Origin of the sequence: Streptomyces sp. NPDC005485, assembly GCF_040606085.1 — a bacterium.
GTDB lineage: Bacteria > Actinomycetota > Actinomycetes > Streptomycetales > Streptomycetaceae > Streptomyces.
Genome location: NZ_JBEXDZ010000069.1, coordinates 1 through 44703, shown reverse-complemented (window position 1 = coordinate 44703; position 44703 = coordinate 1). Strand labels below are relative to the sequence as shown.

At 69.3% G+C, this 44703-nt stretch carries 42 protein-coding genes and 1 pseudogene; 21 read left to right on the top strand and 22 right to left on the bottom strand.

The features are described from left to right. The 3 genes from ABZS97_RS23270 to ABZS97_RS23260 all read right to left on the bottom strand — a co-directional run. The coding region (locus tag ABZS97_RS23270) for a GAF domain-containing protein (RefSeq protein WP_356140233.1) at positions 1 to 1148 on the bottom strand (1148 nt) is incomplete at its 3' end. Beyond that, positions 1138 to 1743, bottom strand: a complete 606-nt coding sequence (locus ABZS97_RS23265; RefSeq protein WP_356140232.1) for a sigma-70 family RNA polymerase sigma factor — start codon at positions 1741 to 1743, stop codon at positions 1138 to 1140. The genes ABZS97_RS23265 and ABZS97_RS23270, both read right to left, overlap by 11 nt. Then, positions 1740 to 2021, bottom strand: coding sequence for a hypothetical protein (locus tag ABZS97_RS23260; protein ID WP_356140231.1), 282 nt, complete (start codon positions 2019 to 2021; stop codon positions 1740 to 1742). Before ABZS97_RS23260 ends, ABZS97_RS23265 begins: the two co-directional genes overlap by 4 nt. 538 nt (positions 2022 to 2559) lie before the next feature. Between ABZS97_RS23260 and ABZS97_RS23255 the strand changes: the two genes are divergently transcribed. Further along, positions 2560 to 3066, top strand: coding sequence for an STM3941 family protein (locus ABZS97_RS23255; protein ID WP_356140230.1), 507 nt, complete (start codon positions 2560 to 2562; stop codon positions 3064 to 3066). 164 nt (positions 3067 to 3230) lie between these two features. Here ABZS97_RS23255 and ABZS97_RS23250 read toward each other — a convergent pair whose 3' ends face one another. After that, entirely contained in the window at positions 3231 to 4397 is a 1167-nt protein-coding gene (locus ABZS97_RS23250; protein ID WP_356140229.1) for a hypothetical protein, read from the bottom strand. A 335-nt stretch (positions 4398 to 4732) separates the two neighbouring features. Here ABZS97_RS23250 and ABZS97_RS23245 point away from each other — a divergent pair, with 335 nt between their 5' ends. Continuing rightward, complete coding sequence (locus ABZS97_RS23245; RefSeq protein ID WP_356140228.1) at positions 4733 to 5185, top strand: hypothetical protein; 453 nt, start codon at positions 4733 to 4735, stop codon at positions 5183 to 5185. Positions 5186 to 5440: 255 nt separating this feature from the next. Here the strand turns inward: ABZS97_RS23245 and ABZS97_RS23240 are convergent, their stop codons facing one another. The 3 genes from ABZS97_RS23240 to ABZS97_RS23230 all read right to left on the bottom strand — a co-directional run bounded on the left by ABZS97_RS23240 (position 5441) and on the right by ABZS97_RS23230 (position 8025). Next, positions 5441 to 6601: an oxygenase MpaB family protein gene (locus tag ABZS97_RS23240; protein WP_356140227.1), complete on the bottom strand. Its 1161-nt coding sequence runs from the start codon at positions 6599 to 6601 to the stop codon at positions 5441 to 5443. A 103-nt stretch (positions 6602 to 6704) separates the two neighbouring features. Further along, entirely contained in the window at positions 6705 to 7754 is a 1050-nt protein-coding gene (locus ABZS97_RS23235; RefSeq protein ID WP_356140235.1) for a polyprenyl synthetase family protein, read from the bottom strand. Beyond that, complete coding sequence (locus ABZS97_RS23230; RefSeq protein WP_356140226.1) at positions 7747 to 8025, bottom strand: polyprenyl synthetase; 279 nt, start codon at positions 8023 to 8025, stop codon at positions 7747 to 7749. The genes ABZS97_RS23235 and ABZS97_RS23230 overlap by 8 nt, the downstream gene beginning before the upstream one ends. 494 nt (positions 8026 to 8519) lie before the next feature. Here ABZS97_RS23230 and ABZS97_RS23225 point away from each other — a divergent pair, with 494 nt between their 5' ends. The 3 genes from ABZS97_RS23225 to ABZS97_RS23215 all read left to right on the top strand — a co-directional run bounded on the left by ABZS97_RS23225 (position 8520) and on the right by ABZS97_RS23215 (position 12201). Then, complete coding sequence (locus ABZS97_RS23225) at positions 8520 to 8933, top strand: hypothetical protein (RefSeq protein ID WP_356140225.1); 414 nt, start codon at positions 8520 to 8522, stop codon at positions 8931 to 8933. 246 nt (positions 8934 to 9179) lie between these two features. Beyond that, a complete protein-coding gene (locus ABZS97_RS23220; RefSeq protein WP_356140224.1) occupies positions 9180 to 10229 on the top strand; it encodes a hypothetical protein in 1050 nt (349 codons plus the stop codon). Positions 10230 to 10689: 460 nt separating this feature from the next. After that, on the top strand, positions 10690 to 12201 hold the full coding sequence (locus ABZS97_RS23215; RefSeq protein WP_356140223.1) for an FG-GAP-like repeat-containing protein: 1512 nt from the start codon (positions 10690 to 10692) through the stop codon (positions 12199 to 12201). A 272-nt stretch (positions 12202 to 12473) separates the two neighbouring features. Here the strand turns inward: ABZS97_RS23215 and ABZS97_RS23210 are convergent, their stop codons facing one another. Continuing rightward, on the bottom strand, positions 12474 to 13166 hold the full coding sequence (locus tag ABZS97_RS23210; RefSeq protein WP_356140222.1) for a hypothetical protein: 693 nt from the start codon (positions 13164 to 13166) through the stop codon (positions 12474 to 12476). 166 nt (positions 13167 to 13332) lie between these two features. Next, positions 13333 to 14016, bottom strand: coding sequence for a TetR family transcriptional regulator (locus tag ABZS97_RS23205; RefSeq protein ID WP_356140221.1), 684 nt, complete (start codon positions 14014 to 14016; stop codon positions 13333 to 13335). Between the two features lie 139 nt (positions 14017 to 14155). Here ABZS97_RS23205 and ABZS97_RS23200 point away from each other — a divergent pair, with 139 nt between their 5' ends. Together ABZS97_RS23200 and ABZS97_RS23195 are read left to right on the top strand one after the other, a co-directional pair. Continuing rightward, a complete protein-coding gene (locus ABZS97_RS23200) occupies positions 14156 to 14914 on the top strand; it encodes a glucose 1-dehydrogenase (RefSeq protein ID WP_356140220.1) in 759 nt (252 codons plus the stop codon). 178 nt (positions 14915 to 15092) lie between these two features. Beyond that, entirely contained in the window at positions 15093 to 15533 is a 441-nt protein-coding gene (locus ABZS97_RS23195) for a VOC family protein (RefSeq protein WP_356140219.1), read from the top strand. Between the two features lie 691 nt (positions 15534 to 16224). Here ABZS97_RS23195 and ABZS97_RS23190 read toward each other — a convergent pair. From ABZS97_RS23190 to ABZS97_RS23180, 3 genes are all read right to left on the bottom strand, one after another. Further along, positions 16225 to 16683 (bottom strand): cyclic nucleotide-binding domain-containing protein, encoded by a 459-nt coding sequence (locus tag ABZS97_RS23190; protein WP_356140218.1) that lies wholly within the window; start codon positions 16681 to 16683, stop codon positions 16225 to 16227. A gap of 363 nt (positions 16684 to 17046) precedes the next feature. Further along, positions 17047 to 17262, bottom strand: coding sequence for a DUF4177 domain-containing protein (locus ABZS97_RS23185; RefSeq protein WP_356140217.1), 216 nt, complete (start codon positions 17260 to 17262; stop codon positions 17047 to 17049). Positions 17263 to 17366: 104 nt separating this feature from the next. After that, complete coding sequence (locus ABZS97_RS23180; protein ID WP_356140216.1) at positions 17367 to 18530, bottom strand: MFS transporter; 1164 nt, start codon at positions 18528 to 18530, stop codon at positions 17367 to 17369. Between the two features lie 190 nt (positions 18531 to 18720). Here ABZS97_RS23180 and ABZS97_RS23175 point away from each other — a divergent pair, with 190 nt between their 5' ends. Continuing rightward, on the top strand, positions 18721 to 19374 hold the full coding sequence (locus ABZS97_RS23175) for a DUF6629 family protein (protein ID WP_356140215.1): 654 nt from the start codon (positions 18721 to 18723) through the stop codon (positions 19372 to 19374). A 39-nt stretch (positions 19375 to 19413) separates the two neighbouring features. On the opposite strand, the gene ABZS97_RS23170 is transcribed toward ABZS97_RS23175, so the two are convergent. From ABZS97_RS23170 to ABZS97_RS23160, 3 genes are all read right to left on the bottom strand, one after another. Next, positions 19414 to 21318 carry an AMP-dependent synthetase/ligase gene (locus ABZS97_RS23170; protein ID WP_356140214.1) on the bottom strand — a complete coding sequence of 635 codons (1905 nt, stop codon included), beginning with the start codon at positions 21316 to 21318 and terminating at the stop codon, positions 19414 to 19416. A gap of 225 nt (positions 21319 to 21543) precedes the next feature. After that, a complete protein-coding gene (locus tag ABZS97_RS23165) occupies positions 21544 to 22245 on the bottom strand; it encodes a restriction endonuclease (RefSeq protein ID WP_356140213.1) in 702 nt (233 codons plus the stop codon). Between the two features lie 219 nt (positions 22246 to 22464). Continuing rightward, complete coding sequence (locus ABZS97_RS23160; RefSeq protein WP_356140212.1) at positions 22465 to 23073, bottom strand: SMI1/KNR4 family protein; 609 nt, start codon at positions 23071 to 23073, stop codon at positions 22465 to 22467. Between the two features lie 198 nt (positions 23074 to 23271). On the opposite strand from ABZS97_RS23160, the gene ABZS97_RS23155 reads away from it, so the two are divergent. From ABZS97_RS23155 to ABZS97_RS23145, 3 genes and pseudogenes are all read left to right on the top strand, one after another. Beyond that, entirely contained in the window at positions 23272 to 24072 is an 801-nt protein-coding gene (locus ABZS97_RS23155) for a MerR family transcriptional regulator (protein WP_356140211.1), read from the top strand. After that, positions 24069 to 25283 (top strand): glycosyltransferase, encoded by a 1215-nt coding sequence (locus tag ABZS97_RS23150; protein WP_356140210.1) that lies wholly within the window; start codon positions 24069 to 24071, stop codon positions 25281 to 25283. The genes ABZS97_RS23155 and ABZS97_RS23150 overlap by 4 nt, the downstream gene beginning before the upstream one ends. Positions 25284 to 25299: 16 nt before the next feature. Then, positions 25300 to 25509: pseudogene (locus ABZS97_RS23145) on the top strand (DJ-1/PfpI family protein); the annotation flags it as partial. 194 nt (positions 25510 to 25703) lie between these two features. On the opposite strand, the gene ABZS97_RS23140 reads toward ABZS97_RS23145, so the two are convergent. After that, positions 25704 to 26000 (bottom strand): hypothetical protein, encoded by a 297-nt coding sequence (locus ABZS97_RS23140; RefSeq protein WP_356140209.1) that lies wholly within the window; start codon positions 25998 to 26000, stop codon positions 25704 to 25706. A 307-nt stretch (positions 26001 to 26307) separates the two neighbouring features. Between ABZS97_RS23140 and ABZS97_RS23135 the strand changes: the two genes are divergently transcribed. Next, positions 26308 to 27867 (top strand): FG-GAP repeat protein, encoded by a 1560-nt coding sequence (locus tag ABZS97_RS23135; protein WP_356140208.1) that lies wholly within the window; start codon positions 26308 to 26310, stop codon positions 27865 to 27867. 266 nt (positions 27868 to 28133) lie between these two features. Here ABZS97_RS23135 and ABZS97_RS23130 read toward each other — a convergent pair whose 3' ends face one another. Beyond that, entirely contained in the window at positions 28134 to 30047 is a 1914-nt protein-coding gene (locus ABZS97_RS23130; protein WP_356140207.1) for an acyl-CoA dehydrogenase, read from the bottom strand. Positions 30048 to 30450: 403 nt separating this feature from the next. Here ABZS97_RS23130 and ABZS97_RS23125 point away from each other — a divergent pair, with 403 nt between their 5' ends. The 5 genes from ABZS97_RS23125 (at position 30451) to nhaA (ending at position 36824) form a co-directional block, all read left to right on the top strand. Then, complete coding sequence (locus ABZS97_RS23125) at positions 30451 to 31131, top strand: ScbR family autoregulator-binding transcription factor (protein ID WP_356140206.1); 681 nt, start codon at positions 30451 to 30453, stop codon at positions 31129 to 31131. 126 nt (positions 31132 to 31257) lie between these two features. Then, complete coding sequence (locus ABZS97_RS23120; protein WP_356140205.1) at positions 31258 to 32496, top strand: cytochrome P450; 1239 nt, start codon at positions 31258 to 31260, stop codon at positions 32494 to 32496. 447 nt (positions 32497 to 32943) lie between these two features. Next, positions 32944 to 33561: a ScbR family autoregulator-binding transcription factor gene (locus ABZS97_RS23115; protein ID WP_356140204.1), complete on the top strand. Its 618-nt coding sequence runs from the start codon at positions 32944 to 32946 to the stop codon at positions 33559 to 33561. Between the two features lie 256 nt (positions 33562 to 33817). Beyond that, positions 33818 to 34336, top strand: a complete 519-nt coding sequence (locus tag ABZS97_RS23110; RefSeq protein ID WP_356140234.1) for an adenylate kinase — start codon at positions 33818 to 33820, stop codon at positions 34334 to 34336. A gap of 595 nt (positions 34337 to 34931) precedes the next feature. Then, complete coding sequence (nhaA, locus tag ABZS97_RS23105; RefSeq protein WP_356140203.1) at positions 34932 to 36824, top strand: Na+/H+ antiporter NhaA; 1893 nt, start codon at positions 34932 to 34934, stop codon at positions 36822 to 36824. Positions 36825 to 36837: 13 nt separating this feature from the next. Here nhaA and ABZS97_RS23100 read toward each other — a convergent pair whose 3' ends face one another. From ABZS97_RS23100 to ABZS97_RS23080, 5 genes are all read right to left on the bottom strand, one after another. Beyond that, positions 36838 to 37680, bottom strand: coding sequence for a metallophosphoesterase (locus tag ABZS97_RS23100; RefSeq protein ID WP_356140202.1), 843 nt, complete (start codon positions 37678 to 37680; stop codon positions 36838 to 36840). A 5-nt stretch (positions 37681 to 37685) separates the two neighbouring features. Then, on the bottom strand, positions 37686 to 39230 hold the full coding sequence (locus tag ABZS97_RS23095; protein WP_356140201.1) for an AMP-binding protein: 1545 nt from the start codon (positions 39228 to 39230) through the stop codon (positions 37686 to 37688). A gap of 46 nt (positions 39231 to 39276) precedes the next feature. Further along, positions 39277 to 40236, bottom strand: a complete 960-nt coding sequence (locus ABZS97_RS23090; RefSeq protein ID WP_356140200.1) for an ACP S-malonyltransferase — start codon at positions 40234 to 40236, stop codon at positions 39277 to 39279. A gap of 78 nt (positions 40237 to 40314) precedes the next feature. After that, positions 40315 to 41310 (bottom strand): helix-turn-helix domain-containing protein, encoded by a 996-nt coding sequence (locus tag ABZS97_RS23085; RefSeq protein ID WP_356140199.1) that lies wholly within the window; start codon positions 41308 to 41310, stop codon positions 40315 to 40317. A 198-nt stretch (positions 41311 to 41508) separates the two neighbouring features. After that, the gene (locus ABZS97_RS23080; RefSeq protein WP_356140198.1) at positions 41509 to 41874 is read right to left on the bottom strand and encodes a hypothetical protein; all 366 of its coding nucleotides are present in this window, start codon (positions 41872 to 41874) and stop codon (positions 41509 to 41511) included. Between the two features lie 224 nt (positions 41875 to 42098). Here ABZS97_RS23080 and ABZS97_RS23075 point away from each other — a divergent pair, with 224 nt between their 5' ends. The 4 genes from ABZS97_RS23075 to ABZS97_RS23060 all read left to right on the top strand — a co-directional run. Beyond that, on the top strand, positions 42099 to 42284 hold the full coding sequence (locus ABZS97_RS23075; protein WP_356140197.1) for a hypothetical protein: 186 nt from the start codon (positions 42099 to 42101) through the stop codon (positions 42282 to 42284). A gap of 95 nt (positions 42285 to 42379) precedes the next feature. After that, positions 42380 to 43138 (top strand): hypothetical protein, encoded by a 759-nt coding sequence (locus tag ABZS97_RS23070; protein ID WP_356140196.1) that lies wholly within the window; start codon positions 42380 to 42382, stop codon positions 43136 to 43138. A gap of 12 nt (positions 43139 to 43150) precedes the next feature. Next, the gene (locus ABZS97_RS23065) at positions 43151 to 44068 is read left to right on the top strand and encodes a DUF692 family multinuclear iron-containing protein (protein ID WP_356140195.1); all 918 of its coding nucleotides are present in this window, start codon (positions 43151 to 43153) and stop codon (positions 44066 to 44068) included. Next, positions 44065 to 44703 (top strand): hypothetical protein (locus ABZS97_RS23060; protein ID WP_356140194.1); only part of this gene is annotated, 639 nt, incomplete at its 3' end. The genes ABZS97_RS23065 and ABZS97_RS23060, both read left to right, overlap by 4 nt.

Sequence of the window (44703 nt, the reverse complement as noted above, 5' to 3'; positions counted from 1 at the left end):
GCGTCGTTGGTGCGCAGGATCCGGCCGTGCTGGTCGCCGCCCATCTCGGCGATGGCCATGCCGGAGGGGGCGTACTCGAAGGCCTGGCGGAAGGACTCCTCGCTGGCACGCAGGGCCTGCTGCTCGCGCTCCAGACGGACGAGGGCGCGCTGCATGTTGGCTCTCAGCCGCGCGTTGCTGATCGCGATGGCGGCCTGGAAGGCGTACATCTGCAGGGCTTTGCGACCCCAGGCACCGGGCCTGCGTCCGTTGCGCGGCCGGTCGACGGAGATGACCCCGATCAGCTCGCCGCCGGAGGCGCCGGTCGCGTACATCGGCGCGAAGAGCCGGTCGGAGGGGTGCCACTCGTCCTCGAAGCGGGGCGCGGGGCCGTCGGCGTGCCACTGCGGTACGTCGTCCTCGTCGAGGACCCAGCCCTCGGTGTGCGGGATGAACCGCAGATCGCCCCAGGCCTCGCCCATGCTGAGCCGGCGGTCCCAGGAGGCGCGCGAGCCGACGCGGCCGGTGATGAGGGCCTCTGCCGCGGAGTTACCGGCGAGGGCGGCGACGACGAGGTCGCCGTCGGGGCGTACGAGGTTGACACACGCCAGCTCGTAGCCGAGGCCGTTGACCACTCCGTCGGCGACGGTCTGCAGTGTGTCGGCCAGGCCGCGGTCGGTGTTCATGTCCGCCATGACCTGGTGCAGTTGGTCCAAGGCGGTCAGGTCGACGTGGGGGGCCGGTGCCACCACCACGGTCGTCGGGCGCGGTGCGGGCTTCCGTGTGTCGGCGCCTTCCTGCTGCACGGAGGCCGCCGCCAGGGGAGCACCGAGCACCTGCTCCTGCGACTCCGGTGGTTGCTCCGGCTCCTCGTGCGTCTCATGCCCCGACAAAACGCTGCGCAGGACACGTCCGGCCTCTGACACGCCCATCTCGTGCGCGTGCCGCAGCCACCGAACGGCCTCATTGAGATCGCCGTCGCCGTCCTGCAGGTGGTGCATGCCCTGTGCGTAGGCGGCGTGGCCGATCTCGGCCCGGTCCGACGCCAGGCGCAGCTCTGCCCGCTCCTGGTCGGTCGCCCCACGAAGCCGGGCCATCACCGCGTCGAATCCGGCGTCGAGCTCGGTTTCGGTCGTCTCGAAGGGGGCGCTGCGATCGTCATTTGTCACGGGCGTGCCTCCCTCGGCCGAGCGGCAGTTGATAGGACTCCAGTTTCGGGGAGGCCCGCAGTTTGGTGAGAGCCACCCCGAGCGTCTTCTTCACGGTATTGGGACTGATGCCCATGAGCCGGGCCGTCTCATTCATGGTCAGCCGTGCCACGTGATGGAAGTGAAGCGCCTGGCGCTGGCGCTCGGTCAGGTCCGCCAGAGCTCGCTTCAAGTCCACGGACCGGCTGGTGCTGTCGTCGACCAGGATGCCGCACTGCGGTGCGACGCCGTGGGCGAGCGCCTCGAGGTCCTCGCTCGCGGCCGCGGCCTCCCGCGTTCTGCCGCGTTTGCGCCAGTGGTCCACGATGCGGCAGTGGGCAATCGGGAACAGGACCATCGCCAGGTCGTCGTACGTCGCGACATGTTCCTCGAACTTCGAGAAGAAGGTCGCCCAGGTGTCCTGGCACACGTCCTCCGCGTCCTGCTTGCGGGCCCCGCCGAGCTGCGAGACGACGAATCGCCAGACGCGCCACTTGTAGGCGTCGTAGCAGTCCCGCATGGCCAGTTCGGCAGGGCCCCGGTCCTCCGCGTCGCCGTCGCGGACGTGCTTGGTCACCTGTCGAGGTCACCACCCGCCGCATGGTCCGGCGGCCGCAACGCCTCCTCTGCCACAAGACTGCTGCCCACCTCCAGTGACCACTGGGCGCCGGCGCAACTGTGTCGGATACGCGCCGTGCGTCCGGTGGCGGTGACCGCTTCGGCCACGGCGGTGATCGCCTGCCGCTGTTCCCGCGCGAGCCTCACCCGGCCGCCGACCCGGATCGCCAGCGCGCCCAGGGCCAGCACGCCGGCGAGTACCGACGCGATCTCCTGAGGACCTACCGAATCGAGCACGTTGCGCCTCGCTTTCATCTCCCGACAGCATCGACGCATACATCGCTCGCCATCGGTGAAACGGGTACCTCCCCTCGGAAAATTTCTGAAATGTCGCTCAGCATTCGTTCCGTCCGCGCGCGTGAGGGCCTGTCACGACTGCGATATCGAAATCCCATTCGGTCGAGCGGCGGATTTTCGAACAGTAAATGCCCCTCGGAGCCCGCAGGGTGCCGGACGCGGTGGACGACCAGCTGATCAGCCGGCCACCGGTAGTTCGTCAATTCCGGCGGTGGCGTGGGTTGACGGCAGGTCGGGTTGGTCGCAGGAAGTGAACTGCCTTGTTGGGGGCTTGAGATGAGCGCCCACAGTGGCTGCCTCTTCCTGTTTGCCGGCGGGCCCGCCGACGCCTGAGACGGAGCGGGGCAGGCTGCCCCGACTGCCGTGTGGGACGAGGGCAGTCGGGACGGCCACGCCCCAGAGGGTCTGGAGAAAGGGGCTTCCGCTGATGAGGGCTCTGGTCCTATCGTCTGGGCTCGTGATCAGTAATGGTGTTCCGGTGCCCCCGACGGTCTACCCGCTCGCCAAGGGGCGTGTGTGGGCCATGCTGGCCGGCTCTGTGGTCTTCGTCGCGGTGGGCATTGCCTTCCTGGTCGCTCACAGCACTGTGAAGATGACTGTGGCGGGGGCGCTGGCCGTGCCCTTCTTCGGGCTCTGCTCGGTGATCATCATCCAGCGCCTGCTCCGCGACCGGCCGGAGCTGGTGCTGGACGACGGGGGAGTGGACCACGTGAGGCTGGGCCGTTTCGGGTGGGACGAGATAGCCGCCGTACGGATACGTGAGCAGCGGGTGCGGAACACCTCGCAGAGGTTCATCGAGCTGGTGCTGCACAACCCGGACGCCTATCTGGCGCGAGCGCCCAAGCTCGTCCGCAGCACCGCGTCCATGAACGCGCGACTCGGCTTGGGTCCGGCCAACATGGCCACGAACACCTTGCCGGTGTCGCCTGAGGCGGTCGTGGACGCGATGCGGCGCCACTGCCCCGGTCTCGCAGTACAGCACTGAGCGCGCACCTTGGCCGACCGGCTCTACTGCGAGCCGTGAGGTGTATGAGACAGAGACCAGATCGTTTGAGCCGGGAGAATGCGCCGGCTAAGGCGCTTGGTTGCACCACGTGACCCCTCGGAAGGGTCATGCCCGAGTACGCGCCAGCGGTGTCGGTCTGTCGGTCAGAACGGATCGAGGCCGCCCAGCTCGGTGCCGTCGATGTCCGGGAGGTCGGTGTGCGAGATGTCGGGTGCGGGCCAAGGGTCGTGCGGATCCGACAGGGTGAAGCCACCAGACCCGACTCGCCACTCCTCACCACTTGGAGAAGGAAGCTGGTCCCCCGTCTGCAATGGCGCCAGTTGGCCCCATATGGAGGTGAAAATCGGTTCGTCGGTTTTCGGTTCTGTGAAGTCGGCCGTTGGCCCCCTCGGGGTGAAAATCGGCCCGTTGGTCTCGGGGCGGCGTGGTCGTGAGGCGCCCGGCGACCCCGGCTCGGAAGAGCCCGGATGACGCGGTGGCTCCGCAGATGCCGGCGTCGCGGCGTCAGCGGGAACAGGCCCTGACGCCATCCGTCGGTGGGACGACGGCCCGCGGGGCCGCCGGAAGCGGGGCTGCGAATCAGGTCCTTCCGAGGATTCCGGCCCCATCACGGACGGGCGGTCGGGCATGGGTGCCGGTATGTCGACGGCTGGAGTGGGTACCGGGTCCGCCGGGTGGGATGGTCCGGCCGCGCTCGCGTAGTGGCGCAGCGAGCCGGTCAGCTCCTGCAGGCGGTCCACATTGAGGTTGTGCAGGGCTTCGCCGATGAGGCGGGTTACGTCGTCGGTGAGTGCCACGAAGGTGGGATGCAGGATGTACTTGCCCAGCTTGACCGCGGTCTTCAGCGTCTGCTTGCCGTCGGCCACGTCGGTGACCAGGGTTGCGGTCCAGCCCTCGGGGGAGGTGTGCGGGAGCATCAGCCTCCCGAGGACGTCGAAGGCGTCGGCCGTTCCCGCTTCCCCGGGATGGGGTACGGCGGCCTGACCCGGCACGCTCGCCGCGCCGAGGTCGCGCTCCGACCAGCTGTGTGCCCGTATGTGCAGGGCGAGAGCGAGAGCGGTGTGGACGAATCCCTCCTGCGCTGCGATCCCGACCGGCGGATGGTCTGGCAGGTCGGGCCCCAGCATCGCCTGTGTCTGTCCCGCCAGCGTGCCCAGCGCCCACGCCCGCCGAGCCGCATCCGCAGGCTCCCGTCGCAGCTCCCGGGCCGCATCACGAGCGGCGCTCAGCACCCCACACGCCAGTCGATCAAGCTCCTCGGGTGACGTGGTGGACCACTGACGCGGCTCCGGACGGTCCTCGGCGTCCATGCTGCTCCCCCTCCCCGGCCGGCCCGACAGCACGAACAGGAAAGGCCGGAAAGCCCAGGATGCCCCGCCCCTTGGCTTTGTTCCAGACCCGAACACGGCAACACTTGGACCACCGAAAACAGAACTGTCTGTGGTTCCAGCACCTGTCAATAGCCCCACCAGGAATGCCGGATCGGTGCCCCAGCACTCATTCCGGGTCACAGCCATGGGCGGAGTGGAGAGCTGAGCACGCCTGGAGGCGCACGGGGATCAGCAGGCGCCACGGGAACTGATGGCGAGGCGAATCAAAGGAAAAGCAGGTGCCGAGTCATGGGCCGTGCGGGCAGCATGCCCGCATGTCTACCGAAGTCAGCGGGATGATCGAGTGTCGACCAGGTGCCCGCCTCTGGGGCCCCGACGACGAGGACTCCATGTGGCATGCCGCCATCGACCTCTTCCTGCTCAACAACGGCAACGCCTACGACGCCCTCGCCTGCCTCTTCGGTATCCGGAACTACTTCGGCTTCCACCCTCTGGCCGAAGGCCGCGGTTTTCCTAGCGACGTATCCGAGGGCCTGCGGATCGAATACGCCGTGTACGGCGGCCCTCCTGACGTCCACGGCACAACATGGATCACCTGGGCCGAACTCGTCGCAGCCGACTGGCAGGAAACAGATGGTTCCGGCATGCGAAGCCGAGAATCAGTCGCCGGAGACAAAACCGCCTGGGGACCGGTCTGGAGCGTAATGCGGACACTCGGCGAACTCCACGGAGCGGACCATGTGCGACTTGTTGCCTGGTTCCACTGACCTCGACTCCGCGGCGAAGCGCCGCTTGCACGTACGGCACCCTGCTGACCCAGGCCAGGCGTCTGGCCGATCAGCTCGTGCCGGACTGAGGCTGTCGATACCGAGACCGAGACCGAGACCGAGACCGATACAGAGACCGTGACCGAGACTGCGGGCACGGTCGAAGTGGCCGGCTTGCGGCCCCTTTCGAAACAGCGTGTGGTCCCAACTCGGTCGCGATTGTTGAGAATCGTGACGGTGTGGCCGGGTGGTGCGTCAGGTGATGCTGGGCAGGGGTGGGGTCCAGCGGTGGGCGCGGGGCGCTGTGCCGGTGACGCCGTAGTCCTTTTTCAGCTGTTCGGGGATGGCGTAGTGCATGACGCGTCCGCGTGTGAGCGAGGACAGTTCGAGGATGGTGGTGAGGTGGCCGAGCCGGTCCAGTGCCCAGGCGCCGAGGGGCGAGCGGTCCTCGATGGTTTCCAGGACGCCCAGCAGATGAGGGACGGCCTTGACGACGGTGTCCCAGGGGGTGCGCGGGACTTGGAGCCAGTCGGCGCAGGTGTCGCCGATCAGGTGGCGGATCAGCGCGGAGACGATCGGGTCGAAGAAGGTGCCGGGGACGACTTCCTCGTACAGGTCGATCAGCTGCCGGGTGAGGTGCGCGCCTTCCTCGGACGGTGCCATGTGGCGGATCATGTACAGGTCGAGGAATTGGCGGGCTTCCTCCAGCGTCTTGGGGACGCTGTCCTGGTCGACGCCGAGCATCGCTCCGACGACTCGCCAGGCGTAGAAGTACGCATCGGCGCCCTCGGGGGACATGTGGATGCCCAGGCGGTGCAGAGAGTCCAGTACGAGCAGGGAGAAGAACATCTGCCCGCCGATCATGTCCTCCTGACAGATCGGCACGCCCAGTGTTTCGCTCTCCCAGCGGTTCTCCCGCTTGAGGTGGTGGCGGATGGAGGCGTGCAGGAGGCGGACCTTCTGGGCGGCGGGGATGAAGCGGCTGCCGGCCTCGAACGCGTCGGGCTGCATGAGGTAGACGGTGAATTGCCCGGTCTCCGCCATCCGCTTGGAGGGGTACTTCAGACCGTGGGTGGCCGACAGCAGCCGGGCGACGTGCGGGACGACGTAGCAGGCGGGCATGGAGGCGAACGACAGCGCGGTGGAGATGTGCACGTTGTTGTCGATGAAGAACAGACGGGCCTTCTCCATCTCGGCCCAGTCCACCCAGTCCGGCGGGGCGCTTGTCACCTGGAGGTACTCCCGGGCCACATCGGGCAGCCCGTCGGGCAGGGGAGCACCTGCGGTGGACACGTACCGCATAAGGGTGTTGAACTTGCCGACCTCTCCGCGTTCGAACAGGGTGGCGACGGTGGCGTCGGCGAGTTCGTCACCGGCTTGGCGGAGGGCGTCCAACGACGCCTCGGTGTAAGTCATCACGGAACTCCTTTTCCTTGCGCAGCAACCCCCTGGGGGCTCGCTGTCGCAGGATGGGGTGATGCGGTTGGGGGCTGTGCGGCGGTGCGGCTGGGCGAGGGCGTCAGTGGTGGCGGATCGCTGCCGACTGGGCCAGCGTGGTCAGAGCCGCGGTGGCATGCGCGGGGACGGCCAGACCGTGCAGGCACTGTGTGGCCTCGTCGACCCGCGTAGTGATCATTGCTTCGATACGCTCCGGCGCATTCAGCCGCCGCATCAGCGCGCGCACGGCTTCCAGACCGTTGCCGTCGAGGCGTCGCCCCAGCAGGGTGCGCAGCTGCTCACGATCCTTGTCGTCGGCGAGGCGCCATGTCTCCGCCAGCAGGGCAGTGGGCCGGTGGCCACGCAGATCGTCGAGGTTGGCTTTGCCGGTGTGTTCCGGGTCGCCGAACAGGCCCAGCAGGTCGTCCCTGAGCTGAAAGGCTTCGCCCAGCGGCAGCCCGTACGCGGAATACCCCTCGCGCAGCCGCCCGCCGGCGCCGGCCAACGCACCGCCGATCAACAGAGGCTGCTCGACGGTGTATTTGGCGGTCTTGTACCGGATCACCTTCAGTGACGCGGAGGTGTCCGGGGCGGCTCCGGTGTGCAGGATTTCCAGACACTCCCCGGCGATCAGCTCGCGGGCCAGCGCCGCCCACAGCGGGCGGGCCCGGCCGAGATAGGCGGCGGGCAGGCCACTGGTGGTGAACAGCTGACCGGCCAGCGACATCAACAGATCCCCCACCAGCATCGCCAGCGACCGGGCTGCGTTCGTCGCCCGCGGGCGGTGCCGCAGCGCACCGCGCAGGGCCACATGCGCGGTGGGGCGGCCGTGGCGCAGTGCGCTGTCGTCGATGAGGTCGTCATGCACGATCGCGGCGGCGTGGACCAGTTCCATGGACGCCGCCGCTCGCACCAGCGCGTCACTGTCCGGCTGCCCGGCCGCACGCCAGCCCCAGTAACAGAAGGCCGCCCGCAGCCGTTTGCCGCCGGCGACCGCGTGCTCCACCTGCCGGGCAACGGGAACGAGCGCTGGATCGATGTCCGCGAACTGGTCGGCCTCCGCGGCGACGAAGGAGCACAGCACCTCATCGACCCGGGCCTTGAACGCAGCCGCCTTCCAGTGTTCAGACACCGTCGCCGGCCTGCCGGGCCAGCGCGTGCCGGGCAAGCACCTCCAGATGAGCCGGTGATGCGGCCGCGTACCGGTCGAGAGCCAGCCGCCCGCGCGCGATCAGGTCCCGTTCGGCCTGCGCCGCCAGCTCTGCCGTGTCCGAGCGACGCAGGAACCCGCGCACCGTGCCAAGCGCCGAACCGAGCGTGCTCACCGCTAGATCGGCCACGCCCGCCACCAGCAGCACCGCTTGCTGTTCCAGGCTTCCAGGGCGTTCCGCTTCCCGTGTCATGCCTACCCCCACCTACAGAAGAACCTCAGGCACCGGTCCCGCGCCATGCCACTCAGCGTCGCGTCACGTCAGGCGCAGAGGGGGGAAGAACTCACCAACGAGTGATCACACCGTATGGGTGTGCGGTCCATGCCGACCCTACAGATGCCACGTCCCTGCCCGACAGACTGCCGTTGAGCCTTCAGAAACGGGGCGGGGAGCTCTGCGGCCGGAGGCTGCGGGCCTCACGGTCTGGGGGCCGGAGCAGGTCGACGACGGCGCTGATCTGCCGATGAGTGACCGCCGTCGGGTCCTGGATGAAGCCCTCGTACGCGAGGCCGCCGGACGCCCATCTGCACCGACCGAAAGGAGCGCCCCGCTGCCTCCAGCGCCGGCCGGAGGGGTATGCGCCCTCTGGTGAGCCAGTCGTCAAGCCGATACGTTTCTGTCACACAGTCACCACAGGGGGTGGTGGTGGGAGTTCGCGCAGTTGCGATGTCCACAGGGGAGGACTTGTGAAAAAGCGCTTCATGGCGGCGGTTACCGCAGGGGTGGCGGTTGCGGCAGTGGTCCTTGTGCCCGGCGCTGCTCATGCGGCCGACAACGACAGGCTGGTGACCAGTACAGAAGGGGCGGCGATCGGCCTGACCGTCGACTGGACCAGCTACAACTCCTTGGTGCTCCGCGATGTCTACCTCAAGGACACGGGCGATGACGGGCATTCGGTCTTCTTCTACGTCACGGCGACAAGGTCGTTCCAGTATCCCAACCACTGGAACAAGAGCGGTTACAACACCACGGCTCACTGGGACGCCCTGCCCGGCAGCCTCACATCTGAGATTGCGTTCGTAGACGTGACCGTCTGCCGCGACAAGCTGTTCGACAATTGCGCCACATCCCGTCAGTCAAAGAATCCCTACGTCTTCTGATGCGTGCGGATGGGAACTCGTCTTCGCGGGCGTAGTGCGCGCTTCCGCTTGCTCCCGCATCGATTCGTGAACCAGCCATCGCCCGCGAAGCAGATCGTCGAACTCGGACTTTGGTACGAGGAGCCGACCGACCCCGCCGACTGGGTGCCAGTCATCGGGCCGCTCGCCGCGCAGATTCGTGTCCCACTTCAACCAGACCTGCTGCCAGTTCGCCCAAACTCTTAGATGCAGGTGTGGAGGTCAGCGGTGATAGATGGCTATGACGCCGTCCGTGAGTTGGCGGTGCCGTCGCGCTTGGGGGCAGTGGCCGATCTGGCGCCAGTGCGGCATTGCGAGCGGTCGGCGTGGCTGGTGCTGGGCGAGGACGGAACGATCAGCCGGTGGGACGTAGCAACTGGTGATCACGAGGCTGTCGGGACCACGACCGTTTCGGCAGAACCCGACCACGAACCATGGAACGATCGCCGGCTTCGCAGGCGCCTGCATGCCTCCTACGACGGCATGTTCGCCGCTGTGGTCAACGATTACGGTCGGTTTGGTGAGGTGATCGATCTGCGGACCGGCGAGGTCACGCTGGCGTTGGACAACCAGGGCTACAACGCGGACACCGTGCCGTTCTCGCTGGCGTTCGGGCAGAGCCGCGGGGTTTGCGTCGTGATCCACCGCACGGACTGGAACCGGCTGGACGTGTCCGACGCGCAAACGGGGTTGCTGCTGACTGATCGGTCGCTACCTGTGGCTGCAGTCGGAGAGGCCTTGCCGGAGCATTTCCTCGATTACTTCCACGGCGCACTGTATGTGAGCCCTGATGGCAAACGGATCCTGGACGACGGCTGGAAATGGCATCCATTCGGCATCCCCTCAGCGTGGGATCTTGACCCATGGATCGAGGGCAACGTGTGGGAGTCCGAGGACGGTTCGAGCCGCGTGGAAGTGTGCGACCGGACGTACTACTGGAATTATGCCGTGACCTGGATCGACTCTGTTCGGGTCGCCGTAGAGGGACTCGGCGACGACGGTAACGCCATGCGGCCCGGGGCACGGATCTTCGACACGAATCGAACCGGGCAGGACGGAATGGCTGTTGAACTCCTCGCGTTCGAGGGCCCGGCCGGGCCCTTCTTCAGCGATGGCAACCGCCTCTTCAGTAGCGGCGACGCCGGTCTGTCGATATGGGATCCGGTCGAGGGGAAGCTTCTGGGCATCGTTCCCGGAATGTCCCCCACACATCACCACCCAGGCGCCCGGCAGTTCTTGCAACTCGCTGACGGCATGGTCCGTCTCTGGACTGCGTGACCGGTTGCGCGCTCCGCTCGACCGGATGCCGCTCTGATCGCTGCGTTTGCCCTGCACGCATGGCTGGCTGGGGACCTCGCCCGTTACTGGGAATTGGGGGCGCGACCGCCAGGCCGAACGAGATGCGGCGACGCGGGAGTTCGACGACCTCGAGCCGTTCTGGGGCGCTGCGGGGATCTCGGGTGGAGTGTGCGGTGAACGGCAGGGAAAGTCGCGGCGTACGCCGGCACAACCAACCGTCTGCCTGGTGAGTCGTACTGGGCGGCGTGAGGACGCGTACGCCGGTGCCGTATGGGTGTTGCGCTCCGGGTCCGCCGGTGCCACGGTCCAAGGGCTCCTTCTCCTTCGGCGCCGGCACGCTCGGCACGGTCGGGAGTGGCGCCTGGCTCGGCGACGCGTTCCCGCGCTGACCCCCGCCACCCCCCCACGCGCCTTCTTCTCCGCCTACGTCAGGACAATCATGGCTTCCCGTTCCCTTCCCCGGCGCCGCAGACGGCTCGTCCTCGCCACCGGTATCGCCCTGGTCAGCGGTGCCGTGCTGGTTCCCGTCGTCGACGCCGCCACCCCGGCCGCGACGACCACCACCACGCCCAGCACCAAGCGCCTGCACGACGACTTCAACGGCGACGGCTATCGCGACCTGGCGATCGGCGCGCCCGGCACCACGTTGAACGGGCAGGCGAAGGCGGGGGCCGTCAGCGTGCTGTACGGCTCGTCCAGCGGGCTGTCGACCTCGCGCAAGCAAGTGCTGACGTGGTCGAGCCGGTCGACGGCGCAGCCACAGACGCGCTATGGCAGCGACCTGCAAAGCGGCGACCTTGACCGGGACGGCTACGCCGATCTGCTGTCGCTCGTGGACATGTCGCCGATCAGCGGCTACGACGGACGCTTCCTGGCCGTCAACTGGGGCGGCCCCAAGGGACTCTCCGCCACGCCGACTCTGCTGAGGAACGTGCCGGCGAACTCCCGCGGCGCCTACGTGGTCGCTGACGTCGACGGGGACAAGTACCCGGATGTCGTGGCGTCGGGCGACGACTACGGCGACGAGAACACGCCTGGCGAGGGCTCGGTGCTGCACGGCCCGTTCCGGCGGAACGGCGCCGACGCGAGGACGACCCGGTTCACCCTCGTCGCCCCCGGCGAGGAGTGGTATGCCCTCGCGATGGCCGCCGGTGACGTGAACGGCGACGGCATCGCCGATCTGGCCGTCAGTGCCAGACAGCTGGACGGCGAGGTCGGTACCGGTGGGGTCGCCCTCATGGTGGGCGGTCCTTCCGGGTTCACGTACAAGGGCCTCCTCAAGGATGCCCAGGGCCGGCTCATCCGCGGCGACGACGTCGAGATCGGCGACCTCGACAAGGACAAGCACGCCGAGATCGTCGTCGGCCACTCCGTCGACGGCACCGACTACGACATCGGCCTCCCGATCAAGGGCGGTGCGGTCGCCGTCGTCCACGGCGGTCCGAACGGCGTGTCCACCACCCGTAAGCCGGTGTGGATCAACCAGGACACCGCGGGTGTCCCGGGCGTGGGGGAGTGGCATGACGGCATGGGGTCGGGCCTGTCGATCGGCGACACCAACGGCGACGGTTATCTCGACGTGGCAACCGGACTGCCTGGCGAGGACTTCGACGGCATCACCGACGCGGGCAGCGTGCTCGTGCTGCGCGGCACCGCGAACGGTCTGACCGGCACCGGTGCCAAGGTGTTCAGCCAGAACACCAGCGGCGTGCCCGGCACCGCCGAGAAGCTGGACCGCTTCGGCAGCGAGACCGCCCTCGTCGACGCAGACGGTGACAAGAAGGACGGCCTGGTCGTCGGCGACTGGGCGGAGAACGCGAACAACGGCGCCGCGTGGGTCTTCTCGGCCACCTCCAGTGGCATCACCGCGAGCGGTTCCTTCTCGTTCGGCCCGCCCACCATGGGCCTGCCTGCTACCGGGGCCCTGTTCGGAGCCTCGGTGGGCGACTGACGGCGAGGTCGCGGCGTGCACGGTGCAGCTGGCGTGCACGCTGCCGGCGTGCGGGGTGGCGCCACTGGTTGGCGGCGTCGCGGGCGCCTTCGACGCCGACTTCGACCACCAGCTCCGGTGGCACCAGGGTGACGTCCAGAGTCTCCCGGCTGTCCGGCCCGGCGGAGAACGGCCAGCCTGTCCACGAATGACCGCGCCGGGCCGGGGCGAGGAGCGGGCGACCGTGCGTGTTACTGGCGGGGAGGGGGTTATTCCGACCGTGCACCATTCCCTCAACTGCCCTCAGGTCGAGTGCGGTCGTGGCTCAGCGAGTGGCGGGCCGTTCCCTCAGGCGTGAAGGTGAAGCCGTCTATGAACAGGGTCCCCCCGGCGCGGAACGCCCAGAGGATTGGCTCGGCGTGGACGTACGACGACGTTGGGCCTGGGCTCGGCAGGAAACCGTTCCAGAGGTGAAAACAGAGAAGGGCGTCGTCTCGCCGCCCGGTCGTATAGGCAAGTGTCTTGGGGTAGTTGGGGTTGGTCCCCCCGAAGAGCACCGAGGGCGGACCGAACGCCGTGACGACATCGCTGAGGAACCGATCCTCTCGGCACCAGGTCTCGCCGGCGTGACGGATCTCTTCGTATTCGCTCGAGGTGAGGGTCCGGTCGAGTCTCAGCCATCCCTGACGGTGTGCAATCTCGGCATACACCGACGCCACAGAGCCCTCGTGCGCATCGCCCCAGAGTTCTTGGAAGGCTCCGCGCACTCCAGTGGAGAAGACCATTCTCGTTTGGAGATCCTTCAGCTCCTCCTGCCATACCTGCTCAGCGGCGTCGGTGAACGCCACGGCGTCGAGGTAGAGCCTGAGCGCCGTTTCGCCGCCGTACATTCCGGGGCGGCGCATCGCAGCATTCAACTGCGCGAGTAGGTACTCGCGCACTTCCTGCGCTGTGCGCCCGTCGCTGCCGCTGGTCATCAAGGTCATCGGTTGTCCCCCTTGTTGGTCCTCGGCTCGGGCGGCGAGGTACTCGGCCCAGTCGCGTTGGGCGTAGGCGACGCAGCGGAGGGTGGTGTGGCGGTGCATCCACGATGGCTTCGTAGCAGGCGCCGCGCTGACCCTAGACGATCACCGTCGTCCTGAGCAGCCGAAGTCAGTAACCACCAAGCTCAGCCCTGGCGAGTGTGCCCGCGATGAGGGTTGTCAGCATCTCCTCCAGGGTGGTGCTGAAGTCCATGCGCAGGGCAGCGAGTGAGGGATCGGCTTCGTATGCGGTGAGCATGGCGGCGGACGGGCGGGCATGGGTCCATACCGCGCCGCTCACCATGACGGCCTGGGCGCAGAGTTGGTCGGCGTGAGCGCCGAGTTCGGGCAGGTGCCGGCGGGCAAGCGCGGCCAGAGCGGCGACGTTGTCGAGGGCTGCTCGTTTGTAGCGGGCGGCCACGTCCGCGGAGACGTTGTGTTCCAGGACGCCCGCTTGGGCGCTGAGCAGGTCGCACAGTACCCGGTGCTGCTCGAGGGAGTGTGTCAGGACGGAGGCGAACTCCTGACCGCGCTGGATCGGCGGGGCGCCGGAGGTGACCGAGGTGGCGAGCTGTTCGGGAAGGGCGGCGGTCCACTGCCGCCAGTCGCGGTCCAGCAGTTCCAGCAGGACTGCTTCGCGTGACTCGAAGTAGCGCAGCACGTTGGACTTCGCCAGGCCCACGCGCCGACTCAGTTCGTTCAGGCTGAGTGCGCTCACGGACATCTCGTCGAGCATTGCCGCCGCGGTGTCGAGGATCGCCCGCCGCCGGATCTCGCGCTGTTCCTCGCTGCGTGCTCGCTGGAAGGTCGTCATACCTCCATGTTACAGACTGCCGGTCTTTTGACATCAGACCGGCAGTCTCTTAAATTGGAACGCAAGAGACCGACGGTCTTCTGAAGCGGGGCCATCGGCCGTGCTCACCCGTGCACGTACAGGAAAGAGGTCCACCACCATGAGCGTTTCCAGCGTCGCCCTGGTCACCGGAGCCACCACCGGCATCGGCAAGGAGACCAGCCTTGCTCTGGCCCGCGCCGGCCACGCCGTCGTCGTCTCCGGCCGTCGCAAGGAAGCGGGCGAAGCCGTCGCCCGCGAGATCCGCGACAACGGCGGGCAAGCCGCCTTCGTCGCCGTGGACGTCGACTCCGAAGAGTCCGTCGCTGCCCTGGTCGCGGCCACCGTCGAGCGCTTCGGCCGACTCGATGTTGCGGTCAACAACGCCGGGATCTCCCTTGATGCCGGCCGCATGGCCGACGAGCCCACCAGCCGCTTCCAGCAGATGCTCACCACGAACGTGCTCGGCGTTTTCTGGGGCATGAAGTACCAGATCCAGCAGATGCTGGCCCAGGACACCCCCGGCGGCTCCATCGTCAACCTGGCCTCGATCGCGGGCCTGGGCGGCATACGCTACGCGGCCAACTACTCCGCCACGAAGCACGCCGTGGTCGGCCTGACCAAGTCCGCCGCACTGGAGTACGCCACCGACGGCATCCGCATCAACGGGGTCGCCCCCGCCGCGATCAGGACCGACATCCTCAGCACCGCCATCGAGGCCGGCACGTGGGACGAGGCCGCCATCGCCGCCCTCCAGCCGGTCAACCGGATGGGCCGCCCCACCGAAGTCGCCGAAGCCATCACCTGGCTTGCCTCTCCGGCCGCGTCCTTCGTCACCGGAACCATCCTCAACGTCGACGGCGGCTACAAGGCCCAGTAAGGGTCCTGCGGTGATGGTCCGAAAGCCGTCCCCGGTGATCCAGTCAGTGCAGGGCCGGTCACGCCTTCCAGGTTTTTCGGAGTCCGGCGGTTGGAAGATGTCGAGAACGTGCCACCGGCTCCGTCCCTGGGGCATCAGCGGCCACCACCGGCCGCGCCAGGAAGAAGGAGAAAGCAGCATGGCGATTCAGCGGATGGACAACGTCGGCATCGTCGTCGAGGACATGGATGCCGCCCTCGCGTTCTTCGTGGAACTCGGTATGGAGCTGGAGGGCAGGGCGCAGGTCGAGGGCCCCGTCGCCGACCAGTGCACCGGACTCGACGGCGTCCGCTGTGACATCGCGATGGTCCGGACCCCGGACGGTCACAGCCGGCTCGAGCTGGCGAAGTACCGCAGCCCCGCGGTGATCAGCGCCGGGCCGCGCAACCGGCCGCACAACGTTCTGGGCACGCACCGCGTCATGTTCGCCGTCGATGACCTCGAGGACACCGTCGCCCGCCTGCGCCCTCACGGCGCCGAACTCGTCGGCGAGATCGCCCGGTTCGAGGACAGCTATCTGCTCTGCTACCTCCGCGGCCCGGAGGGCATCATCGTCGGACTGGCCGAGCAACTGGGCTGAGAAGGAGGAACCGCGGTACAGAGCCGGCTCAGCGCGGTGATCCCGGCGCTGATCTCCGCTGAGGAACTGTCCAACTCGCAGAGGGAGTTGACGCGGTGTCGGTGCTCGACTTACGGTCGTTGTGTGTAGCCGCTTGGCTGCATGTTCTTGGGGGGCGGGCTTCATCGCGCAAGCGATAGGAAGCCGGGGAATTAACCCCAGGAGACATGCGGCTGAAAGCGGCTTGTTGCTTGTCCGGGGGCTGAGTTCCTCGCCTGCCCGCCCTTCCCGACTGGGAAGGACCGGCGTGTCGTCGCAGGTTGAGCCATCAGAAGAGGACTCTGCTGTTTCGGGTGCCGACCCGGAATCCGGGGCAGAGTCGGATCACCGCAAAGTCGACTTGATCGCGCTCGTGTGCATCCTGGCCGCCTGCACCGCGATCTGCCTTTCAGCTGGTGTGGCGGCGCTTCAGGCGGTGATCGGCGCTGCCGGGATCTTGTTCGCCGCATGGCGGACACCACCGCGGGCCAGGCGGGAGCCGAGATCGGGCTCGGCCCAGCGCCAGCCGTCCCGCCGCCCTGACAGGCGCCGTTGATGGGTTCTCGTTGTGCTCTGGTGCGTCTTGCGGAACGACGAACCGCCATCCGAACCAGGCCGGCGCACTCACCCTGGTCCGCTCCTGGCAGCCGCACGGTGCCGTCCATTCACCTGGTCAGCCCAGTGTGCTGCCGCCATGGCGCGCGTAGTGTTCGATCAAAGCCGTGCGGGTCGTCTCCAGTCGGTTGGCGAGAATGGCCCCGATCGTGCGCGTCAAGGACAGCTCCAGCGTCGGATCCTCCTCGCAGAGGCCGCGCACCTCCCCGGCGTCGAACTCGTAGGCCCGCACGGGACTGAACGCCTCGGCGCCGAAATCCCATGTGTGCGGCGGGAACAGCCAGGACCAGCCGAGCAGGTCCCCGGGGCCCAGCTGCGCGACCGAGATACGTCTCTCTCCGATGACCCGCTGGTAAAGGGAGACCGTCCCGGAGCGCACCACCCAGAAGCGGTCGGCCGTGCCCCCCTCCTCGAAGATCCTTCCGTCCGCCGGGAAGGAGACCTCGCGAGCCACGCCCATCAGACGCTCACGATGCACGGGCGAGAGTGCGGGCAGGAGCCGGAGAGCAGTGGCCATCGCGTACCTCCGTCGCGCCGCCGCGAGAACCCCACCGGATCCCGCGGCGCCTGTCGTGCCGGTTGTACCCCGTCACCCTCCATTGGAGCCGGATCCGCGGGATTCGTCGCGTCGGGAACCGGAATCCCTTGCTGGATCCTTTGCCCGATGCCCTGCGGAGGCGGCCGCGAGGGGCCGCCTCCGCAGGGCATCGGGGCTGCGAGGCTGTGGTGCGACGTCGTGGCGCGGCGCGGCACCGGTGTGCGGATGCGGTGTGCGGGTATCTGTGCTAGCCGCACGGGTACAGGAGTCACGTGGCGTGACAGGGGTGACGGGGCCGGTCGGGCGGGGGCCACTGTCGTGGGCGGCCCCCGTCCGACGTCGCTAGCGCCGCGGGCGCTCGAAGGTCAGGAGCAGCCCCTCGACCGAGCCGGGACCTATGCGGCCCTTGACGTCGGCGGACGTGATCGCCTTCAGCGCCCACCCGTCCTCGGCATGCTTGTTGAGGACCTTCTCCAGCTTGTCGCTGTCCAGCGCGTCGCCGATCAGCGACTCCCGGAAGGTGACGACCTTGTACTCGTACGTGTAGGGGCTGCTCATGGCTGCGTGGCTCTCCTGCGGATGGATGGTGGGCGTGGCCAGGGCCCACCCAACCATCGATGGCCGCGTTCGAACAGGGGCGATGGGGGGACCACACCTCCTGTTCACGAAAGGCGGGTGCGCAGCGTGGCCAGGAGGACGAGCGCGGCGATCTGGATCGCGACAACGACCGCGATCAGCAACGGAATCGACGAGCCGTACAACGCACCGGTCAGCGTGCCGCCCACGACGCTCGCCGCGCCGACGACCCCGGCGAAGACGCCGTAAGCGGTCGCGCGCCGACCCGACTGGACGAGGTCGGCGACCGTGGCCCGCAGCGTGGACTCCTGGACGCCCATAGCGGCGCCCCACACGAGCGACCCCGCCACCACGAGCGCCACCGTGTCGGTGAACGCCAGTGCCGGGACCACCGCGGCGAGCAGCGGCAGCACCACCAGGACACGCGCCCCGATCCGGTCGTAGAGCCAGCCGGTCGCCAGCGCGGCGATCGCGTCGACGACCATGGCGGCGGCGTACAGCACCGGCACCCATGCCGTCGCCACCAGATGCCGTACGACGAGGTGATACGAGAGCACGCCGAAGGTGGCGAACCCGGCCGTGGTGGCCGCGGTGAACGCCGCGTACGTCCAGAACGCGCTCGGCAACCGGACCTCGTCGGCCGCCGCTGGGGCGGACGGTGTCAGCGCCCGTTCGTACGCCTCCGGGTCCGGCACCCGCGCCCGCAGCCACAGCAGCAGGCCCAGCACCGCGACGCCGGGCACGGCGAGTACACCCAGGGCAGGGCCGTAGTCGCCGCCCGTGACCGCGAGGACCCCGGCCACCACCAACGGGCCGATCAGCGCCCCGACCTGGTCCATCGCCTCATGGACCGCGAAGCCTCGCCCGCGTCCGGTTGCGGCGGTGGCGTGAGACAACAGCGTGTCCTTCGCCGGAGAACGCACCGCCTTGCCCACGCGTTCGGCGATCACCAGGGCGCAGGCAGCCCAGAGCACCCCGACCACACCCAGCAGCGGCACGGAGAGCACCGTCAGGGCGTATCCGGCGATCGCCAGTCCCCAAAAGCGCCGGGTACGGTCGGCGAGCGGCCCGGACACCAGCCGCAGTCCCAGGGCGGCGGCCTCGCCCGCACCCGTGACCAGGCCGACGACCAGCGCGGACGCGCCGAGCGAGGCCAGCAGCGGACCCGTGACCGAGCGCGCCCCCTCGTACACGAAGTCGGCGAGCAGGCTGACCGTGCCGAACCACACCACGAAGCGCCAGGGCCCCATTCCGGTCACCTCCTTCGACGGTCCGCTGCCTCTCACGCTGACCTGCCCGTCCGGCCGGGCGGAGTCGCAACGCGTCGTCCGTGAGGGACACATCGTGTCACCGAGAGGGATGAGGCGGGGGAGTCGTAGCGTGTTGATCGAGAGGACCGCGAAGGCGGTCCCACCTGACGGCCGACCCCCTGGTGACGGTATGTGTTGGAGTGCGACAGCCGATCTCGTGGCCGGTGTCGGTATCGGCGCCGTGGGCGTGGCCTGCGTGGCGCGGGTGCGCCGGCGCGGCGATCTGCCACTGGCGGCGCTGCCGCTGCTTCTGGGGGCTCACCAGATCGTCGAGTCGGTGGTGTGGGACTCCGGAGGTGGCAGGGGACCCGCCACCGTCGCCTGGGCCGTGATCGCCCTGCCGCTGTTGGCTGTGTGGGTGCCCCTCGGCGTGGTCTGCGCGGCCCCACGGCGCGCCCTACGCAGGCTGATGATCCCGCTTGCCATCGGCCTCGCCACCGCAGTGCCGCTCACATACGCTCTCGCGACGCGCCCGGTGACCGCACAGGTCCGCGGCCACACCGTCGGCTACGCCATCGGTCTGCCCCACGCCGCTCTGCTCGTCGCCGGATACCTTCTGGCCACCATCGGTTCGCTGCTGCTGTCCGGGGAACGCGGACTGCTGCTGCTCGGTGTGCTGGTCGCCGTGGGCGCACTGATCTGCTGGACGGTGTGGCAACGGGAGTTCGTCTCCACCTGGTGCGCGCTCGCGGCCGTCTGCTCGGTGGTGCTGTTCGGCTGGGTGCAGGGCCGCTCGGGGGCTCCGCCGGGCGCGCGGCAGGCAGAGAGCGCGAGGGTGACGTAGCGAACGGCACGGCTGTTCTCGGGAACGGCGCTGTGCCGCTCACCGGAACACGTTGTCCGACTCCTCCCAGATCGACGGATCGCCCGACACGTACTCGCGCGGGGCCCGCGAGGACCGCTGGTACATCGCCTCGATCTCGGGGGCGTAGCGCCGCACGATCGCGTCGCGTCGCAGCTTCATCGAAGGCGTGAGCAGCCCGTTGGAGGGGGCGAAGGGTTCCGGTAGGACGCGGAAGACCCGGATGGATTCCGAGCGGGACACGGTGCTGTTGGCCGTGGCGACGGCGCGCCGGACCTCCTCCCGCAGTTCGTTCTCCTCCCGCGCCTCACGGGCAGGTCCCGCCCCGCCCTTGGACCAGGCCGCCCGCCAGTGCGCGAGGAAATCCGGATCCAGCGTGATCAGGGCACCCACACAGGGCCGGTTGTCGCCCACTATCACCGCTTGGTGGATCAACGGATTCATACGCAGCCGCTGTTCGAGGGCCGACGGCGCCACGCTCTTGCCGCCGCTCGTGATGATGACGTCCTTCTTGCGGCCGGTGATGGCCAGATATCCCTCGGAGTCCAGGTGGCCGATGTCCCCTGTGGCGAGCCAGCCGTCCCGCAAGGCCGCGTGAGTGGCCCGGGTGTCGTTGATGTATCCCTGGAACACGGAGGGGCCGCGCACCAGAACCTCCCCGTCGTCGGCCACACGGATGTCCGTGCCCGGCAGGGCGCGGCCGACGGTGCCGAACTTCTCACGTCCCACGGGCTGCGCCGTCACGCCGCCGCTCGTCTCGGTGAGTCCGTATCCGTCGTGGACGAGGATCCCGATTCCCGAGTAGAACAGGGCGAGTTCACGGTTCAGGGGTGAGCCGCCCGACACCGCACCGCAGACGCGGCCGCCCAGCGCGGCACGCAGTCTTCTGTACACCGTCTTTTCGTAGAGGGCGTGTTGCAGGCGCAGGTCGAACCCGGGGGCCGGGCCTGCGCCCAGCCTGTGGCGCTCGGTGGCGATGGCGAAGTCCGTCGCCGTGCGGGCCGCACGCTCGAACAGCACGCCGTGGCCGGCCCGTTGGGCGCTCTGCAGGAAGTTCTTGTAGATCTTCTCGAAGAGGGACGGAACGGCGTAGAGATAGGTGGGGCGGAAGGACCGGAAGGCCTCGGAAAGAGACACGTCACTCAGATCGGGCTGGTGGCCCATCAACAGGCCGCCCCGCATGCACAGGCCTTGGATCATGAGGCCGTACACGTGCGAGAAGGGCAGGAAGGCGAGGATGGCCGGCTGTTGGCCCGGCGGAGCCGCCGTGTGCCCCCATCCTTCGAGCAGGGTGTCGCAGGTGCTCGCCAGGTTGCGGTGGGTGAGGGCGCAGCCCCTGGGCCGGCCGGTCGCGCCGGAGGTGTAGGCGATGATCGCGGTCGAGTCGGGCAGCACGATCCGCCGCAGGGAGTCGACGGTCATCGGTGGGATCGCACGGCCCCGCTCGACCAGCTGCGACAGCGCCCCGCTGTCCAACTGCCAGACGTGGCGCAGCGCGGGGAGCGCGGCACAGGCCGAGGCGACCGTCATGATGCCCTCTTCGTCCTCCACGACCACGGCGACACAGCGGGAGTCCTTGAGGATCCACGCGACCTGCTCGTGCGACGACGTCGGGTAGATCGGCACGAGTTCGGCCCCGACCGCCCACAGCGCGCAGCTGAGTGCGGTCCACTCGTACCGTGTGCGCGCCATGATGGCGACCCGGTCGCCCGGGCGCAGTCCGGACGCGACGAGTCCCCGGGCCAGGTCGACCACTTCGTCCCGCAGCTCGGCGGCCGTCATCGGAGTCCAAGGGCTCGGGGCGACGTCTAGGCGGCGGGCGATCTGCGGAAGGTCGGGGCTGCGGCGTGCCGTGTCGAAGAGGCTGTCGGCGAGTCCCCCGTGCATCGAAGCCGCGGCCGGCGGGAGGTGTTCGAACTGGTGCATTCACCGCTCCGGAAGTCTTCTCGACACGCCGTCACCCAGAGGCACTGGAGCCGAGGGTTCTCGAATGTAGCCGACACGGGCACGGAACGTGGCGGGAATGCCGGAGCGGATTGTCTCGATTGATGCCGCCGCACCGGCGCCGGTCGTCCTCCTGCGTCAACGGTCCTCCACCGCACTGCCGCAGCGGGGTCGGTGAGCGCCGCGCGGGCTCTGTCGCGGCCTGCGTCAGGACAGGGCGGAGGGTCTGCGCGGCGGCGGCAGCGCCCCCAACAGATCCCACAACGGCTGCGAGCCGGCCGCCCACATCGCCAGCAGACGGCGATCGACGAGGTGCAGCCGCTGCTGGCGCGCGAAGTCCTGGGCCGGGCTGGTGACACGGCCGTTCGTCACGATGACGGCTATGTCGGCCTGGTGGACGGGACGGGCGGTGCCATTGAGGACCTGCAGGTCCGGCGACCCCACCGCGGACCCGCGCTCCCCGTCGCGGCGGTGCTTGCACTGGATCACCCACCGCCGGCCGAACGGATCCGTCGCCTTCACGTCGGCGCCGAGATCGCCCCGGCCTCCGACCCGGGCGGCGTCCGAGCAGCCGTCGCGACGCATCAACTCCCGTATCGCCTGCTCGAACTCCTGGTGGTGCAGCGCGTCCAGTTGCGTCAGCGCATACCGCAGCCCGCGCAACTCGGCCTCGTCCCGGCGCGCACGCTCCTGTCGCCGCCTCAGCAGGGCGGCGCCCGCGGGCACCGCGAGCACCACGGCGACGACGGCCACCCACCGATGCGCCGCGAGCCACGCGACCGCCATCACCACGAGCCCGACCACGACCGCCGCGACCGTCAACCACACCAGCAGCCTGGCCTCCGCCTCCTGCTGACGCTTGCTCGGCCGCCGCCCACGCCGCCTCGCGGGCGGCCGTCGCCGCGTCATCGCTCACCCGTCGGACATTGATCGATCCCGGACACGCTGTCCCCCCGTCCCGCGCTTTTCACGACATCGCCCATCATGGCAAAGCCCACTGACATTGGGTCACGAAATGACCGCATGAAGTGATCAGGGCAGGTAGCGCCGCGCGCTTTCGGAAGCGGCGCGGAAGGCGGAGGCGACGGCCGAGGCGGGGCGGGAGCGGTCGGCAGGAGCGATGGTGTTCTAGTCGCCCCACGTCAGGACACCGTCGACGGCCAAAGGGATCCGGTTGTCGAACCGTCGGCCCTGCTCCAGAGCTTCCGCGTAGTCGGCCAACGCGTGCCGCAGCGAGGGCCATTCGGTGAAGGAGGGGGAATCCTCATCGAAGTAGCGGCCGACGCGGCCGAAGTTGTGGCCGGGCCGGCAGGAGAGGAAGAGCCCGTCGGAGGACTGCCAGCCGATGCCGAGTGTGATCAGTAGCCATTCATCACGCCAGTAGGCATTCAGCTCCTCGTACTCCACTTCCTCGTCGCCCTCACCTGGTGCGTCGTCGTCCAGGGCGAGGTCGGCACCGACTTCGCGCAGAAACCGTGTGCTCTCGATGATCTGCTTGAGGCTCGACGGCGGCCCGTAGTACGCCAACTCGGGTGCTCCGTCCTCGAGGTCCACACCGTCGTGGCACCGCAAAGACGCCGTCAGGTCGGGGTGGAAGGTCACGCCGAGGGCCTGCTCGGCGGCCTCGATGTCGCTCGGCGACGCTGGTGAACGCAGCTGCGCATGGCTGAGCGGGGCGTGCTGGGCCAGCCAGGCATCGATGCGGGCCCAGGAGTCTGCGATGGCGGGACTGTTCATGTGCGGACGATAAGGCCCGGCACTGACAACGGACTTGGAGGGCTCGGGGGCTTGGGCGGTCCGCACGCCGCGTTGCGGGGCATCGGCGCCAGGCCGGTGAGTGATCTTTTCCATTCCCGTCCACGAAGCCCGGCGAGAGCGAGTTGACCCTCCCCTTGCGTCAGGCTTGAGGCTGTATGCCAACGAAAGGGCAGGTGGGTGAGCTACTCCGTGGGGCAGGTCTCGGCTTTCGCCGGGGTGACGGTGCGTACGTTGCATCACTACGACAAGGCGGGTCTGCTCTCGCCCAGCGGCCGCAGCCACGCCGGGTACCGGCTCTACAGCGACACGGACCTGGCCCGTCTCCAACAGATTCTCTTCTACCGCGAACTCGGCTTCTCCCTCGACGAGATCGCAGGAATCCTCAGGGATCCACAGGCGAACGCCCTGGAGTATCTGCAGTCCCGCCAGCGGCAGCTGAGCGAAGAGATCGCCAGGCTCCAGCAGTTGGCGGAGGTGGCGCAGCGGGCGATCGAGGTCCAGCAGACCGGGGTGTCCCTGAGTCCTCAGGAACGCTTCGAGGTCTTCGGTGAGATCACCTTCGACCTGAGCTACGCCACCCAGGCAGAGCTGAAGTGGGCCCACTCGGAGGGGCAGCGCGAGGCGATGGCGCGCGCGGCCGCCCACACCAAGGAGGACTGGCGGCAGCTCATGGGCGAGGCCACCGCCTGGCGTGCAGAGCTGCTCGCGGCCTTCGACGAGGGGGAGCCGAGCGACGGCGAGCGGGCCATGGACCTCGCAGAGGAGCACCGCCTGCACATCTCACGCTGGTTCACCTCCTGCCCACCGGACATGCACCGGCGCATCGCGGACGACTTCATCGCCGACCCGCGCGCATTCGCCCTGGTCGTACCGCCGTCGCAGCAACGCCCGGGTCTGGCCGCCTATACGTGCAAGGCGGTCCACGCCAACGCGGCCCGCCACGCAGGGGGCCGTACCGAATCCCAGGAGGACCGATGAAGATCCTGATCGCCGCGGCCGGATCGCGCGGTGACGTCGCGCCCTACACGGGGCTGGGCGCCGAACTGCGGCGGGCCGGATACGACGTAGCCCTCGCCACCACGGACACCTTCGCACCCCTCGTACGCGACGCAGGACTGGAATTCCGTAGTCTGCCCGCCGACACGCGGGTGCGCGGCGGCGCCCCGGGCAGACGTGAACTGATGCGCACCGCTGCCGCGTTCACTGCCGAACTGGGCCAGGGGTTCGCCGACGCGACGGCCGAGGGCGCGGATCTGCTTTTGCTGTCGACCACCACGGCCCCGCTCGGCTGGCACCTCGCCGAGGCCATGGGCATACCGAGCCTCGGGGTGTACCTCCAGCCCACCGCACCGACCGGCGACTTCCCGCCGGTCGTCACCGGCTCCCGCTCACTGGGGCGCCTCGCCAACCGCACAACCGGACGCCTCGCCCTGCGCATGACCGACCGCGTCTACGAGCAGGCGGTCGCAAAACTGCGCCACCACCTCCAGTTGCCCCCGGCCGCCGCCTCCGCGATGCGCCGACGGCAGGAACAGGCGAACTGGCCCATCTTGTACGGCTTCAGCACGGCGCTGGTGCCGCGTCCCTCCGACTGGCGTTCCGGCCTGGAGGTCGTGGGCAACTGGTGGCCTCATCACGACGCGGCCGAACAGCTGCCCACAGACGTGGAGGACTTCCTGAATGCCGGACCTCGGCCTGTCCTCATCGGCTTCGGAAGCATGGCGGCGGGCGACGGGGAACGGCTGAGCGAGATCGCAGTGCGAGCCCTGCGTCGCGCCGGGCTGCGCGGCATTCTTCAGGCCGGCAGCGCGGGGCTCGCGGCCGACGACGATGACGTGCTGACCATCGGTGACGTACCGCACGCCCTGCTGTTCCCGCGGCTGGCCGCGGTGGTCCATCATGCCGGGGCCGGAACCTCGGCCGCCGCGTTGCGCGCCGCAGTGCCCGCGGTCACCGTGCCGGTGACCGCGGACCAGCCGTTCTGGGCGGGGCGACTTGCCGCCCTCGGTGCCGCCACCGACCCGATCCCCTTTCGGTCCTTCTCCGCCGAACGGCTCGCCGACTCACTCGACCGTGCAGTGAAGCAGCAGGCATTCACACAAGCCGCCGCGAGAGCGGCGCAACACCTGATGACCGAGGACGGAGCGGGCCAGGCGCTCAAGGCCGTGCAGCAGCTGACCGATGGATGACGCCGATGCAGCCCGGGGCGCCCGCATGGTGTCCATCTGCACCGGCGCGTTCGTCCTGGCCGCCGCGGGCCTGCTCGACGGACGACGTGCCACCACGCACTGGCAGCACGCGGCAGCCCTCGCGGACCGGTACCCCCGGATCACGGTGGAGCCGAAGGTGCTGTACATCGATGAGGGCGAGGTTCTGACCTCCGCCGGAGTCGCCGCAGGACTCGATCTGTGCCTTCAAAAGCGTGGCGCGGCGTTGCGGCTTCGGGACATCGGCCAACTTCCGCACGCTGTAAAACGCACGTCGGTGTCCCGCCCAGCGTCTACCGCGACACCTTCGACGGCAAGGACCGTGACTGACAAGGGAGTTGGAGGGCTTGGGCGGGCCGGACGCCCCGGCGCGCGGCGTCCGGCCCAGGCCCTTCCTCCGGGTCAGGCCGAGTAGGAGCCCCTGACCTCGAAGTGCTCGACCGTCGGCGGCCCGGTCAGCCAGTCCTTCAGGCTCGCCTGGAAGTCGCGGAACTCCTGGATGGCGGGCAGCGGATTCTCGACGCCGTCCGCGAGTTCGAGCTGCGCCACGTACGTGACGCCGTCGGGCAGCCGATAGGAGGCGTAACGCACGCCTGCGGGACCGGCGTTCTCGATGGCCGTGAACATCTTCCCGAGCGCGTCCTCCAACTCGGCGGTGAACTCGGGCTTCACGGTGGAGCGCACCATAAGAACAGTCATGTCGTCATCTCCGTGTCTGGGAATGTCCATGTCCTGGCCCCCTGTTCGGGGCGCCATCTCGTTGACGTATCCAGAGGGGGATGTGTGACAGCGTGCGCGGAGGTCCTGTCGTGGGCGGATCGATGTTCCTGTTGTGCAACATCTGTCACCGGCGTGTCACGGCCTTCTGGAGCGCCACAACTCTTCTGCGGTGTCTCGTGTCGAACCGGGCGTGAGGAGGAGGACAGGCGCTTGTGACCAGATCCGTTGAGAAGCCTGTTCCCTCCCGAACGAATACATCGACCGCATGACCAACGGGGAGCAGACCATGACCAGCACGTCGCACACGCCCGACTCGACCGACGCGCTCCGCGGTGCCACGCGCGCCACTCGTTCCCGGCGCGGCGCCGCATCGGCCGTGGCCGCCGCATCGTTCCTGCTGCTGGCGGGTGCGGGCATCATCGCCGCGCCGGCAGCCCAGGCGGGCGTTCCGGGCGGTACACGCGCCGACGACCGCAACAGCGACTTCGACGGCGACGGCTACAACGACGTCCTCATCGGCGCGCCGGACGGCACCGTCGCCGGCAAGAAGGGCGCCGGTTACGTCACGGTGCAGTACGGCGCGGCGAACGGTATGGGTACCAACGCCAGCGTACCCGGAGCCCGTACGGCCGTCTTCAGCCAGTCCACCGCCGGTGTGCCCGGAACCTCGGAGGACTACGACTCCTTCGGCGCGGCCGTGGCCACCGGCGACCTCGACGGTGACGGTTTCGACGACGCGGTCATCGGTGCCCCCGGCGAGGACGTGGGCTCCACCGAGAACGCCGGGCACGTGACCGTTCTGTACGGCTCCAAGACAGGGCTGAAGGCCCAGCGCAGCGCGTCCTTCTCGTCGGCCCACCCCACCGCCGGGGCCCGGTTCGGGCAGGCCGTCACCGCGGCGCGGTTCACGGGGGCGACGTACGGTGACGAGATCGCCGTACTCGACCAGTCGGGTGCCCAGGTGTACACCTACGACCAGGGTGTGCTGCGGCGGACGGCCGGCATCGACACGACCGGCCACCCGGCGGACCGCGTCATCAATCCCGCCTACCTGACGACGGGCGACTACGACAAGAACGGCTACGCCGACCTCGTCATCTCCGGATACACCCCCGACGCCGACTACGCGCAGGGCTGGTCCACGGTCTTCTCGGGCGGCGCCGACGGTCTGACGCACCTGCGCGACGTGCGTGGTGGCGTGTCCTCCGCCTCGGGCGACCTGAACAAGGACGGTTACGACGACCTCGTCGTCGGACAGTCGAGCAGCCAGGACGCCGAGGCGGAGGGCATGACCGGCGGACTCGTCGCCGTGTACTACGGAAGCCCGGAAGGGCCCGCGGACTACGAGGGTCCGGGCAACGGCCCGCAGTGGTGGCATCAGAACACCCCGGGCGTGCCCGGTGCCGGCGAGCACGGCGACGCGTGGGGCGCCGACCTGTCCGTCGCCGACGTCAACGGTGACGGCTATGCCGACCTGGCCGTCGGAGCGCCCGGGGAGGACGTGGGCACCGTGCGGGACGCGGGCGCGGTGTGGGTGCTGCGCGGCTCGTCCGCCGGACTGACCACCACCGGCGCGCAGTCCTTCGACCAGAACAGCCCCGACGTCCCCGGCACGGCCGAGACGGACGACGAGTGGGGCGCCCAGGTGCGGCTCGCCGACACCGACGCGAACGGCCTCTTCGACCTGGTGGCGGCCGCCCCTTCCGAGAACTACAGCGACGGCGTCGTCTGGGTGCTGCCGGCCGGCACGAGGGGACTCGTCGCCGACGGTTCGTGGACCTACGGCGGCGGCGCGCTCGGCGCCTCGGGCAGCGGTGCCCGGTTCGGCGCGGCCATCGACGAGTGACGTACGGCGCGACGCATGACTGAGGGGCTGCCGACCTGCCAGGACGGCAGCCCCTCAGCGCGACGGCGGGTGCCGGCGAAGGGTTCCCACGCGAGCGCATTTCCGGTCAAGCCCCGCAAGGGCACCGGAAGACCGAAGACTCAGGCCTTTGAGCTGAAGACTGGGGACGGGACCGCTCCCGCGCGGTCCGGTGTGCGTAACCATCAGGCGGTCGGCGGCCGATGCACGCATCGGCTCCCGCGCCTCGCGCCGTCAGGGCGGAGCAGCTAGTCGACGAGCGAAGGGCAGCCGCGGTTCGCGATGGGCACCGCGTCCAGGAACTCGGCCGGGAGGTCGAACGCGTCGACGAGCGTCATCATGTGCGGAGCGAGGCTCTCGACAACCTTGTCAACGGTGTGCGGCAGAGCGCGCACATGCTCGACGGTGATGTGGCCGTCGGCCAGCAGGTCGCCGGTGTGTGGCCCGAGTTGCTTGAGGAGGAAGAGCAGGCAGAGCCGGTCGAGCAGGGCGCGCGCCTGCGGCCCCACCGCGTTCGCGGCCGCTTCGAGGAACGCGTCGGCGGCCTGCAGCCGGGCATGGACCGAGACCATCTCCAGGGCGGAGGAGGACGCGGCGTTCCAGCGGGCGATCGGATCACCCGCGGGCCCCTGACGGAGGCTCTTGCGGGCCCGGGTCTGCCAGATCGCCTCGACGTGGGAGAGGAGGCCACGCAGAAAGTGAGGGTCTGTCAGAACGCGTTGGTCGGGGGGTGTTTCGTGCATCTCCTCGTCGGTCTGGTGGCCGAAGAGCATCTCGGCGGCGGCCTTCACCCAGATGACGAGGTTGTCGCCCTCCGCCGTGATGGTTCCCTCGACGTACTGCGGGTAGTCGGCCAGGCCGTTCACGGGGAACAGCCCCTGGGCCCCGCACCGTTCGCGGCACTCGACCGTGATGGAGCGTGCCTGCCAGGTGATCCAGCCCTTCGCGATGGCGACCAGACGCTCGACGTCCGTCCTGTCCTCGGGAGTGTGCCGCGTCCACCGGGACACCACCGAACGGTGCAGGAAGGTCATGGCGTACGCCGTGGAGAGCGAGTCGAGCAGCCTGCCGTGATGGCTCCGGTGCGCGTTCACCAGGATGCGCTCACCGTTCTTGGGACCGCTGATGTGCCTGAGGTGCGCATGGCGTACGGCGATGGCCAGGGCGGCTCGGGACGCCCCGACGGCCGCGCCGCTCATGCAGAGCTTCCCGGCGGTGACCCGGTTGATCGACTGCAGGAACCGCTTGCGCCTGTTGCCCCGGCTGCTGGTGAGGGTCCCGTCGATGCTGAGATGTCCGTGGTCCGCTTCGAGCAGGGCCTCGCGCGGCAGCACGACGTGGTCGAACGCGGTGAGGCAGTGGTCCACCGGAGCACCGGTGCGCAACGGCAGTCGGCGGACCGTCACGCCCGGCAGGAGGCCTGCCTCGTCGCTCAACGGGGTCAGGAACAGGAAGACCCCCTGATCCTTGCCGTCGATCATGAGCCGTGCGGCCACCACGGCGGTCTTGGGGCCGCCCGTGGTGCTGGTGTTCGGCATGAACTTCTGTGCGCCGATGTGCGGCGTGTGGAGGATGAACCCGCCTGTCCGCGGGTCGAGTTCGGCGGTGGTCTGCAGTGCCGCGGCGTCGTTCCCGTGCTCCAGCTCGGTGCACAGAAAGGTGCCCGTGCGCCGCATGGAGGTGAAGTCGGACAGGTCGCGTCGCCCGCCACCCTCATGGTCGAGGAGGCTGCCCAGGAACAGGTTGTAGTGGATGCTCGCGACCGTGCACAGCCCTCCGCCGCCGTCCACGATCGCGGTCCATTCGTGCAGGCTCGCCAGCCGGCTCGGGTCCTGTACCAGGTCTTCGGGGCGGTCGACGGTGTCGTTGACGAGACGCAGCCAGTCGTAGGAAAGGGCCATGCGCTCGTCGGGAGACAGCCCGGGTCGGTGACGGAACGTTTCGCTCGATATGAGGTCGCGCCAGGGACCGTGGATGCGGCGTCGATCACCACGGTCGAACAGAAGATGCGTGAGCTCGCCCGTGGTCACGTCAACGGTGGCCATGCGGGCAAGGGTGAGGCTTTCGGTCTCGGACAAGCTGTCCTGGAAGGGGTGACCGGAGGCGTACTCCGGCAGTCCTGCCAGGTTGGGGGGCTTTGCGTGCGACGTCAGAAGGGTCATGACCCTCTCCCCGTGTCTCTGATCCTGAAGGATGAGATGCGCAGAGCCCAGAAGATACGGACCTACCGGTTTTCTTATCAAACCAAATTTTGGTAAATCGCGACCTGGAAGCGTCTCCGGCTTGAGCCCTTCGTGTCCCAAGTGGGCAGCGGAATGCCCCAATCGCACTTGAGGGTGGGGTATTCCACTTGCCAGGCGGGGTGACGGGGGGATTGAAAAACCGCCTGAGTGGTTTTATTGTGTGCCCTACGGGGGTACGCCTCATCCGCATGCGAGCCGTGCCGGGGTGGCGTGATCTCGTTTCGTGCTCTTGATCGCCTGGCTCACCCAATGGCAAGATACGAACCTGCCGGTTTCTTTTCCCTGGTCGGTCGGCGGGTGAGACCTAGTGCGGAGGTGGGCCATGGCGGTTCAGGAACGAGCCATCAGGACCCGACGAGCGATCCTGTCCGCCGCCGCCACGGTGTTCGCCGAGGTCGGGTACGAGGCGGCGACCATCTCCGAGATCCTCCAGCGGGCCAATGTGACCAAGGGGGCCCTCTACTTCCACTTCGCCTCCAAGGAAGAGCTGGCCCAGGCCGTCCTGGCCAACCAGCTCTCCTCCGTCCCGGCCATCCCCGCGCAGGAGCTGGCGCTCCAGCAGGGGCTGGACGAGGCATTCCTGCTCGCTTACCTGCTGACTTCCGGCGACCCCATGGTGCAGGGCAGTGTGCGGCTGACGGTGGATCAGGGCGCCCCGCAGGACGGTCTGGACCGCAGGGTTCCGATGAATGCGTGGATCGACCACAATGCCGGCACGCTCACCCGGGCGAAGGAGAACGGGGAGTTGCTTCCCCAGGTCGACGTGGTGGCCGCGGCGAAGTTGTTCGTCGGTGCGTTCACCGGCGTCCAAGTACTTTCCAAGATCATGACCGGGCATGAGGACCTGATGGACCGGCTGGCGCAGCTTGAGCAGCACCTCATGGCGAGCGTTGCGGTCCCGGCGGTGCTTGTCCGCCTGGACATGAACCCGGACCGTGGGATGCGGGTGTACGAAGCGGCCATGAAGCTGCAGGAGGACGCGGAGTTGACCGCGGCCGGCTGAACGGTTGGATCCTCCGGTGACGCATCGGTAGTGCATCGGAGGCGGGAGGGCCCCGACCTCTCCCATGGGCACGGCGAAAGCACAGCGCAAGCAACGCAACGTCAGATCAACCCAGGGAGTGCACCGATGGAAACGTCTGCCTGCCCCTACGCCCTGGACGTGTCAGGGCGGGACCTCGCCGGCGAGGCCGCGATGCTGCGGGCTCAGGGCCCCGCGGTCGAGGTGGAGCTGCCCGGTGGGGTCATCGCGTGGGCTGTCGTCCAGCAGCAGTACGTCGAACGCCTGCTGACCGACCCGCGGGTGTCCAAAGATGCCCGGCAGCACTGGCCCTCGTTCATCGAGGGGAAGATAACGGAGGAGTGGCCGCTCTACCCCTGGGTGGTGAACGAGAACATGCTGTTCGCCTACGGGGAGCGGCACACCCGGCTCCGCCGCATGGTCGCGGGGGCCTTCACGGCACGGCGCTCCGAAGCGCTGCGCCCGCGCGTCGAGGAGATCTCCGCCGAACTGCTCGACGGACTGGCCGCCCTCCCGGCAGGCGCCCCCGTCGACGTGCGTGCCTCGTTCGCCGAACTGCTGCCCATGCGCGTGATCTGTGAACTGTTCGGTGTACCCCAGGGGGCCGCGACGGAGGAGTTGTGCCTCGCGCTGAGCACCGTGTTCAGCACCACGGTCTCCGCCGAGGGAATCGAGGCGGCCCGGATCAAGGCCTTCGAGCTGCTGGCCGCGCTGGTGGCCACAAAGCGGAACGAGCCCGGCGACGACCTCACCTCCTCGCTGATCGAGGTACGCGACCAGGGCGGCGACCGCCTCAGCGAGCACGAACTGCTCGGCACGCTGTTCCTGATGATCGCCGGTGGGCAGGACCTGACGACCGCTCTGATCACCAACGCTGTCGGCGCGCTGCTCCAGCACCCCGAGCAGCTGGAGCATGTGAGGGCCGGCCGCGCCGGCTGGTCGGACGTGGTCGCCGAGACCATGAGAGCCCACACGCCGGGGGCCTACTGCCCGATCAGGTTCGCGGTGGAGGACATCGACCTGGACGGCGTCAGGATCAAAAGGGGCGACCCCATCATCGTCTCCTTCGCCGCCGGCGGCCTGGAACCTGAGCGGTACGGAGAGGATGCCGCGCGGTTCGACCTGTTGCGTACGGACCGTGACACCCTGGGATTCGGGCACGGGCCGCATCGCTGTGTGGGGGCTCCGCTCGCCTGGGTGGAAGCCGAGGTCGCCCTTGCGGCGCTGTTCGACCGGTTCCCGGACCTGGCACTCGGCTGCGCTCCGAAGGAGCTCGAGCCGTTGCCGACCTTCGTGGTGAACAGTTACCGGTCACTTCCAGCCGTGCTCCGCCCCGCCGTTCGCTGACGTACGGGAGCAGCCTCGAGGACTGAACTCCGCCAGCCCGGTCGGGCCGGCGGAGTTCTGCGTTGTCGGGAGGCGCTCGCGATCTGCGCTCAAGCCGTTCCCGAGCACCGTGAACGACCGTAACGCGGAATGACTGGTGTCACTTCATCCAACATTCACGAACCATGCGGAAGGTTTGTGGCGTAGGAAGGAGGGGTTGCATCAGTCGGTTGGGCGGCACCGGGGCCAGAAATGGCGTACAGACGGGGTCGGTGTTCGCCCCGTGGAACGGCGCCGAGCAGGCCGGATGCCGCCCTGGACAAGTACTCGAGGATGTGGAATGTTGTACGCCGAATTAACATACCAAGCACGCGGTTTGATGCCCGGTGGTACAGAACGCTCCCACGCCTCGGGGGAGGCGGATGCGGTGGTCCCGGTTCTCCCCGCGAGCTCCAAAGGAGAGGCGTGATGGTCAAGCAGGTTCGGGCGGCGCGTACGCGGCAGGCCCTCATCGACGCGGCGGCCGAGGTCTTCGCGGAAGACGGGTATGCCGTCGCCTCACTGCCTGCGATCAGTAAGCGTGCGGGCGTGAGCGCCGGTGCTCTCCACTTTCACTTCCCCAGCAAGGACGCTCTGGCCCGTGAGGTGGAAACGGCGGCCGTGGGCTCCGTCGAGTCCCTGGCGATGCGCTTCCGGTCCTCGGCGGACACGTCGCTTCAGGCGCTGGTGAACGTGACACACGAACTGCTGCTCGCCGTCACCGCCGACGCCGTGATCAGGGCGGGGTTCAAGCTGAGCGGTGACCCGTCGCGCAAGAACGGGGCCGGACTGCGGCAGTGGTGGCGGACCTGGGTCCATGAACTGCTCCTCCAGGCCCAGAGAGAGGGGGAGTTGGCCGAGAAGGTGTCGCCGGAGGGCGCCACGGCGGCGATCGTGGCCGCCACCGTCGGCTTCGAGACGCTCGGCGCCTGGGACCGGAACTGGGTCTCCCAGGAGTACGTGGCGGAGTTCTGGGTCCTCGTCCTGCCGCGCCTGGCGGCCTCCCGGCATCAGGAGTTGCTCGTACCGGGCGGAACGGGCCGCTGACGCGCGGCGCTCGGCCTGGGGAGAAGCGGCGAGTGCCGGGGGGCAGGGCAAAAGCCGGCACCAGAGCCCTCACCTCGCCGGAGAACCGGCGAGTCCTCCTGGCGCCACGCCATCATGGTGCAGGAGCAACAGACCGACGGGACGGAGGGGCGATGCAGGTGAACCGTGCAGATCCGTGCACCGCGTTGAGGTCGGATCGGCCCGAGGAAGCCGTTTCCCGCTCCGCTGAAGCGCGTCGTCCCTCGGCCGGTTCGTGATGGAACGGATCCTGGTGGTGGGTGCCACCGGCGCGGGCAAATCCACACTCGCCCGTACCCTGAGCGGTCGACTCGGGCTGGTCTACCACGAGATGGACGCGCTGTACTTCAGCGGCCCCGACTGGGCCGTGAATCAACAGCTGACCAAGGACGTGTCTCAGCTGGTCGCCGGACCTCACTGGGTCATCGACTCGATCGGCTCTCCGGAAGTCCGTGACCTTATGTGGGAGCGGGCCGACACCGTGATCTGGCTGGACTACGCCAAGCGCGTCGTGATGCCCCGAGTGCTACGACGGTCCGTGCGGCGCACCGTCACCCGCGAGGTCATCTTCGGCGGCAACCGGGAGACCTGGCGGGGCTGGCTGAGCCGGGAGCACCCGGTCCGGTGGTCCTGGTCGCAACACGCGGGACGCCGCCGCGAAGTCGGCCGACGCACCGTCGACCCCCGCTTCAACCCCCTCGTCACCCTTCACTTCCGCCACCCCGACGACACGGCGGCCTGGGTGAGGTCCCTCTGATCGGGCTCCGGCCGTTCCGGTCGGCTCGCCGACCCGAGCGGCTACGCCGTTGCCCGGCAGGTCGCCGACCTGGAGGCCGTACGGCATCGGATCCGCGCCGCTCGGGTGGTGCTGCTCGGAGCGTCCTGGGGCGCCACGCCGAGCCGGATCCGGTCTTCGCCGAGCTGCCGGCGATCGCGGCCCCGGCGGCGACCTGACATCCCGGCCGCCCCTTGAAGGACATCCCGGGCTCTTTGCCCGGCCTCTACTCCAATCAGCTCACCACCGCGGACCCGCGCCGCCGACGTCCTGCCCGGCGCCACGATGCGCACCGTCGCCGCTGCCGGCCACCCCATCGACGCCGAGCAGCCCCGCGTCTACCGCGCAAGGAATGAATGGCCTGGCGAGTGGTGTTGCCGCGACAGCAGCACAAGCCCATCCGACTGGCGTGGCCGCTGTGAACGTCCGACACTTTGAGCCACGACGCGAGGTGGAGAGTGAGCACCGTCCTGACGCAGCCGCTGACCGACTGGGAGAAGGCCTTCGCCGGGCTCCGAAGCGACGGCGCGGTCGAGCTGCGTTTCGATGTCGTCCTGTTTCGAGTGAGCGCCTGAAGATGTCCTTCGAGGCCACCGACCACACGGGCGACTACACGGGGCAGAGCGCATGCGGCACCGGCGCGCACTCGCCGCTGCGCGACTTCCTGCGGACCGAGACCGGAAGCGCCGCCGTCCTGGTGACGGCGACGCTGGCCGCGCTCGTGTGGGCGAACGCCGCGCCCTCGTCCTACGAATCGTTCTGGCAGACGCATCTGTCCGTCCGGATCGGCTCCCACGGCGTCTCGCTGCACCTGCGCGAGTGGGTGAACAGCGGCCTGATGACGTTCTTCTTCTTCGTCATCGGCCTGGAGGCGCGGCGCGAGTTCGACATGGGCGAACTGCGCGACCGAAAGCGGCTCGCCCTGCCCCTCGCGGCAGGCGTCAGCGGCATGCTCGTACCGATCGGCATCTACCTCGCGATCAACGCGGGCCACGGCACGACGCACGGGTGGGGCGCGGCGATGTCCACCGACACCGCCTTCGCCCTGGGCATGCTGGCCGTCGTCGGACGCCGTATGCCGCCCGGACTGCGGGTCTTCATCCTCACCCTCACCGTGGTCGACGACTTCCTGGCCCTCGGCGTCATCGCCGTCGCCTACAGCGACGACATCAGCGTGCCGGCGCTCCTCGTCGCCATCGGCACCTTCGCCGTCATCCTGCTCCTGCGCCGCCTCGACGTCCGCCGAGGCGCCGTGTACGCGGTACCGGCACTGATCACCTGGGTCGCCCTGCTCGAATCGGGCGTGGACCCGGTGGTCATCGGTCTGGCCATGGGAATGCTGACGTACGCGTACCCGGCGGCGCGCTCCGACCTGGAACGCGCCAGTGGCCTGTTCCGGCTGTTCCGCGAGCAGCCCACACCCGAACTGGAACGCTCCGTGCGCGCCGGCCTCGCCTCGGCCATCTCCCCGAACGAGCGGCTCCAGCGCATGTACCACCCCTGGGTGAGCTATGCCGTCGTACCGCTCTTCGCGCTGGCCAACGCCGGAATCGCGGTCGACGCCGACCAACTGGGACGCGCGTTCACCTCACCCATCACCCTGGGCATCCTCTTCGGATACGTGGTGGGCAAACCGCTCGGCATCGTCGCGGCCTCGCTGCTGGCCACCGCCGCGAGCCGCGGCCGCATCCGGATCCCGGTCGGCTGGGGAGCCGTCACCACGGGAGGAACCCTCGCCGGGGTCGGCTTCACGGTCTCCCTGCTGATTGCCACCCTCGCCTTCGACGGCGCCCGGCTCGACGACGCCAAGATCGGCATCCTGAGCGCCGTGATCTGCTCCTTCGCCGTCAGTCTGCTCGTCACCAGTGTGCTCAGGGCGCTGCCGCGCAGCGTGCAACTGCGGGCGCTGCTCGGGAAGGCGGAGACGATCGTCGACCTCGCCGTGCCCGTCGACCCCGACCGCGATCACATCCGAGGACCCCGGCACGCGGCCGTCACCGTGGTGGAGTACGGCGACTACGAATGCCCCTACTGCGGACAGGCGGAGTCCGTCGTCCGTGAGCTTCTCGGCGACTTCGGGGACGTGCGCTACGTATGGCGCCACCTCCCGCTGCCGGACGTCCACGTGCACGCACAGTTCGCCGCCGAGGCGGCCGAAGCGGCTGCGCTGCAGGGACGCTACTGGGACATGCACGACCTGCTCATCGGCCATCAGGGCGCCCTGCGCGCCGACCACCTGCGCGGATACGCCGCCGACCTCGGGCTGGACGCGCAGCGCTTCGAGCGGGATCTGCGCGCCCACGCGGGTGCGGCGCGCGTCGCCGAGGACGTCGAATCGGCGGACCTCAGCATCGTGGCGGGAACGCCCACCTTCTTCGTCAACGGGCGCAGACATCACGGCGCGTACGACATCGCGAGTCTGTCCGCCGCGGTGCGCGCCGCTCGGGAGCGGGCCGCTGTGGCGGCGTAGGAACGATCGCCGCTCAGGAAGCGGGCGGTTCGGGCAGGATCTGGCGTGGGCCGATCCGCGGGTGCCCCGGGCGCTTCCACTCGCGCGGATAACCCACCGACACCTCCTCGAAGCGCACCCCGTCGTACCAGGTGGTCCGGGGGATGTGCAGATGGCCGTAGACCATGGTGCGGACCGGGAAGCGCAGATGCCAGTCGGCGGTCAGCTGGGTGCCGCACCACAGGGCGAACTCCTGGTAGTGCAGGATGCGGGTCGGCTGCCGGACGAGCGGGTAGTGGTTGACGAGGACGAGCGGCAGGCCGGGAGGGCATTCCAGGAGCCGTTTCTCGGTCTCCTCTACCCGTGCCCAGCACCACTCCTCGCGGCTCGGGTACGGGTCCGGGTGCAGCATGAACTCATCGGCGCACACCACCCCCGATTCGTAGGCCCGGTCCAGCGCCTGCTGCTTGGTGTGGGCCTCCTCGACGCGGAAGCTGTAGTCGTACAGCAGGAACAGCGGGGCCACCGCCGCCGGGCCGCCCGGGCCGGTCCACACCGGGTAGGGGTCCTCGGGGGTGGACACGCCGAAGCTGCGGCACACCCCCACCAGGTACTCGTAACGCTCCAGGCCGCGCAGCCGCAGGGTGTCCTCGCGGTGCGTCCACAGATCGTGGTTGCCTGGGGTCCACAGCACCTTCGCGTAGCGGCGGCTGAGCAGATCGAGCACCCACTCGATGTCGGCGGCCTTCTCGGCCACGTCCCCGGCGACGATCAGCCAGTCGGCGTCCGACTGCGGGCGCAGTTCACTGACGACCTGGCGGTTCTCCGAGAAGGCGGCGTGCAGATCGCTGACGGCCCAGAGCGTCGGCTGCCCCATGAAGGTCAGCCGCCCGCGATCCCGGTCCCCGCCGCGGCCTGGGCGGCGGCCCGCGCCGGACGCACGAGCAACTCGCCTGCCCGGCGGGCGAGTTCCTTGCGGTCGACCTTCCGGTTGGAGTTCAGCGGGAACTCCGTCACGTGCTCGAAGCGTCGCGGCAGCATTCCCTTGGGCAGCACCTCGCGCAGCGCCCGCGCGAACCGGGCCGCGGGACGGACCTCGCCGGTGTAGTACACGACGATCTCCGTACCCGATTCCCCCGAGGTGGCCACGGTGACCACGTCCTGCACGCCGTCGCAGGCACGCAGCGCGTGGTCGATCTCGGCCAGCTCCACCCGCCAACCCTGCACCTGCACCTGGGAGTCGAGGCGGCCGAGGTAGACCAGCTCGCCGTCGGCCAGGCGGCGTACCCGGTCCCCGGTGCGGTACCAGACGCGGCCCTCGCGCTCCACGAACCTGCCCTGGTCGTCCTCGGGGTCGAGGTAGCCGGTGGCCATCTGCGGCCCGGTGATGAGGAGTTCGCCCTCAACGGGGGTCTCCCGGTCGTTCTCGTCGACGAGTACGTGGTCGTGGCCGTCGTGCACGGTGCCGATCGGGACCAGGCCGTTGACGCAACGACCGGGCGAGGTGTCGGGGTTCCAGCGGTGTCCGGTGATGGTGACGGTGAGTTCGGTGGGCCCGTAGATGTTCTCCAGCGTCGATGCGGGCGCGGCCGCCTGCCAGTCCACTGCATCGTGCGCGTGCAGGGCCTCCCCGGCGAAGAAGCTCCAGCGCAGCCCGGCGAGCGCCCCGGCGTCCAGCCCGCCCATGCGGCGTACGAGGGAGATGGCGCTCGGCGTGGCGAACCAGACGCTCACGCCGTGCTCGCGGATGTGCGCGGGCAGGTCCAGGTAGGCGGTCTGCGGGGTGACGTCGACGGTGGCGCCCGAGCCCCAGGCGCAGAACAGGTCGAACATCGCGCAGTCGAAGTTCAGGTCGAACGTCTGCGAGAAGACGTCGTCCGGCGTGAAGTCGTAGCGGCTGTCGAGGAGTTGGAAGTAGTGATGCGTGCTGCCGTGACTGATGGGCACCCCCTTGGGGCGCCCCGTCGAGCCGGAGGTGAACAGCATGTACGCCACGTCGGCGGGTTCCACCGGGCGCGGCCGGGCCAGGGCGAGCGAGGGGTCCGGCTCGGTGACCGGGATGCCCGCACCGTCGTCGTACATCCGGGGGAGCGCGGCGCGTCCCCGGTCGTCGGCGATCAGGGCGGCGGCGCCGGAGAGTTCGAGCATCCGCCGGGTGCGGGCGACGGGGAAGTCGGGGTGCAGCGGCACGACCGTGGCCCCCGCGTACAGACCGCCGAGGATGCCGGCGTACGCCGTCACGGTCTTGCCCGCCAGGACGCCGACCACCTTCGCGCTGCCCAGCGATCCCGCCCACGTCAGCGCCTGTTCGTGCAGCGTCCGATAGGTCACGCTCTCGGCGCCGATGCGCAGCGCCGGGCGGTCGGGCGACAGTGCGAGTCCGCGCAGGAAGCGCTGGTAGAGGGCCTGTTGCTGCTGCTCGGTCATGCTTCCTCCGTCACGGCACGAAACGACGATCTCGGTCGCGGTGGGCTCAGGCGGCGAGGACGCGCGCGGGCCTGCGCCGGGGCCTGAGGGCGAGGCGGGGACTGGCCGGTACGACCTTGAAGTTCTTCGACGCCACGCCCACCCGCCCGAACAGCGCGTCCTGCCCGGCGACATAGAGCGTGCCCACGCCCTTGTCGCGCAGCGAGGCGAGCGCCCCCGGCCAGTCGACCGCGCGGACACAGCAGTCGAGCAGCAGATCGCGGATCTCCGCGCCGGTGGTGAGGAGCGAACCGTCCTGGTCGGAGACGACCGGCAGATGCGGGTCGGCGAACTCCACGCCGTCCAGCACCTCGGCCGCGGCCCGCTCGCGCAGCGCTCCGAACGCGGCGGAGTGCATGGGCGGTTCCATCACGTACAGCGGAAGCCCGCCGAGCGCGCGCAGCCGCTCCTGCAGCCACTCCAGCTTCGCCTTGCGCAGGGTGACCATCGCGAAGTCCTCGTCCACCACACACGTGATGTCGAACCACTCGCCCTGCTCGGTGAGTTCGGCGAGCACACCGTCCAGCGCGGCCCGCGGTGTCCGGGCGAACGACTGCGTGGCGACCTGCTCGGCGTAGTCCTCCGCGAAGAACGCGTCCAGACAGTGCGCGAACCGTTCGGTGACCCGAACCCCGTCCGCGAACGACAGCGCCCCGGAGTGGATCGCGGTGGCCTTTCCGCCGAAACTCGGCCCGGTGACATAGGCGGGCACGAAGCCGAACTCGTCCTCGGCCCACTGCGCCAGCGCCACACAGTTCACCAGAAACGCGACCTGGGCATAAACCGAATAGTCGCCCTCCGCCTCCCGGAACCGGTCGAACAGCGAATAGCCGAGCGCCTCGTCGGCCTCCGCGGCAAGTTTCCGTGCGAAGCGATTGACCACCATGAATTTGCCGACCTCGGAGAAGGGCGCGGGCCCCATCCCCGGAAACACCAGGGCACTTTCCGTGCGGTCCTCAGTCACCATGGCCCCAGTCTGCTGACGGGCCACCACACCAATAACCCCTAACCGCCCCCAGCCGCCCCTGATAGGGGCGGGACACGGCTACTCCTCCGCAGGCAGCCAGCCCCGGGCCACCGCCCGGCAGCCGGCCTGGAAGCGGCTGCGCGCCCCCAGCGCCTCCAGCAGCTCCGCGGAGATCCGCCGGGCGGTGCGCGGCGACACCCCCAGACGCTTGGCGATCGCCTCGTCGGTCAGGCCCTGGCCGAGCAGGCGCAGCGCCTCCGCCGCCTGCGCGGTCAGGCCGTGCTCATCACGCTCCCTCGCACCCCCGCCGAGCGGCACCGCGCCCCGCCAGACACATTCGAACAGCGCGCACAGCGCGGTCACCGTGCCGCCACCGGTGAGGATCAGCGCACCCGACGTACTGCTCTCGCCGTCGACCGGGACGAGCGCGGTCCGCCGGTCCACGACCACGAACCGGACCGGCAGCGCGGGCGCCGTGCGCACCTGCCCGCCGCACTGGGCAAGTCCCCTCGCACACTCGAGGTCCGGGCCGCTGTTGTGCACGCTGTCCAGGCACAGGGTCCGCAACCGCACGCCCCGTTGCAGGAGTTCACGCTCCAGCAGCCGGGCCGCCCGCTGCCAGTCCTCGCCGAACGCACCCGGCGACAGCGTCAGCACCTCCTCGCGCGCGCCATGCAGCAGGGCACCTGCCCGGTCGCGTATCTCCTGGGCGTCGTCGAGGCGTTCGACCAGCTCCACGGGGCGACGTCCGTCGGTGGCGCCGAGTTCGGCGATCAGCTCACCGGCGGCCAGTTTGGTGCGCTCGCTGCGCTCCTGCTCGGCCGCGAGCCGGGCCTGCTGACGGGCGAGCAAGGTCTGTACGGCCACCCGCGGGTCCACCGTGCGAAACCGCTCCATACCGTCGGGATGCCGGCGTACGAGGGCCAGACTGCTCAAGTTGTCGAGCGCGGAGCGCAGTTCGGCCTCGCAGATCCCCAAGTGGTCCTGGAGGGCGTCGAAGTCCGTCTGCGGGTGGGCCAGCATGGTCCGATAGACGCGCACGGACGCGGCATCGAGTCCCAGCGTGCTGAGCACGGTGAGGTCCCTCCTGACGGCAGTCGGGTGCCGGGCGGCGGTCCCCGCGCCCGGTGGTGCGACCGGCCCGATCACGCGGTTCCCGGCCCGGCGGGACGGCGGTTCCGGCCGTGCGTATCGTGCGCGGGCCGACTTGAGGCCGGGTACGGCGCTGCTCGTCGGCGGCTGTGCGTGGGTGAGGAGGGAGGGCGACGGGTGTCAGCCGGGGGCTCGGTCGCCGTCGTGCGGCTCCGCCCGCGGGCCGGGGACCGGATCCGGGGCGATCAGGTCGTCGAAGTACGCGTCGACGAGTGCGGCCGAGCAGCTGGTGACGGTGGCGCCGGTCAGGTTCGGTTCGCAGGACAGCGTCCGCTCGACGACGGCCAGCGCGACCCGCTCTGCCGCGATCATCGCCGACGCCGTCACGAAGACGCCGACCGTCACGCCCGAGCCGTCCGCCGCCGTATGAAGGCTCACATGGTCCACCCGCTCGCCCGCCACCGCATGGCCGCGGACGCGGGCGCCGAGGCCGGCGGGCGATACCCGGGCGCGGGGAAGTGCGACGCGTACGTGGACGAGGTACATGGTCCGAGGGTCCGAGCCCGCGGTGGTGAACGCCAGGCATCCGGGTGGACGGAACATGCCGCTGCCGGTTGAGGCCAACGGCAGGGGGCTGACATTCGATCGTGCGGTGGGTGAAGCTCTCGTTCAGCAGCCGGAAAAGGGCTGCAACTCCCCGGTACGTGCGCCGGTTTTCGGATATCCGGCTGCTGGATTTCCAGCGGTCGTTCCTGTCTGTGGAGGTTTCCATGCCCGAGAACATCGATGCCATTCTGGCGGCCATCGACAGCAACAAGTCGATCCGCTCCGCGGTCATCAACCGCCTCACGACGGCGTACGCCGCCGAGTTCGTGAACCCGCTGCGCGCCGAGATCGGTGGCAACGACGACATCTCCCTCGACTCCGTCAACTCCAACAAGGAGTGGCAGGAGTAGAAGGCGCGCCTTCTCTCCCCGGGGCGGCAATCTCCGCCCCGGGGGGAGGCCCTGACCGCGCATCACCTCTTCACACCGAAATCGGCGGGTGGGCAGTGACCAGTGTTTTGCGTACGCCAACTCAGGACCGGACGCGTGCTCTCCTGCTGCGCGACGACCGGCGCGCACGGACGGAACTGATGCTGCGGCTGATGTACTCCTCCAGCGCCGCCGCGCAGGTCCTGCACGCCCTCGACGACGGCACCTCGCTCGACACGACCACCGCCGCCGTCTTCGCGACCGTCGACTTCCGGGCCCTGGCCGTGGAGCGCGCCGCCCGGCTGCGCAACCTCTCCCGCCATCTCCAGCGCACCTGCCCGCCCCTGTGGGCGTGCCTGGGCGAGGACGTCCTCACACCCCTGGTCGAGGGGTACGCCGACGCGGAGGCCTTCTGGCAGAGCGAGGGCCGCACACTGTTCGAGAACTTCTGCCTGTACGCCCATCGCGCCGTCGCAGGCGCCTCCCGTCTGCACGCGGACGTACTCCAACTCTTCGGCCTCATAGGCCGGTTCTCCGCACCGGAACTCATCGCCCCGCCGCCGGACGTCTGCGCCTGCACCACCGGAATCCCGGGCGAGGGGCTCGACGCGAGCCGCGGCGCGGACTCCCCGTGGAACGCAGGGCACCTGCCCGCCCCCACCGTCCCCGGCGCCCTTCAGGTGGAGGGCTTCCACTCGGCCTGGCGGCTGGTGGACGAGCGGGGCCGGCTCCCACGCTCCCTGCCGGACGCGCGCTTCGGCGAACGAGGCAGCTACCACATCGTCGTCGCCGCGTTCCCCGGCGACAAAGTCTCGGCCGCGGCGCTCGAGCTCTGAGGGAAGGCCAGCATGGACAGTGACGCCACGGCCGCTATCGCGCGGCTCGGATTCGGACTCGACTGGCAGTACCGCGGCCTCTACCCGCAGCCCATGCCGGAGCTGTGCGCCCGGTACGCGGGCCGGCTCAGCCATCTGTCGTGCGTCTCGCTGCCCAGCGGCACGGACGCCCGGACCTTCGTCGAGACCTGCGCGGGCGACCTGCCGGTGGTCCACCACCTGCCCGGTGTCGCCCCTGCCGCACCCGAGGGGCCCAACCTGGAACTGTTCACCCGGCTCGAAGCGGTCAGCGAGGCCCTCGACGCGGTGTGGACGTGCGAGGACATCGGGCTGTGGTCGGTCGGCCCCTACCCGCTGCCGTACTTCACCCCGCCGCTGTTCGAACGCGAAGTCGCCGACCACGTCGTGACCGGCATCAACAAGCTCCACGAACTCAGCCGCTTCCCGTTCGTCCCGGAAATTCCCTCGTGCACCCTCGCCGTCGGCCGTATGGGCCTCGGCGACTTCTTCCACCGCGTCACGGACGGCGCCGACTGCGACCTGCTCATGGACGTCGCCCATGTCTTCTCCTACGCCGTCGCGGCCGGGCAGCCCTTCGACAAGGTGCTCAAGTCCCTGCCCCTGGACCGCGTCGTGGAGATCCACGTCGCGGGCGGGCACATCGACGCGACGTACGAGAACCGCTACCTCGACACGCACAGCCACAGCGTCACCCCCGAGGTCATCGACCTGATGCAGGAAGCCGTGTCCCTCTCGCCGCGACTGCGCGCGGTCACCTACGAGATCGGCGTCGGCCTCGACGCCGAACAACTCGACACCGACTTCGCCCGCATCGAACAGCTCCTCGCGGAGATCGACTGGACTCCGGACGTGACCCGCGCACCCGCGGCCCCGGTCCCGTCCCCGGCCCTGCTCGCGGAGGCATCATGACCGCGCACCCGCGCGACGCCGGACCCGCCGACGACGGCATCCACCCCTGGCGCCGGCTCGGCCGCGAGAGCACCTTCGGTGAGCGGCTCGGTGCCGGTGTACGCGTCCTGGTCGTCGGCGACGGCAGCGCCCGCGCCGAGCCCGGTGCCCCCGCCGACGAGCACACCGAACGGGTCGCCACTCTGGTCGGTCAGATCGCCGGACGCCCCGACATCGGCTACGCCTCCGCGGACGCACTCAAGGCCGCCCGACTCGCCGGGAACCTGCGGGACATGACGGCCGGCTACGACATCGTGGCCCTGCCCTGGTCGGCGCCGGAAGCCGACGCGGATCGGCTGGGTGTGCGACGCGCCTTCGAGGAAGTGGCCCGCGAGCCGGACGCCCCGGTGTTCATCGCCGCGGCCGGTCACGACGGACCGGGCCGGCTGCGCTTTCCCGCCTCCTGCACCTCGGTGATCGCCGTCGGTGTCACCGGCGACGACGGCACACCGACCCCGTACTGCGGAAGCGACCAACTCGGCCGCAAACCACAGCTGTTGACCGACGGACTCAACGGACGCCAGGTCTTCGGATCACAGCAGCTCGTCCTGATTGCGGTCCTCCTGGCCGCCACCGTCGCACGACCGGGACGGTCC

Bases quoted from the DNA above. Each gene is read 5' to 3' on its own strand.
- ABZS97_RS23250 (WP_356140229.1), bottom strand. From the start codon at position 4,397: ATGGACGCCGAGGACCGTCCGGAGCCGCGTCAGTGGTCCACCACGTCA.
- ABZS97_RS23245 (WP_356140228.1), top strand. From the start codon at position 4,733: ATGTCTACCGAAGTCAGCGGGATGATCGAGTGTCGACCAGGTGCCCGC.
- ABZS97_RS23240 (WP_356140227.1), bottom strand. From the start codon at position 6,601: ATGACTTACACCGAGGCGTCGTTGGACGCCCTCCGCCAAGCCGGTGAC.
- ABZS97_RS23230 (WP_356140226.1), bottom strand. From the start codon at position 8,025: ATGACACGGGAAGCGGAACGCCCTGGAAGCCTGGAACAGCAAGCGGTG.
- ABZS97_RS23215 (WP_356140223.1), top strand. From the start codon at position 10,690: ATGGCTTCCCGTTCCCTTCCCCGGCGCCGCAGACGGCTCGTCCTCGCC.
- ABZS97_RS23210 (WP_356140222.1), bottom strand. From the start codon at position 13,166: ATGACCTTGATGACCAGCGGCAGCGACGGGCGCACAGCGCAGGAAGTG.
- ABZS97_RS23205 (WP_356140221.1), bottom strand. From the start codon at position 14,016: ATGACGACCTTCCAGCGAGCACGCAGCGAGGAACAGCGCGAGATCCGG.
- ABZS97_RS23200 (WP_356140220.1), top strand. From the start codon at position 14,156: ATGAGCGTTTCCAGCGTCGCCCTGGTCACCGGAGCCACCACCGGCATC.
- ABZS97_RS23195 (WP_356140219.1), top strand. From the start codon at position 15,093: ATGGCGATTCAGCGGATGGACAACGTCGGCATCGTCGTCGAGGACATG.
- ABZS97_RS23190 (WP_356140218.1), bottom strand. From the start codon at position 16,683: ATGGCCACTGCTCTCCGGCTCCTGCCCGCACTCTCGCCCGTGCATCGT.
- ABZS97_RS23185 (WP_356140217.1), bottom strand. From the start codon at position 17,262: ATGAGCAGCCCCTACACGTACGAGTACAAGGTCGTCACCTTCCGGGAG.
- ABZS97_RS23180 (WP_356140216.1), bottom strand. From the start codon at position 18,530: ATGGGGCCCTGGCGCTTCGTGGTGTGGTTCGGCACGGTCAGCCTGCTC.
- ABZS97_RS23175 (WP_356140215.1), top strand. From the start codon at position 18,721: ATGTGTTGGAGTGCGACAGCCGATCTCGTGGCCGGTGTCGGTATCGGC.
- ABZS97_RS23170 (WP_356140214.1), bottom strand. From the start codon at position 21,318: ATGCACCAGTTCGAACACCTCCCGCCGGCCGCGGCTTCGATGCACGGG.
- ABZS97_RS23165 (WP_356140213.1), bottom strand. From the start codon at position 22,245: ATGACGCGGCGACGGCCGCCCGCGAGGCGGCGTGGGCGGCGGCCGAGC.
- ABZS97_RS23160 (WP_356140212.1), bottom strand. From the start codon at position 23,073: ATGAACAGTCCCGCCATCGCAGACTCCTGGGCCCGCATCGATGCCTGG.
- ABZS97_RS23150 (WP_356140210.1), top strand. From the start codon at position 24,069: ATGAAGATCCTGATCGCCGCGGCCGGATCGCGCGGTGACGTCGCGCCC.
- ABZS97_RS23140 (WP_356140209.1), bottom strand. From the start codon at position 26,000: ATGACTGTTCTTATGGTGCGCTCCACCGTGAAGCCCGAGTTCACCGCC.
- ABZS97_RS23135 (WP_356140208.1), top strand. From the start codon at position 26,308: ATGACCAGCACGTCGCACACGCCCGACTCGACCGACGCGCTCCGCGGT.
- ABZS97_RS23130 (WP_356140207.1), bottom strand. From the start codon at position 30,047: ATGACCCTTCTGACGTCGCACGCAAAGCCCCCCAACCTGGCAGGACTG.
- ABZS97_RS23125 (WP_356140206.1), top strand. From the start codon at position 30,451: ATGGCGGTTCAGGAACGAGCCATCAGGACCCGACGAGCGATCCTGTCC.
- ABZS97_RS23120 (WP_356140205.1), top strand. From the start codon at position 31,258: ATGGAAACGTCTGCCTGCCCCTACGCCCTGGACGTGTCAGGGCGGGAC.
- ABZS97_RS23115 (WP_356140204.1), top strand. From the start codon at position 32,944: ATGGTCAAGCAGGTTCGGGCGGCGCGTACGCGGCAGGCCCTCATCGAC.
- ABZS97_RS23110 (WP_356140234.1), top strand. From the start codon at position 33,818: ATGGAACGGATCCTGGTGGTGGGTGCCACCGGCGCGGGCAAATCCACA.
- nhaA (WP_356140203.1), top strand. From the start codon at position 34,932: ATGTCCTTCGAGGCCACCGACCACACGGGCGACTACACGGGGCAGAGC.
- ABZS97_RS23100 (WP_356140202.1), bottom strand. From the start codon at position 37,680: ATGGGGCAGCCGACGCTCTGGGCCGTCAGCGATCTGCACGCCGCCTTC.
- ABZS97_RS23095 (WP_356140201.1), bottom strand. From the start codon at position 39,230: ATGACCGAGCAGCAGCAACAGGCCCTCTACCAGCGCTTCCTGCGCGGA.
- ABZS97_RS23090 (WP_356140200.1), bottom strand. From the start codon at position 40,236: ATGGTGACTGAGGACCGCACGGAAAGTGCCCTGGTGTTTCCGGGGATG.
- ABZS97_RS23080 (WP_356140198.1), bottom strand. From the start codon at position 41,874: ATGTACCTCGTCCACGTACGCGTCGCACTTCCCCGCGCCCGGGTATCG.
- ABZS97_RS23075 (WP_356140197.1), top strand. From the start codon at position 42,099: ATGCCCGAGAACATCGATGCCATTCTGGCGGCCATCGACAGCAACAAG.
- ABZS97_RS23065 (WP_356140195.1), top strand. From the start codon at position 43,151: ATGGACAGTGACGCCACGGCCGCTATCGCGCGGCTCGGATTCGGACTC.